Raw genomic sequence first — 53,833 nt, 5'->3', positions numbered from 1 at the left:
AGGACGGTCCGCAGCGCCTCGGCTACACCGTCTGGCAGCGCGGCAAGAAGAGCGCCTTCCTCGATTTGACCAAGGCCGAGGACCGCGAGGCGCTGCTGGCGCTGGCGCGCAACGCCGACGTGCTGGTCGAATCGTTCGCGCCCGGTGAAACCGCCAAGCTCGGCATCGACTACGCGACGCTGTCGCAGCTCAACCCGCGCCTGATCTACTGCTCGATCACCGGCTACGGCCGCGACAACGAGCTGAGCCAGCGTCCGGCGATCGACGCGCTGGTGCAGGCCCGCACCGGCCTGATGTTCGAGCAGCGCGGCTGGCCGGAAGGCGCGCTCAACCACATGAACGGCGAACCCGATCCGTTCCCGGATCTGGAAATCCCGCAGGACTGGGTGCAGGGCGCGCCGCGCGAGGGCCCGCTGTTCGTCGCCTCGCAATGGCCGAGCCTCGGTGCGTTCTTCAACGCTTCGCTCGGCATCGCCGCGGCGCTGCGCGCACGCGAGATCACCGGCCGCGGACAGTGGGTCGAAACCTCGCTGCTGCAGGGCGCGATGGCCGGCGCCGCCGGCGTCTGGCAGCGTGCCGAGAAGATCGACGCGCCGGGATTCGACACCTGGATCCTCAACAGCAAGTCGCCGAAGGGCCACTTCAAGGCCCGCGACGGCAAGTGGCTGCACAATTGGGTGCCGAATCCGCGCTTCATCCTGCAGGCCGCGCAGGGCGACACGCTCAACGCTTCGCCCGACCTCACCGTGCAGAACGATCCGGACCGCTTCGGCACCGGACCGGAAGAAATCCTGGTGATGTCGCACTACCAGCCGATCCTCGCCGAAGCCGTCGCCAAGTTTCCGGTCAAGGACTGGGTCGACGCGGCGGCGACCGCCGAGATGACGATGCAGCCGGTGCGCAGCGTCGAGGAATCGCTCGCCGATCCGGCCTTCCTCGAAGACGGCTGCGTCACCGAGACCCATGACCCGGTGCTCGGCACGATCCGCACCGTCGGCAACGCCTTCAACATGAGTGTCACGCAGGGCAAGCCGGGCGCGCCGGCCGTGCCGCCGGGCGCCAATACCGACGAGATCAAGGCCGAAGCGGCGAAGATCATCCGGGAAGCCAAGGCCGCGACGGCGGCGGCCAATGGCAAGAAGCTCAAGGCGCCGCTCGAGGGTATCGTCGTGCTCGATCTGGGTCTGGCGATCGCCGGTCCGTTCGGCACACAGCTGCTGTCCGATCTCGGCGCGACGGTCATCAAGATCAACGGCCTGTTCGATCTGTTCTGGCATCGCGTGCACATCGCCTACATGGCGAACCGCGGCAAGAAGTCGATCACGCTGAACCTCAAAGACCCGCGCGCGATGAAGATCCTGCTCGATCTGGTCGCCAAGGCCGACGTCGTGCAGCACAACATGCGCTACGACGCCGCCGAGCGTCTGAAGATCGATTACGAATCGCTGAAGAAGATCAACCCGAAGCTGATCTACTGCCACACGCGCGGCTTCGAGCGCGGCGTGCGCGCCGGTCTGCCCGGCAACGATCAGACCGGCGCCTGCCTGTCCGGCATCCAGTTCGAGGACGGCGGCATGGCGCGCGCGGAAAACGGCGTCGAGGGCCGGCCGCTGTGGAGCTTCACTAGCTTCGGCGACACCGGCAACGGCTTCCTCTCGGCGATCGCCATCTGCAACGCGATCTACCATCGCGACCGCACCGGCGAGGGCCAGTTCGTCGACACCTCGATCATCAACGCGGCGCTGCTCAACACCAGCTACGCGGTCGCCAAGCCGAACGGCGAAGGCTTCGCGCGGCCGCGCATCGGCGCGCTGCAGCTCGGCTACTCGGCGACGCATCGCCTCTATGAGGCGGCCGACGGCTGGATCTGCGTCGCCGCCACGCGCGGTCCGCAGCGCGCGGCGCTGCTCGAAACCTACGGCATCGCCGCCGACGCCGCCGCCGACGATGCGGCGCTGGCGACGACGCTCGCGGCCAAGATCAAGGCGCAGACCGCGCAGGACGCGTTCGCCGCGCTCGACCAGGCCGGCGTGCCGGTCGAGATCGTCGATGCCGAGTTCTCGCGCAAGCTGCACGACGTGCCGGCGTTCCAGAAGGCGAAGATGGTCGTCAGTTACCCGCACCCGGTGGTCGGCAAGCTCGACCAGATCGGCCTGCTGTTCTCGCTGTCCGACACGCCCGGCGTGATCCAGGGGCGTCCGCTGCTGGTCGGCGAGCACACCAAGGAAATCCTCGCCGGCATGGGCTACGGCGAAGACGAGATCAAGACCATGGAAGAGCAGTTCGCGATCGGCTTCGCCGGCATGCCGCGCATGCCGCCGCGGCCGGCGGCGGCACAGCCGCAGGCGCCGAAGCCCGGCATGGCGAGCCTGCTGGAGAAGGAAGCCAAGCAGTAGACGCGTAGCGCTGCGCGGCACCCGGGCCCCCGCCGGCTTTTTCGCCGGCGGGGGCTTTTTCGTGGGCGCCGTCGCACCGTCGGTGCTCCGTCGCGCCGACAAGCCGCGTCGGCGATTCGCCCTCACGCCGCGCCGCCGGCGCCGTCGATGATCGCTCGCGCCGCCGCTGCGGCCGCACGGCGGCGAGCGCCGGAACAGCGAGGGGGAATGCCATGCGGATTTGCGAACGGCGGCAGGGAAGCTGGCGCGCGGTCGGAGTGGCGCTGCTGGCGCTGACGCTGAGCGAGGGCGTGCGCGCGGCGCCGGGCGAGCCGCTCGGGCCGCCGTTCACGGTGGCGTCGAGCACCGACGATACCTACTACCAGAGCGCCGTCGCGCGCAGCGGCAGCGGCGATCTGGTCGTCGTCTGGCGCAGTCATGGCGGCGTGCGCGGCCGCCTGCTGTCCGCCGGCGGCACGCCGAAGGGGCCGGACTTCCTGGTTGCGAACGGCGACGTCGGCCTGCCGGATGTCGCCATCGACGGCGTCGGGCGTTTCGTCGTCGCCTGGTCGGATCTCGGCGCGGCCGCGCGCGGCATCTACCTGCGTCGCTACGCCGCCGACGCCACGCCGCTCGGCGATGCGGAGCCGGTCAGCGAGCCCTTCGACGCGCGCGTCGGCGAGACAGCGATCGAGAGCCCGGCGATCGCGATGAACGCGGCCGGCGCTTTCGTCGTCGCCTGGGCGCAGGGGCGCTACGTCGAGCGCGGCAACTGGTACGGCTGCGGTTACGGCATCGGTCTGTGCGCGCGCATCGGCGGCTACTCGGTGCGCCTGCGCCGTTACCCCGGCGGCGATTCCGGCGCCGCGCCGGCGCCGGCGCTGCAGACGGTCGATGCCACCGGCAGCGCCGAGATCAGCCTGCTGGTGCTGCCGCTGGCGGCCGGCAGCGGCGAGGATCGCGTCGCCGCGTCGATGGCGCCGGACGGCCGTTTCGTCGTCGCCTGGAACCGCATCGGCGAATCGCTGGCGGTGCTGTCCGGCGTCTACGCGCGCCGCTACGACGCCGCCGGCCGTCCCGAAGGCAAGCGTCTGGTCTCGCTGCAGCGCGATCAGGCGACGCCGGCCGTGGCGATGGACGCTGCCGGCGCGTATGTCGTCGCCTACCGGCGCAGCGCGCGCGGCTGGGGCGACTACGACGTCGGCCTCTATACCCGCCGCTACCCGGCCGACCTCGGCCTCGGCAGCTTCGAGGCGCGCGTCGATGCCGACGACGGCGGCTACCCGCGCTGGCCCGCGGTGGCCAGCGACGCCGTCGGCAACTACGTGGTGGCTTGGGAGGACGGCGCGGCGATTCGCGCGCGGCGCTACGCGACCGGCGGCGCGGCGCTCGATGGCGGCTTCACGGTCGCGGCGCGCGATCCGCTCGGACTGATCGAGTATCCGGACGTGGCGACGGATGCCGGCGGCGGCATCGCCTTCGTCTGGGACGCCAGCGACAGCGACGAATCGGGCGGCGGCGCGGCGGGCGTCACGACCTCGCGCATCGCGCTGCGGCTCTACGAAGGGCCCTGATCGCAAGGGCCCGGCGTGCGCGCCGCGCCGGCGCGCGCTGCTCTATGCTCGCGGCATGAAGCTGCCGGCCGATCTACAGGAATTCGTCATCGCGCATCCGCGCCTGTTCGTGCTGACCGGCGCCGGCGTCAGCACCGGCTCCGGCATTCCCGACTACCGCGACGCCGACGGCGCGTGGAAGCGCACGCCGCCGGTCACCTATCAGGCTTTCGTGCACGAGCCGCTGACGCGGCGGCGCTACTGGGCGCGCAGCCTGGTCGGCTGGCGCTGGCTGAGCCGGGCGCATCCGAACGACGCGCATCGCGCGCTCGCCGCGCACGGCCGGCGTGGCGGCATCGGTCTGCTGCTGACGCAGAACGTCGATGGTCTGCATCAGGCGGCCGGCAGCGAGGCGGTCGTCGACCTGCACGGCCGCATCGACCGCGTCCGCTGTCTGTCCTGCGGACACAACCTGAGGCGTGCGGATTTCCAGCACGAGCTGTTGCAGCGCAATCCGGAGTGGGCGGCGCTCGATGCCGGTCAGGCGCCGGACGGCGACGCCGATCTCGACGGCCGCGACTTCTCCGCCTTCGACGTGCCGGCTTGTGCGCAGTGCGGCGGCCTGCTGAAGCCGGATGTGGTGTTCTTCGGCGAGAACGTGCCGCGCGAGCGCGTCGACGCGGCGATGGCGGCGCTGCACGAGGCCGACGCGATGCTGGTGGTCGGCTCGTCGCTGATGGTGTGGTCCGGCTATCGCTTCGCGCAGGCCGCGGCGCGTGCCGGCAAGCCGATTGCCGCCGTCAACCTCGGCCGCACGCGCGCCGACGCTCTGCTGGCGCTGAAGGTAGCCGCGCCCTGCGCCGAGGCGCTGGCCTTCCTGCTCGGCAGCGACGCGCTCGCCGCTGCCGATTGAGCGCGTCGCGCACTCAGTCGACCTCGGCTTCTTCGACGCGCGTGCTCTGCGTGTCGATCTGCAGGCCGGCGTGCTTGCGGCGCACGGCGGCGAGCGCGTCTTCGAGCGAGTTGCCGCTCTGCGTGACTTCGAAGCCGACCAGATCCGCGGTCAGCGTTTCGCCGGCGGCGTTGGCGTGCAGCTGGCGGCGCCAGAAATCGAAATAGTCCTTCTCGCGGCCCTTGTTGATGAGGCGGATGTGATAAAGGGACTTGGCCATGGAGATTCTCCGTTGGGAATAAGCGCGGGGCGACGCATCGCCGGATCGCGGGCTTGGCGCACGGGGCGCCGCGCTCAGGATTCGGTGGCGTCCGGTGCCGGCGGGGTGCCGGCGCGCGTCGCGGCCTTGCGCTGTTCCTTCTCGTCCTTCTTCTTTTTCTTGGCCAGCTCGCGCTGACGCTTCTCGAAACCGTAGTTGGGCTTGGCCATCGCTATCGCTCCGCAGTGCGGTTGACGGGCGTCGGCAGCGGATGCGCCGACGGGATGCCGGCGAGCTGCCGGCCTGCGCGGGTCCAGGGAACGAGGCGCAGGGGCGCGTGCGATCGGAGGGCCGGCGGACGATCTCCGCTGGGGGCGTGGAACACGCCGACGGCTGGGGAAGGGCGGCGAGAATACGCTCCCGTGGCCGGCAAGTCGAGCCGCGAAGGCCCTGCAGCTCAGCGCAGAGCAGCCAGAGACCGCGAGATATTGATGCGCGCTTGTGCTTCTCGCGTGGATCGGAACGATTCGGTGCTGTAGATCGTGGGGCGAGCCATGAACTCTTCAAGTACCTTGCGTCGTCCGCGCCGATAAAGCGGGCCGATTGCCCACGCGTATTCTTTGCGTACCTGAGCCTCGTATTCGGCAAAGCGCTCGGGCGAAGCGCCGAGAATGGCCAGATCTATGTCCACCAGCACCTGCGCGTCGCGGCCGGTGGCTGCGGCATTGTGCCGAGTCGCCAGTATCAGACCATGTATGCGATCGGCGACGCTGTGGTCGATGCCGGCAGCCAGAATCGACCGGCTGGCCCAGTCCGCACTCTTCTGCTCGTTATCGTGCCGCTTCGGTTGGTACACGGCATCGTGAAACCATAGTGCGATGGCGACTTCAGCAGGGCGGTCAGCCTGATCCTCTACCGCTTCGAGGAGTGCAAGGCACTCCGTAAGGTGCTGCACCGTATGGTAGTGCCGATGCGGCTCCGAGTAGCACGCAACAAGCTGCAGGTAAAGCGATTCGTCAGTCGCCGATGCACCGAGTTGCCGCCAAGACTCTAACCAATGCTCGTGCAGGTTCATGCTGTTCCCCGAGTTGGGTGGAGCTTACGGCAATCGGCTCACCCGTTTGCGTCAGGCTGCCGCGGTTCGCGACCCGCTATCGTCAAATGCGACCATCATCCGAGATTTGCATGAGCACTCCGACCGACAACGCGCCGGCCGCCTCTGCCGCGCCCAAGCCGACCCGCATTCCGCCGATCGTCACGCTCGACGCGAAGTTCTTCTGGGACGCCGCCGACCAGGAGCAGTTCGTCGGCCAGAAGTGCGGCGACTGCGGGCTGTTCACGTTTCCGCCGCGGCCGATGTGCCCGCAGTGCTTCAGCCTCAACCGCCAGATCGTGCCGCTGTCCGGCCGCGGCACCGTGCTCGGCTGGACCATCCCGCGCCATCCGCAGCCGTTCGGCTTCAAGGAATCGCCGATCGTCGCGGTGATCCAGCTCGAGGAAGGCATCCGCATGGTGTCGAACGTGGTCGGCATCGGCTACGACGAGATCAAGGCCGACATGCCGGTCGAGGTCGCGTTCGAGCCGACGATGAACAACCACAAGGTGCCGGTGTTCCGCCCGCGCGTGTAGGCGCGCCGCCCGCCGCACGGCTTCGTTCACGACGACTGCTTCACGCGCGCCAGCGCGAAACGGAAAAAAGCATGACCAGAAAGTTCACGGATGCCGCGATCGCCGGCATCGGCCAGACCGAATTCTCCAAGGCCTCCGGGCGCAGCGAGCTGCAGCTCGCCGCCGAGTGCGCCAAGGCCGCCTGCGACGACGCCGGCATCAGCCCGCACGACATCGACGGCATGATCACGTTCACGATCGACAACAGCGACGAGGTCAATCTCGCGCGCTGCCTCGGCGTGAAGGATCTGGCGTACACCACGCGCATTCCGGGCGGCGGCGCGGCGGCGGCGGCGACGATCTATCAGGCCATGGCCATGGTCAACGCCGGCCTGTGCAACAACGTGCTGATCTGGCGCGCGATGAACGAGCGCAGCCAGTACCGCTTCGGCCAGAACCCGCAACAACAGCAGATGCAGTACCAGTCGGGCAACGGCACCGGCTCGCTGCTCTGGTGCGTGCCGTACGGCGCGATGACGCCGGCGAGCTGGGGTGCGCTGCAGGCGGCGCGCTACATGCACACCTATGGCGTCACCAACCGCGACCTCGCCTACATCAGCGTGCAGCAGCGCGCCTACGCGGCGAAGAATCCGGCGGCCTGGTTCTACGGCAAGCCGATCACGATCGAAGATCACCAGAACTCGAAGTGGATCCAGGAGCCGTGGCTGCGTCTGCTCGACTGCTGCCAGGAAAGCGACGGCGGTGTGGCGATCCTCGTCACCAGCCTCGAACGCGCGCGCGACCTCAAGCAGCCGCCGGTGAAGATCGTCGGCGCCACGCAGTCGATTCCGTACAACGTGGAAGTGATCTCCAACTACTACCACGAAGATCTCACCGAAATGCCGGAGGCCAAGGGCGTCGCCAAGCGCCTGTGGGCGATGACCGGCCTCAAGCCCTCCGACATGCAGATGGCGGCGCTGTACGACGCCTTCACGCCGCACGTGCTGCTGCAGCTCGAAGCCTTCGGCTTCTGCAAGCCGGGCGAGGCCAAGGACTTCGTCAAGGGCGGCGGCATGGCGCTCGACGGCGCGCTGCCGGTCAACACCAACGGCGGTCTGACCGGCGAGGCCTACATCCACGGCATGAACAGCATGATCGAGGGCGTGCGCCAGATCCGCGGCAGCTCGTACAACCAGATCACGAACAAGACCGTCGAGCACGTGCTGATCTCGTCCGGCATGGCCGGCGCGGTGCTCGAAAAGGCCTGAGCGCGTGAACGCGGCACGGCCGTCGGCGCCGCTCACGCTGCAGCTCGACGCCGGCATCGAGCCGGCGGGCGAGGGCGCGCTGCGCATCGCCGTCGACCTGTTCGCGCCGCCGCCCGGCGTCACGCCGCGCGCGCTGCTGTGGTGCCTGCCCGGCGGCAACATGAACCGCCGCTACTACGACTTGATCCCGCCCACCGAAGCGGGCGCGGGCGATCTGATTCCGCGGGCCGAAGCGCCGGCGCGCGATCCAGCCTCATCCGGGCGAGCAAACCCTTCGAGTTCCCTCTCCCGCATTGCGGGAGAGGGTGAAGCGCTCGCGACGCGAGCGGTGGGAGAGGGCGAGCGTCCGCTCGACACCAGCTTCAGCTTCGCGCGGACGATGGCCGCGCAGGGCTACGTCGTCGCCAGCGTCGACTACCTCGGCCTCGGCGACAGCAGCAAGCCGGACGACGGCTGGCGCTGCACGCCGGAGACGCTCACCGCGATCAACCGCCAGGTCCACGAGACGCTGATGGCGCAGCTGCGCGCCGGCCGCGCGCATCCGCAGCTCGCGGCGCTGCCGGATCTCGTCAGCGTCGGCGTCGGCCATTCGATGGGCGCGATGATGACGATCCTGCAGCAGGCCGCGCACGCGCCGCACGCCGGCGTCGTGCTGCTCGGCTTCTCCACACGCGGCCTGCCGGAATACGCGCCGCCCGCGTTCAAGGCGCTGGACGATCCGCTCGCTGCGCGTCCGCTGCTCGTCGACGTGGCGCGCAAGATGTTCGGCGACAACCCGTTTCCGGTGATTCACGCCGCGCGCGCCGGCAACGCGGAACTGTTCGGCAGCAAGAAGGCCGAGCCGCGCGGCATCGCCGCACTCAAAGCCGCGACCGACTGCATGCTGCCGGTGCCGGCGATGCTGTCGATGGTGCCCGGCAACGTCGCGCCGGAAGCGGCCGGCATCCGTGTGCCGGTCTTCCTCGGCGTCGGCGAGCGCGACATGGTCGGCCCCGTCCATCAGGTGCCGACCGCGTTCACCGGCTCCTTCGACGTCACGCTGCAAGTGCTGCCCGAAACCGGCCACAGCCACTTCCTCTTCCCGGCGCGCGCGCAGCTGTTCCGCCGCGTCGCGAACTGGCTGGAGGGGCTGATGCCGTAGGCGGCAGAGCCCCGGGCCACGTGGCGTAATCGCCATGCGGCCTCATGCAGGGCCTTGCTCGCCAACGCCGGTGTGTTGATGAATCTCCCTCAGGACATCCGGCCATACCGCGCGCGGCAGCTCGTGCCCGACGCCATCCAGTGTCATGAGCCGCGCGTTCGGAATCGCCTTGTGCAAAGCCTCGGCGTGGACATACGGCAGCACGATGTCGTCCGTACCATGGATCACGAGCGTCGCCTGCCGGATTTCCTTTAGCCGGTCGAGCCAGCCGACGGCGTCGCCAAGCGCTGCATGATTGAAGGCCGTGAGCGGATTGGGCGTCCGTGCTAGGTCCGTCGCCGCCATTTTGCGGATCAGTTCGGGGTCGAATTCATGTGCGGAACCGGAGAGCAGTCTCCATGCGCCGACCCAGTACTCGATGACGGCGTCCCGGTCGCTCCAGTCGAGGTCGGCGGCACGTGAATGATATTCCAGCAGTTCCGGAGCAATGCCCGGCATCGCGGGATCCGCGGAGGCCAATCGCTCGGAAGCGATGGTAGTGACCGTCAGGATTTGATCGGGAACTTTCAGGGCGAGCAGCTGGGAGATATAGCCGCCGAGCGACATTCCGACGACGTGAGCTTTCTGTATGCCGTATCCGTTGAGGACGCGAACCGCATCGTCGGCGAGATCCTCCACGCTGTACGGTGCCGCGCCCGGCTCGTAGCTCGTTGAGCCACCCGTATCCCGATGGTCATAGCGGATCACAAAGCGCCCGCTGCCGGCCAAAGCCGTGCAGAACTCGTCGGGCCACCATGCGCCGGAGGCCGTCGCCCCCATGATCAGGAGAACCGTCGGGTCTTGCGTGTTTCCGAAGCTCTCCGAATAGATGCGTATGCCGTCGGATTCAATGATTCTCGCTTTCACGCATATCCTCTCGCTGAATGGTAATGGCCATTTGCCGTTTGGGCTGAGGGCCCAGCTTGTCGCTTCGTGCAGCATGATCCTGCATAGGGCGAAGTACGATGGATGTATACCGATACCTTCCAAGTTCGCTCATTGCGCCGAAGTCACCGCCTTCTGAAGCTCTGCCAGCACAGCGGAACTCTGCGTCATGCCCCACAGCGCGGTGGATGAACCTTAGATCACGGTGGAAACTGGTCTGGGCGTGAGTTTGCGAAGACTCGGCCCTGAAGACAATGGATAACCGGTGACCGGCGGGATGGTGAATCTACGGGTGGTGCCGTAGAAGAGTCCGGCGCCGATCGACCCAAGACCTCACGCAATCCAGCGCACCTGCGGGCGCAACCCCGCCAGCATTTGCGGCAGGTGGGGCTGCGCAGAGATTCGGCTCCTTCTCCAAGCGCGAGCGGCGCCGCGAACTGTGAAACTGCTCGCAGCTGAAACCGCGTTGACATCATGTTTCAGCGCCGCGACGTCGGCAGGAAACCGTCGGGACCTAGTCTGGGCCGCAACGAAGGAATGTCTCCTTCGTCATCCAGAGAGGAGTCCCGCCATGATCCACAAGTCCTACGTTTCCGCTGTCGCTGCGCTGTCGGCGCTCACCGCCACCGCGCTCGCCGTTCCGGCGCACGCCGGTCCCGTGCTGCAGGGTGTGCAGCTCAATGGCATGCGCATGAATGGCCCTGTCCTTCAGGGCGTGGTGCTCAACGGCATGCGCATGAACGGTCCGGTGTTGCAGGGCGTGATGCTGAACGCGATGCCGGCTCAGGCGCGCGCCGGCGAGCCGGTCGCGGTGCGCCTGCCGAGCGGTGAGCTGATTCCGGTTCGCTGAGCCTGCCATAGGCGATTCGCCGAGCGCCGCCGGCGAATCGCCGCGGCCCCGCGCAACCGCAACCCGGAGTCTCATCATGTCCTTGTCCACGCTGATGCGCAGATTCGCACTGATCATCGCGCTGGGCTTCGCCCAGTCCAGCACCGCCGTATCCCTGAAGGCTGAAACGAAGGCGCTGACGGTCGACGGCAGCGCCTTCGTGCTGCGTCTGCCGGACGGCCGCGTGCTGCGCGGTACCGAGCTGGCCGGGGCGACGGTCTATCTCGCGCTGGACGGCGATCAGCTCGCGGCGCTGAGGCTCGCAGCGATCACGCCCGACCCGGAACACCCGGACATCCTGCGCCACGACTTCGAGGTGCCTGACGGCCGGGGCGGCTGGCAGCCAGCCTGCGAGCCGAACGCCTATGGCGAACGCTGGGGCTTCCCGGTGTCGCTGCCGGAGGATCACCCCGGCCGCGATCACGCGATCACGCTGAGCTGTGCGTCCGGCGCCGTCGTCAAGTGTGCGCGCTTCGGCTACAAGCCGTGGGCGCGCGGCCCGCATGGCGAAGATCTGGTGCCGCTGCACGCGGCATGCGTGCGCATGGTGCGCGCCGACTACTGCGGCGACGGCCATGCGCATACCAGGAACGGCACCATGATCGACGTCTACGACGACCTTGCCGTCCAGGTGCGCGGCCTTGGCGACGATCCGAGCTTTTCTTTCGAAGCCGGCTGGTCGCCGGACGGCGCGGTCTGCTTGCGGCACACGCGATGGACCGATCTGCTGAGTCGCGAACGGCTGCTGGCGCAGTGTCCACGCCTGGCGCGCATCGCCTTTTGCGACGAGCCGGTCGCGCGTGCGCTCGGCGCCCGCCTGTTCAACACCTCCCGTTTATCCCCGTCTCCGCTGCCGACGCCCTGAGCGAGGCATCGGCTCCGCTCGGTTCTTGCAGGAGTGATGAAATGAAGGCTGTTTACATGGGCGCCGGGGTCGCGCTGGGTGCCTTGAGTCTGCAGGTTGCAGCGCAGACGACGGTCCGTTACATCGGCAGCGACGGCAACTGGTTCGACGCTGCCAACTGGAGCAGCGGTCGTATACCGGGCGCGGACGACGACGTCGTCATCGCCGGCCGCAGCCGCGTGCAGATCGATCCGGCGCGCGGCGCGGTGACGGTGCGCATCCGCGATCTCATCGTGCGCGACGCCGCCCTGCTGGAAACCCTGCCCGGCACGCTCATGCAGACCCGAGACGAGATCCTCGTACAGAACGGCAGCGTGGTGCATCGCGCCAGCGCCAGCGTCGGCGAGACGCTGATCGTCGACGGCAGTGCCCAGGCGCGTCTGGCCTGCAGTCCGGCGCAGGTTGTCGAATGCGTGCTGTGGCCGTGGAACGGCTTCGGCGCCGGCGGGATGCTGCTCAATCCGACGCCGAAGTCGAGGCGCGACCTCGTGCTGAAAACGTCGGCTACCGTCGAGTTCGGCCTTGGCGGCCGGCGCCCCGCGAGCCTGTCGCGCGACGCCGCCGGCACGCTGCAGGTCGAGGCCGGCGTGGGCCACTATGCGACGTTGCACGCCGATACGGCGCAGATCGATGGCCGTCTGCGCCTCAGCCTTTTCTACGGCTTCCGCCCCGCCGCCGGCGATCGCTTCCGCATCATCGATATCGGTCGTTATGCGAGCGGGCGTTTCACTGGCCTGCCGGAAGGCAGCTATGTCGGCTGCACCGAGGATCATGTCGCGCTAACGATTAGCTATCGTGGCGGCGACGGCAACGACATCGAGCTGGCCGCGAGCGACGTGGCGCCGATGGTCTGCGTGCTGCTGCCGGCGGTGCAGACCGGCGGCAGCTGGCCGCCGCGTATCAGCGACGGCTGATTCGACATGGCGTTCGCGACGGGCTTGCTGGCGGCACCGGGGCATTCCAAAGTGGGGGTCTTCGCCGCCGCGGAACCCTTCCATGACTGATGCCCCGAACGAGCCGTCCACGCCCGATCTCGGCCGTCTGAAAGCGGCGCCGGCCGGCGCGTCATGGCCGGACGACATGGCGGCGCTCGCCGAGTCGCTACCCGGTGCGGTATTCCGGCTCGAAGGCGATCTGCGCAACCGCATCCGTTATCACTATGTAAGCCGGCGCGTGCGCGAAGTGCTCGGTGTCGAGCCTGAAGCGATCCTGCGCGATCCGTTGCTACCCGCGAGCCTGGTGATCGCCGAGGATTCGGCGACGCTGTTCGCGCGCTACGAGGAGGCGTCGCGAAGCCTGGCGCCGTTCTCGGTCGATGTGCGCGTCCGCCGCCCGGACGGTGCCTTGCGCTGGGTGCGCACCTTTGCCTCGCCGCACGCGCTTCCCGACGGTTTCATGTGGCACGGCTACTGGAACGACGTCAGCATCGAGATCGAAGCCCAGCAGCGCTTGCGCGACATGACCGATTCGGTGCCCGGCGCGCTCTACCAGATGCGGGTGACAACGGCTGGCGAAGTACAGATTGTCTATCTCAGCGAAGGCATCCGTACGCTGATCGGCGTCACCACCGAGGAGGGCCAGCAGGACCTGAACGCGCGCTTCCGCACGGTGCTCCCGGAAGACCTGCCGGCGGTCGGTGCGGCCGTGCGTCAGGCGGTGCACACGCTCGAAGTGATGTGCGTGGATTTTCGCGTCCGCCATCACCGCAGCGGCGAGATCCGCTGGGTTCGCTCGGTAGGTCGGCCACGCCGCGAAGCCGACGGCACCACGCTGATAAACGGCTTCTGGCAGGACCTCACCGATCTCAAGCAGCTGGAGCAGGAGCGTACCCAGGCCCGCGACGCGGCGCGTGCCGCCGAGCAGCGCCTGCGCGCGATCTTTGACCACACCCGGATTGGACTGGTGATGATCGATATCGAGCGGCGGTTCTCCGGCGTCAATCCGACGCTGCGCGAGCTGCTCGACATTGCGGACGAGCAGGACTTCGCGCGCGACTTCGCGGCTTTTTCGCCGGCGCTGCAGCCCGACGGCCGGCCGTCGATGGACAAGGCGATGGAGATGATCGACCTCGCCTTCGCGCGCGGCTACAACCGTTTCGACTGGATGCACCAGACGCGCGGCGGCGAGCCGCGTCCTTGCGAGATCGCGCTGACCCGCGTCGAACTCGGCGGCGCGACGCAGCTGTTCGCGACGATGAGCGACCTGCGCGAGCGCGTACGGCACGAAGCGGAACTGAAGGCGGCGTGGGCGCAGGCGCAGGCGGCGTCGAAGGCCAAGAGCGAGTTCCTCGCCAACATGAGCCACGAGATTCGCACGCCGATGAACGCCATCGTCGGTCTCACGCATCTGGCGCTGATCAGCGACGATCAACGCCAGTTGCGCGGCTATCTCGGCAAGATCGACGGTGCGGCCAAGTCGCTGCTGCAGATCATCAACGACGTGCTCGATTTCTCCAAGATAGAGGCCGGCAAGCTGGCGCTGGAAGCGGTGCCGTTCGATCTGTACGGCGTGCTCGACAACCTGGTCGACCTGCTCGACGTGCGTTCCGCCGAGAAGGACCTGGAGCTCCTGCTCGATGTCGAGCCGGGCCTCGGCACCCAGTTGGTCGGTGATCCGCTGCGGCTCGGCCAGGTGTTGCTGAACCTCGCCGGCAATGCCATCAAGTTCACCGAGTGCGGGCAGATCGTCGTGCGTGTTCGTACGCTCAAGCGTGGCCGCGATTTCGTACGCTTGCGCTTCGAGGTTCGCGACACCGGCATCGGCCTCAGCGAGGACCAGATCGCGCGTCTGTTCGAGTCGTTCTCTCAGGCGGACAGCTCGACGACGCGCCGCTATGGCGGTACCGGCCTCGGTCTGGCGATCTCGCAGCGCCTGGTTGACCTTATGGACGGCGAGATCGGCGTCGACAGCGCGCCAGGCCGCGGCAGCTGTTTTCATTTCACCGCCCGCTTCGGACGCGCGGCGGCGCCCGTGGCGTCGCCGCCGGCGTCGCTGCGCGGTCTGCGCGTGCTGCTCGTCGACGATAACCCGACCGCGCTGACGATTCTGCGCGGCCATCTCGAAGCCTTCGGCTGCGAGGTCGCCGAAGCCGGCGACGGCGCCAGTGCCATTGCACGCGTGCGCGCCGCCGGCGCGCGCGGCTATCGCTTGCTGCTGCTGGACTGGCAGATGCCGGGGCTCAGTGGTATCGAGACCGCACGCCGTATTCGCGCACTCGCCGCCGCGGAGCCGGTCGTCATCATCATGGTGACGGCATTCGGCCGCGAGGAAGTCGAGCGGCAGGCGCAGGCCGCCGGGTTCGACGGCTTTCTCATCAAGCCGGTCAATCCGTCGGTGCTGCACGACACCATCGTTGCCGCGCTCGGCCGCGAGCTCGTCGTCGGCGCGGTGCAGGAAGCGCCGCCGATGCCGACCGGTGCGCGCCTGACCGGCCGCCGCGTGCTGCTCGTCGAGGACCAGGACATCAACCAGGAAGTCGCGTACGAGCTGCTGCAGCGTGTCGGCGTGCGCGTCGACGTTGTCGCCGACGGTCGCGCGGCGATCGCGCGCGCGGCTGCCGCCGACTACGACGCGGTGCTGATGGATGTGCAGATGCCGGAGATGGATGGGCTCGAGGCGACACGCCGCATCCGCGCGCTCGGCTCCGCGCGCGCGACGGTGCCGATCATCGCGATGACGGCGAGCGCCATGGCCGGCGATCGCGAACGTTGTCTGGAAGCCGGCATGGATGACCATCTCGGCAAGCCGATCGACGTCGGGCAGCTCTACGCGTTGCTCGAGCGCTGGGTCGACGCGGCGGGCAGCGATGGTGCGGGCGCCGCGGCGACGGACAACGCCGGCGTCGACTTCGACGCGGCGATCGCGCTGATGGGGGGCGACCGTACGCTGTGGCAGCGCGCGGCGCGGCGCTATCTGGCGTCGCCGTCGGCACCGCACGCCATCGCCGCGGCACTGGCCGCCGGCGATGCGAGCACGGCGCTGCGTCAGGCGCACGCGCTCAAGGGTGCGGCGGCGACGCTAGGCATGACGGCCTTGGGTCAGGCGGCGGCGCGGGTCGAGCAGCGACTGGCCGAAGCTCGGGACGTCGGCGCCGAACTGCACGCGCTGACGGCGGCGGACGTTGCGGCCCGGTGTACGATCGGCGAGCGTCTGTAGCCTACTGCCTGGGGAGGGCATGGTGAAAACCCGCATCGCCGTGGTCGATGACGACGTGCTGGTTCGCGAGCTGCTGGTCGACTACCTGTCGGGGCAGGGCTATGAAGTGCTCGGCTACGACGGCGGCCCGGCGCTGCGCGCGGCCTGTGCTGCGGCAGCGGCCGCCGCACCGCACTGTGTGATCCTCGATCTGGTGATGCCGGACGAGGACGGTCTTTCCGTGCTGCGCTGGCTGCGCGCCGGTTCCGACGTGCCGGTCATCATGCTGACCGGCAATGACGCGACCGCCGACCGTGTCGTCGGACTCGAGCTCGGTGCCGACGACTACATCGCCAAGCCGGCCGACCTGCGCGAGCTGCTGGCGCGCGTGCGCAGCGTCCTGCGCCGGCGCGGCGGGCCGGCGGCCGGTAGCCTGCCGCCGCCGGTTCGCGAGCCGCCGGCGAGTGCTGGCGAAACCTGGTTCGGACGCTGGCGTCTCGATCGTGCGCGCCGCCGCCTGGTCGACAACGGCGGCGAGATCCTGCTGATCACCGGGTCCGAGTTCGCGTTGCTGTGTGCGTTCGCCGATCATCCCGGCGTGGTGCTGTCGCGGGAGCGTCTGCTGGAACTGTCCGACACCGATCCGACGGCGGTATTCGACCGCGCGATCGACCTGCGCATTACCCGGCTGCGTCGCAAGATCGAGCCGGTGCCAGGCGATCCGACCGTGATCCGCACCGTGCGCGGCCACGGCGGCGGATATGAATACGTGCCGAGCGCGGCTCCGAACTACGGTCGCTAGCTCCTGAGTCCGACTCACCTCCCACAAGTGGACGGGGTGGCCGGGCCGCGCCTGGCTTACAGTCCGGCCACTCACGAATGATGGAGAACCCCACGATGGCGACGGCACTCAAGCCCGGCGCGCGCTTCAAGAGCGCGGTTTGCGAAACGCAGGTGATGGTCGTGAAGGCGCCGGCCGGCGAGCACGATCTGCGCTGCGGCGGCGCCGAGATGATCGCGCCGACGGCGACCGGCGCCGGCGAGCCGGACCCGGCCTTCGTCGGCGAGACGCTGATCGGCAAGCGCTACGTCAACGCCGACGAGTCGCTGGAGCTGCTGTGCACGAAGGGCGGCAAGGGCTCGCTGAGCCTCGGCAGCACGCCGCTCGAGGTCAAGCAGGCCAAGCAGCTGCCGTCGTCGGACTAGCATCGAGGCCGCGGCGCGCGTGCCTGCCGCGTCCGCGCAGCGCGGCTCCAGAGTGAAACTGCCATGAACATTTCCACCATCCTCGACATGGCCGCCGAGGCCTTCGGCGATCGCACCGCTGTCGTGTCCGGCGAGTTCGCCTACACCTATGCGGAGCTGCGCGAGGCGGCCTGCCGCGCCGCGGCGCGGTTCCGTGCCAGCGGCGCGCAGTACGTCGGCCTGCTCGACGTCAACAGTCCGGCGGCGCCGATCTCGATCTTCGGCGCGGCCTACGCCGGCCTGCCGTATGTGCCGCTCAACTATCGCCTGACGCGGCCGGAGCTCAACGAGCTGATCGAGCGCGTCGCGCCGGTGGTGCTGGTGGTCGGCGACGAATTCGTGTCGCTGGTCGAGCCGCGCGAGGGCGTGGAATTGCTGCTGCGCTCGGAGCTGCTGGCCCTGCCGCCGCTGGCGGCGGACGCCGAGCCGCCGCAGCCGGACGAGGACCCGCGCGCGGTCGCCGTGCAGCTGTTCACCAGCGGCACCACCGGCAAGCCGAAGGCGGCGATCCTGCGCCACGAGAACCTGATGTCGTACATCGTCGGCACCGTCGAGTTCGGTGCCGCCGAGGAGAACGACGCCATCGTCGTCACCGTGCCGCCGTATCACGTCGCGGGCATTTCGGCGGTGCTGTCGTCGACCTACGCCTGCCGGCGCATGGTGCAGCTGGAGAACTTCGAGGCTCGCGCCTGGCTCGAAGCCTGCCGTGCGCATGAGGTCAGCAATGCCTTCCTGGTGCCGACCATGCTGCAGCGCGTCGTCGACCACCTGCTCGAAGAGGACGCGGACGCGGCGCTGCCGGCGCTGCGCGCGATCGCCTACGGCGGCGGCAAGATGCCGCTGTCGACGATCGAACAGGCCATGCGTCTGTTCCCCGGCGTCGATTTCACCAATGCCTACGGTCTCACCGAAACCAGCTCGACGATCGCCGTGCTCGGTCCGGACGATCACCGCGCCGCCGCCGCCAGCGACGATCCGCGCGTGCGCCGGCGTCTGGCTTCGGTCGGCAGGCCGGCCGCGGTCGAGATCCAGATTCGCGACGAGGACGGCCGCGTGCTCGGGCCGGAGGAGGCGGGCCTGGTGTTCGTGCGCGGCCCGCAGGTCTCGGGCGAGTATCTGTCGCTCGGCAGCCAGCTCGACGCCGAAGGCTGGTTCCCGACCAAGGACCGCGGCTATCTGGACGACGAGGGCTACCTGTTCCTCGAAGGGCGCGCCGACGACGTGATCGTGCGCGGCGGCGAGAACATCTCGCCGGGCGAGATCGAGGACGTGCTGCTGTCGCACCCGGCGGTCGCCGACGTCGCCTGCGTGGCGATGCCGGACGAGCAGTGGGGCGAGGCGGTGGCGGCGGCGGTCGTGCTCAAGGATGGCGCCCGCGTCGAGCCGGAAGAGCTGCAGGCGCTGGTCCGCTCGCAGCTGCGCTCCTCGCGCGTGCCGCAGGCCATCGTCTTCAAGGACGCGCTGCCGTACAACGAAACCGGCAAGGTGCTGCGTCGTCTGATCCGCCAGGAATTCGCCGAACGCGCGGCGGCCTGAGCGCGCCGCTATCCTGTCCCGCCTGACGCCGGAGTCCGCGATGCGCTTCGTCATCGAAAAGACGGTTGAGATCAACGCCCCCGCCGAGGTGGTGTGGGAGGTGCTCGCCGATCTGCCGAAGTATCCGCAGTGGAATCCGTTCTGCATCGAGGCGCGCTCGACGCTGAAGCCCGGCGATCCGATCGACATGAAGGTCAAGCTGCTGGCGCGGCCGCAGGCGCAGCGCGAGTGGATGAAGGAATACGTCGAGGGCCGGCGCTTCGCCTACAGCATGAAGCCGGTGCCGGGCGGCGCGCTGTCCTCGTTCCGCTCGCATGACGTCGAGCCGATCGACGCGACGCGCACGCGCTATCGCTCGTACTTCCATCTGCAGGGCTGGCTGCGTTTTCTGGTGTTGGCCTTGCTGCGCGACAAGCTCGAAGCCGGCTTCGCCGGCATGACGGACGGCGTCCGCCGCCGTGCCGAGGAACTGTGGATACACCGCCAGACGCAGGCCGGCGGCGGTTGAGGCGCGCATGAGCGCCGTGCTCGCTGCGCCGGCCGAGGCTGCGCCGGACGCGGCTGGAGACGCGGCCGGGAAAGCGGTCGATACGGCCGCGCGTTACCGCGACCATCTGTTGACCACGCTCGGCGCCGCGCCGGCCGCGCGCGTGGTGCCGCCCGCCGAGCATCCGGCGCGCGCCTGGGCGCGCAGCGGCCTGATGACGCTGTGCGGCGCCGCCGACGGCGCGCCGCAGCTTTCCGCTCTTCCGCTCACGGCGCTCGCCGACGGCGCGCTGGCCGCGCTGGCCAGCCTCGCGCCGCAGGCCGAGCTTGCCGATCTGCGCGGCGCCGCATTGCTCGCCGAACGCGCCGCGCTGATGGGGCTGCAGCGACGCGGTGCCATTTCCGCCGGCGGTGCCTGCCGTCTGCTGCGCGCTGGCGACGGCCTGCTCGCGCTCAGCCTGCCGCGCGACGACGACTGGTCGCTGCTGCCGGCCTGGCTCGAAGCGCCGGCCACGGACTGGGCCTCGGTCGAGGCCGCGGTGCGCGAGCGCGATGTCGACGAACTCGTGGAGCGCGGCCGCCTGCTCGGCCTGGCGCTCGCGCCGAGCCGCGTCGAGGCGACGCCGGTGCCGTGGCTGCGCGTGCATGCCGGGCGATCGTGGCCAGGCGTGCTGGCGGTGCGTCCGGCGCCGCTGGTCGTCGATCTGTCCTCGCTGTGGGCCGGGCCGCTGTGCTCGCAGCTGCTGCAGCGCTGCGGCGCCGAGGTCATCAAGGTTGAAAGCACGGCGCGCCCGGACGGCGCGCGCCGCGGCTCGGCACCGTTCTTCGATCTGCTGCACGCCGGCAAGCGCAGCGTCGCGCTCGATCTGCACAGCGCCCGCGGCCGCGCGCAGTTGCTGGCCCTGCTGCGCCGCGCCGATATCGTCATCGAGGCCTCGCGGCCGCGCGCGTTGCGGCAGATGGGCATCGACGCCGAAGCCCTGCTGCGCGAAAAGCCGGACCAGAGCTGGATCGCGATCCACGGCTACGGCCGCCAGGAGCCGCAGGCGCAGTGGATCGCCTACGGCGACGATGCCGGCGTCGCCGCCGGGCTGTCCGCCGCGCAGCAGCTCGCCGGCGCCGAGCCCTGCTTCATCGGCGACGCGATCGCCGATCCGCTGACCGGCCTGCACGCGGCGCTCGCCGCGTGGGCGAGCCATGCGAGCGGCGGCGGGCGGCTGATCGCACTGTCGCTGCACGAGGTGGCGCGTCAGGCCGCGCAGTTCGAGGCGCCGCGCGACGCCGCCGGCTGGCGTGCGCGCCGCCGCGACTGGCAGGCCGAGCTGCGCTCCGGCGACGTGCGCGCCCCGCAGGCGCGCTGCGTGCGCGCCGCGGCGGCGCCCTTCGGCGCCGATACCGATGCCGTGCTCGCGCGTCTGGGCGGCGCATGCTGATCCGCGACGCCGAGCTGCATTTCGGCGCGCGCGTCGACGTGCGCATCGCCGACGGCCGCATCGCCGAGATCGGCGCCGGTCTGCGCCCGCGCGGTGGCGAGACGGTGCTGCCGGCTGCCGGCGGTGCGCTGCTGCCGGGCCTGCGCGATCACCATCTGCATCTGCAGGCGCTGGCCGCGGCGGGTGCGTCGGTCGCCTGCGGGCCGCCGCAGGTCGACGACGAGGCGCAGCTGGCCGCGGCGCTGCGCGCGGCGGCGCGCACCGGTACCGGCTGGCTGCGCGGCGTCGGCCATCACGAATCGGTCTGCGCGACGCTCGATCGCGACTGGCTGGATCGGTGCGTGGCGGCGCGGCCGCTGCGCGTGCAGCATCGCAGCGGTCGGCTGTGGACGTTCAATTCGGCGGGGCTGGCCGCGCTCGGCGTGCGCGACGGCGACGGCGGCGGCGATCCGTTCGAGCGCATCGACGGCCGTCTGAGCGGGCGCCTCTACGACGCCGACGACTGGCTGCGCACGCGTCTGCCGCGCGAGCGGCCGTCGCTCGCGGCGATCAGCCGCGCGCTCGCGGCGCGCGGCGTGGTCGGCCTCACCGACACCACGCACACGAACGGGCCGGACGATCTCGCGCACTTCGCCGCGGCGCATGCGCGTGGCGAGCTGCTGCAGGATCTCTGCGTGATGGGCGACGCCCGGCTCGACGGCTGCGCCGGCGTGCCGGGCGTGCAGCGCGGCGCGCACAAGTTCCACCTGCACGAGCACGAGCTGCCGGAATTCGAGGCACTGTGCGCGGCGATCGCGCAGAGCCATCGCCACGCGCGGCCGGTCGCGTTTCATTGCGTGACGCGCACGGAACTGGCGTTCGCGCTCGCCGCGCTGGACGAGGCCGGGGCGCGCGACGGCGATCGCATCGAGCACGCCGCGGTCGCGCCGCCGGAGCTGGCCGCGCAGATCGCGCGGCTGCGGCTGACAGTGGTGACGCAGCCGAACTTCATCGCCGAACGCGGCGACGCCTACCTCGCCGACGTCGACGCCGACGACCGGCCCTGGCTGTACCGGCTGCAGGGCCTGCGCGGCGCCGGCGTCGCGCTGGCCGGCAGCACCGACGCGCCGTTCGGCGACGCCGATCCGTGGCGCGCGATGCAGGCCGCCTGCGAGCGGCGCAGCGTGCGCGGCGCGACGCTCGGTGCCGATGAAGCGCTGACGCCGGAGGCGGCGTTCGCGCTGTATACCGGCCCTCTGCAGGCGCCGGCGCAGGCCGCGCCGCCGCTCGCGGTCGGCGCCGTCGCCGATCTGTGCCTGCTCGACGCGCCGTGGCGCGCGGTGCGGACGCGGCTCGGCGAGGCGACGGTGCGCGCGACCTGGCGGCGTGGCGAGCTGATCGGCTCGCGCTGAGGCATTTGCGCACTTGCACCGTCGTCCGAGCAGACGAAGAATTTGAAGATTCCGTTCTTGAAACTCGGCACGAAGGAGTGATCGCCCGCATGCGCAGTACTCGACGCAAGGCAGAGCAGGACCGGGGTGCCGGTGGCGCCGGTGCCGCCGCGCGCGTCGGCCGGCCGCCGGCCGTCAGTGCACAGGCGATCGTCGCCGCGGCGATCGAGCTCGGCCTCGATACCGTCACGTTCAAGCAGATCGCCGATCGTCTCGGCGTCGCGCAGGCGACGCTCTATCGCCATGTGCCGAACCGCGACGAGCTGGTGCGCCTCGCCGCCTTCCAGCTGACGCTGGCGCGCCGCCTGCCGGACAGCCAGCACGAGCACTGGTCGGCGCTCGCCGAGCGCTATGCCGAGAGTCTGTTCGAGGCGTTCGTCGGCGAGCCGCAGCTGATCGCCGAGCTGTCGCGCGGCCGCCTCGGCCCGCACGCCGAGATCGACATCCTCGAACAGTTCCTCGACGTGCTGACGCGCGAGCACGGCTTCAGCGTCGAGGAAGGCGCGGTGCTGTTCCACTCGGTCGGCATGCTGACGGTCGGTGCGGCCTCGGCGGCGATCGGCCTGAAGGCCAGCATCCAGAACGGTGCTTCGTGGCAGCAGCTGGTGCAGCGCACGCTGGTCGAGCGCGACGAGCGCTCGCTGCAGCTGTCGCGCCGCGTGCTCGGCCGCGTCGGCGAGTCGAGCCTGCTGATCGACTGGCGCAGCGCGCTGCGCACGATGCTCGCCGGCTTCGCCGCGGCGCGCGGCGAGGCGCTGCCGCCGCCGGCTGCGCGCCGCAGGCAATAGGACGACAACGGGGGAAGCATGGACAAGTGGATCTGCGTCATCTGCGGTTACATCTACGACGAGGCACTGGGCATGCCGGATCACGGCATCGCGCCGGGCACCAAGTTCACGGAGCTGCCGGACGACTGGGTCTGCCCGGAGTGCGGTTCGCCGAAGGATTCGTTCGAGATCTACACCGGCTGACGCGCGGCCGCGGCTGCGGCTCGCCGTGCAGGCACGATCACAGGGGAGACAGGCATGAAGCACCAGGTGCAGGCGCGCTATCCGGCGGCGCCGGACGTCGTCATCAAGATGTTCACCGACAAGGGATTCCATACGCGCAAGCTCGACGCGCTCGGCATGCCGTACAAGGTGCTCGCGCACGAGTTCGACGGCCAGACCTTCCGCATCCGCGTCGAGCGCAAGGTGCCGGTGCAGATGCCGGGCGGCAAGAAGGCCGAGGCGACGGTGACGAACGAGGAAACCTGGCACGTCGCCAGCCGCACCGGCAGCGTCAAGGTCGAGGCCGGCGCGATGCCGCTCGAATGCGCGTGCACGACGGCGATCGCCGACGGCGGCAGCGAAACGCTGGTGACCTACGACTGGACGGTCAAGTCGAAGATTCCGCTGCTCGGCGGACAGATCGAGAAGATGGCGGTCGCCGACATGGACACGCGCTCGGCCGATGAAACGCGCATCGCGATCGAACTGATTGCCGACTATCGCTAGGAAGCTCTGCAGCAGTTCCTCCATCGTCATCGCGAGGCGCCGCAGGCGGTGAATCCATCCCGCGGCGCGCGAGGCCGGCGGCGGCTCTGAATCGCCACGGCTGCTGCGCGGCCTCGCGATGACGGTGTTGTTCAGCCCCTTTCTTGCGTTCCGGTGCGGCGGCGTGCCGCGCTTTTTTCAGCGTGCAATGGAACTCGCGCGCCGCGCTGCGGTCGCGTCCGCGCGCGCGAGCGTCGAATACTCGTTTCGGACGAGGCACTGCGCTTTTTCGGAACTACGATAGGTTTTCGCGGGCACGCATGGATCGCGTGTCGCCAGGTCAGCGCGACACGCGGCTGACGATGGCGCCAGACGAACAGCGCGATGCAGCGAATGCCGGCTGCGGCGATTGATGGGATCGTCAGCGGGCGTATCCCAAGGATGAGGAGAGAACAATGAAGTTCAGAATGGTTCTGGCGTCTTGCCTGACGGTCGGCGCCGCCGGCCTGCTCGCGCCGGCTGCGTATGCCAAGGTCGATGCCGCCAAGGCGGCGGAGCTGAACGGCCCGAAGCTGACCTGCATGGGCGCCGAGAAGGCCGGTTCGCCGGACGGCGTTGCCGAATACACCGGCAAGTATCTGAACAGCTGGCCCGGCATGAAGAAGCCCTACGGTTACGAGCCGGGCCCGTACGCCGACGAGAAGCCGCTGTTCACGATCACCGCGAAGAACATGGCCCAGTACGAGGCCAAGCTGACGGAAGGCCAGAAGGCGCTGCTCAAGCAGTATCCGGATTCGTACCGGATGAACGTCTATCCGAGCCACCGCGACTTCGGCGTGCCGGACTGGGTCTGCGACACCGTCAAGAAGAACGCCACGACCGCGGAGGTCGTCGACGACGGCCTCGGCATCACCGGCACCAGCGGCGCGATTCCGTTCCCGTTCCCGAAGAGCGGTCTCGAAGCGATCTGGAACGTCATCAATCCGCATCGCGCCTGGACCGAGCAGGCGGTCTGCGACATCGCCGACGTCTACGCCAACGGCAGCATCGCCTGGGGCCGCAACAAGTTCATGACGCTGAACCCGGGCAACGACCCGAAGAAGCGCGGCTCGTTCACCGACAAGATCAACGCCTATTTCTACACCGGCTATCTGCTGCCGGAGCGCGACAAGGGCTTCGTCGCCGTCGGCATCCAGCCGAACAACTTCACCAAGGACTCGACGCAGTCCTGGCAGTACCAGCCGGGCATCCGCCGCGTGCGTCAGGCGCCGGAAGTCGGCTTCGACTACCCGGTGCCGCCGGCCGGCCTGCGCACGGTCGACGACGACTACGTGTTCAACGGCTCGCCCGAGCGTTACAACTGGAAGCTGGTCGGCAAGCAGGAAATCTACGTGCCGTACCACAACTTCAAGATCAACGATCCGGCGCTCAAGTACGCGGACATCATCAAGCCGAACACGATCAATCCGGACTACGAGCGCTACGAGCTGCATCGCGTGTGGATTCTCGAAGGCTCGCTGAAGGACGGCGTGCGCCACATCTACAGCAAGCGCCGCCTGTACGTCGACGAGGACACCTGGATGGCGCTGTGGGCCGACAACTACGACGCGCGCGGCCAGCTGTGGCGCGTGGCCTTCGTCAACTACTTCTTCTCGCAGGAATCGCAAACCTTCCATCGCGGCACCTCGGTCTATCACGACCTCACCGCGAAGGCCTACGAGGCCGGTTACATGGTCAACGAGCGCGGCGACGGCTGGTGGCGTACGAACCGGCCGCTGACGCCGGCAATGTTCAGCGCCGAGGCTGCTGCGCGCGGCGGTCACTGAAGTCGGGCGCTGTACGTTACATCCAAGCGGGGCGGCTTCGGCCGCCCCGTGTCTTTGAGGCGAAGAGATCATGAAGACTGCTTTCATCACCGGCGCCAACGTCGGTCAGGCCAATCTGCTGAGCAAGGCGCTCGCCGAGCGCGGCTGGCGCGTGTTCGCCGGCGTGCTGCCCGGCGCGCCGACCGATCTGAAGACCGGCGGCAACATCACCGTCGTCGAACAGGACGTGTCGAAGACCGAGTCGGTCAAGGCCAGCGCCGAATTCGTCACGCGGGCGCTGAACGGCGGCGGGCTCGACCTGCTGATGAACGTCGCCGGCGTCGCCAACATCGGTACCGGCGTGCTTGAGGCGGCCGACCTCGGCGCCGTCGAGCGCCTGTTCAACATCAACATGTTCGGCCAGCTGCGCGTGATCCAGGCCTTCCTGCCGCTGATCCGCAAGAACGCGCCGGGCTCGCGCATCGCCAACTACAGCTCGGGCGCGATCCTCGCCAACCCGGTCGGCGCCGGCGCCTACAACATGACCAAGCATGCGATCCACGGCATGACGCTGACGCTGCGCCACGAGCTCGCGCCGTTCGGCATCCAGGTCACCTCGATCATTCCCGGCGGCGTGCTGACGGCGATGTCGGCGAACTCCCACGCCAACACACGCAAGACCTGGAACGAGCAGCCCGAGGCGATCCGCAAGGTCTACGAGCCGCATCTGGGCAAGACCATCATGCAGGTGCTGCCGGACATGCTCGAAAAGAGCGGCGCGACGCCCGAGCAGGCGCTGGCCGGCACGCTGGTGATCCTCGACAAGAAGAAGTGGAAGCCGATGGAATACCTCGGCCGCGACGTCAAGCCGATGGGCCTGATGAAGCGCCTGCTGTCCGACAGCCAGCTCGAAGCGCTGATGCGCAAGACCTTCCAGGTGCCTTCGTACACGGCCTGAAGGCCTCGGCCCGGCCGTGCGTGGTCTCGGCCGGTCGGGCCGATGGTGTCTGTCGGTGGAGATTCAGGGTGCGGTGTTCGCCGGCGCGTGGCTTCCCCCGCCGCCGTAGATTAGAATCGCGCCCCTAAGCGCCCGTAGCTCAGCTGGATAGAGTATTGGTTTCCGAAACCAAGGGTCACAGGTTCGAATCCTGTCGGGCGCGCCATTTTGGTACAAAAGTCAGAACCGCTCCCGCGGGGCTGACTTTTCCTTTCGCCGCCGCACTGACGAGCACGTCCTTGCGGCCTTGAATGATGATCTGGTTGTCCTCGACGACGATCAGATCGACGAAGGCGCGGAGGTACGCCTTGCGTAGCGGGACCTCGCCCTCGGTGAGCCGCTGCCGCAGCCCGTCGGCGAAGCGGGCGATCTTCTCGGGCGTCGGCTGCACCATCGCCGCCTGCGCCAGCAGCTTGCAGCGTTCCAGCTCCGCCGTCGCCTCCGCCTTGCGCAGCTTCAGCGCATTGAGCTGTTCCTTGAGTACGGATTCGGTCGGATCGAGCACGCCGGCCTGTAGCGCGCCATTTGGTTTGAGACGCCGCGACACATGATTTGGGGCGCGAATTTCAGGCTGGTCAAAACCCTAGCCCTACCTGCGCCGTCAGCGGCTTTGGCGCGGGCCAGCCGCCCGGCCAGTTGCCGATGATCAGCTCGGCGCGCTCGGCCTGGTTGTCGCCGCCGCCGACGGTGTAGGTGATCGGCACCGACTGCATGGGCAGGCCGGCGAAGACCTCGCGCATCGTTGGGTGGTCGTTGACGGTGATGACCAGACAGCCGTCGATCGAGCGGGCTGCGCTGGCCAATGCCTCGTATTCGGCCAGCGGAAAGTCCACGCCGTAGCCCTCGGTCTCCCAGTACGGCGGGTCGGCGAAGAAAAGCGTATGCGCCCGGTCGTACTTCTCGATGCAGGCAGCCCAGGGCAGGCATTCGATCGTCGCCTCGCAGAGCCAGCGCCAGGCGTCGAATAAGTCCTCCTCCAGCGTCAACAGGCTGAGCCGTGGCCCGCTGGTGGTCGAGGTTCCGAAGCTCTGGCCGTCGACGCGCCCGCCGAAGCAGAGCTTCTGCAGGTAGAAAAACCGGGCGGCGCGCTGAATGTCCGTCAGCGTCTCGGGGTTCGTCATCTGGTGCCATTCGAAGATTTTCCGGCTCGTGAAAGCCCATTTGAACTGCCGGATGAACTCCTCGTAGTGATGCTTGACGACGCGGTACAGATTGATCAGTTCGCCGTTGATGTCATTGAGCACAGTGGCCGCCGCTGGCGGCTTCGCGAACGCGATTGCGGCCGCTCCGCTGAACAGCTCGACGTAGCAGGTATGCTCGGGGAACAGCGGCAGGATGATCGGCGCCAAGCGGCGCTTGCCGCCGATCCAGGGAATGATGGGTTTGGTCACAGTGAGCCTCTCGGGGATTTGATAGCCTCCCGGCGCTCCGCGGAGCTGGGGAGGCCTTGGCTGGCTCACCTCTGTGCAGGTGGGTGCGGCGGCCCTGGCTGTGTTAGCGCACAGCCAAGGCCGCCTCCTTTCATGTCGTCACGCCGTCCGCCGCCAGACCCTTGCTACTCGGTACGGCGGCAGCAGGCTGAATGCCTGGCTGCCGCCGGCGGTATCGAAGTTGTCAGCGTTGGGCGCGCCAGTGCTGTAACCATCGATCTCGCCGCCATTACCGACATGCGGTTTGATCGCGGCGCCGACGGGCAGCTCGTTTATCGACAGCGTCTTGGTCTTGGCGCCGCCCTGCTTGCCAATCGCGTTGAACTCCGTCTGACTAGCGTCATAGCCCACGAGCACGCGACCCGGGACCTCGATCCACGTCTGCCACGGCCAGCGCATCGCCGGCGATACGCTGCTCTCAGTAACCAGATAGTCACCGACTCGATGCTCCAGATCAGCGAGCGCGCGGTAGAGCTGCGCAACTCCGGCTGTCGGCGTCAAGCCGGCCGCCTCGATGATCGAGACGATCTCCTCCTGCACGTCGTTCGGCCATACGTCGCCGAACTCGGTGGCTTTTTGCGCGGTGCCCGGCACCCCGAGCTGGAACTTGCCGTCTTCGGTTGCGTTCGGCGTAGCAATGCGTTTCATGGCTCAGGGTCCGTATGCAAAAAGGAATTCGACATGCGCTGGCTTGATCCGATTGAGCGCGCATTCGAGCTGTGCGTTGCCCCAGTACCGCAGCGGGGTTTCGATGTTGTCGGCGCACGTCATGTCGGTAACAGTGACTGCAGCGGCATGAATGCGGGAAACTGCGGGGGCCACATCCTCAAACGTGATCGCATACCCCATCGACGCAGCCACGCTGATGAAATACGCGCGAGAGCTGCCGCCTGTCGCATTGAGTCGGCCCACGACCGCCGTACGTCGTTGCGCAGGATAGCCGCCGCCGGCGTCATCGAGGCAGCCATCTGGAAGCCCGCAGCTCGCCTCCCACTCCGGCAGCAGCTCCGACGTCGTGCGGGGATCGCGCTCGACGCGCAGCCGCTCCACAGCCTCGTGGAAGCGCGCCAAGCCATCCGCGATTGCGAGACGCAGGCCCGTCACCACTGGCCCGCGCAGTCGCTCCCACAACGCGCCGCGCTGGCTCAGTGCGCGCAGCTGAGCTGCGTATTGATCGCTCAGAGCCACGTGACCGTCCCGAGCGTCAGGATCTTGCCGGCCGGCGCGCTCGGCGACGCTACCGGCGCCGACAGCGTGAAGTTGTCGACACCGGTGCCGGCGCCGATCGTCGTGATCAACTTGGTCAGCGCGATCGACCCCTCCGGCACAGCCTCGCGCCGGAACAGCTCCTGCAGCGCAGCCTCGATCCGCACGCGCGCGGCCGGATCGTCCGGCACATCGTCGATCGTGAAATCAACAGGCTCGGCCTCGGGCGCGAGCACCTCCAGACCGTTGATGTAGGTGCCCGGAGTCTCAGGGTCCTCGATCACGAGGCCAACCGGCTTGATCTCATCCGAGTCGATGTAGTCGAAAACCGCAGAGACGTCCGCAGCGCTTGCCAGCTCCGGCCCCGCATAGTCGTCGTTGATCACGTACACGCGCACCGAGCCCGGCCCGCGGTACGTCGGGAAACACCACGCCCGCGTGATCGTGCCGACCGAGCGCGCCCAGCGTACGTAGTCGGCCTTGCTGCCGCCGTGCGGCGGCTCCTGGATCTCGGCGAGCATGCGCTGCCGCATGTCCTCGATGTCTTCAAGGTCCGCACCGCCGGTGAGCCCGCCGGCGGTGACGATTGCCTCAGCTTGCACGCCGGCGAGCGGCGAGATGAACGTCAGCGTCTCGCCCGCTGCGGCATTGCCGTCGCTCCCGGCCGTGATCGCGGTGACGGCGACGTCGACAGTGCCCCCGCCGCCGATCACGCCGTCGCTGTCGATCGCGTACTCGACGCCGTTGCGCTGCAAGCGTGAGTCTGCAGCCACCGACGCACCGGGCGCGCCGGTCAGCGTGATCGCGCCGGCCGCCGTCGTCGGCTGCCGGCGCTGCACGCCCCAGATGCTCGCCCACTGCGGGAGCGTCCGCACGGCTGTGTACGGATTCGACTCGATCGACTCGGCTTGCAGAAAGCCGTAAAGCGAATGCAGCGCGCCGCTCAGCTCCGCGAGCAGCGCGCCGAGAATACCGCGGCGAAGTGTCGGCGCAGCGCCGTCGATGCGCGTCGCGATGTTGGTCTGCGCGCGGGACTGCAGACTCGTCAGCGATGGGCGGGAAAGTGGCATAGCTATGGCCAGTATCGATCTAGATGCTGATATAAATCACGGCAGAACGATGTCGTATCGCGTCGCGAGAATAGAGTGGATGCGATCCCAAAATGTCTTATATGCAGGCTTCGAGTAGTCGGCCGCAAAACAGAAGCCGTAGCCCATGTCACCCTCGAAGAACCCGCCCGAGCTGGTCGAGACACCAAACCCGAGATTCGTGCTGGCAGCTTGCAGCGGGAAAGTACCCGCCGAGGTAAACGGCAGCGCGACCTTGTCTTTGTAGACGACGCCGACTCCGGTTTCCGCGTTATAAGTAGCGGCGTAGATATGTGCAGCTGTGTCTGTCAGCGTAGTGGTGTCGAGTTGCGTCGCTCCATGCTGGATACGCAGAGCACCGGACGCTGTGATCGAGAAGCCGCACTTTCCGCTTTCCGACGTGCACAGTTCACGCCGCCCGGATGCAGTGACGGCGGGAATCTTGGCGACGACGATCTTCGTGTAATCGCCAGTCGGATGCAGATTCAGCCCCTCGATCGTCAGGCCGTCCGTCCGGGATACCAGCATGTTGACCGTGGGGCGGCCATTAATCGCAGTCCCCAGCACCGGGGCTGCGGCGCTGAAGTTCTTCATGCCATAGCCATTGACTCGATCCTTGAGCCCGATGGGGACCGTCGAGCGGAATTTTTCCTGCGGATCAAGCCACGCGACGAGACTCGGCATGCTGGCCAGTTCGATCTCCTCGTCGGTGACATCGATAACAGGAAGGCCGGTGGCGCTGAACGAAACGCCGCTGAGCTTTACAAATTGACGATTCATGTTTTTCTTTCCTTAGATGCTGATCAGTTTTGAGAAAGTGACGCACCAATTCTTGAGCGGGTCAGTCAGCGCTGATCCGGACATCCCCCGCGCTGCGCGATGTGCCTGCAGTTTCGCGCTCGGCGGTGTCGGATCGCTGTCGCAGAGGCAACCGCGCGGCCCCGTCAGCGGTCCAGCGTTTGATGGGCCGACATTGGTATACGCGTAGCGAAGCATGGCGCCATCCGCCAGCGGCTGACTCACTGTCACGAGCACCTGCGTAGCGTCTACTGATAACGCAACCGCGGTGATAGTTGCTCCGCCGGTGTCGGCCAGCTCAAAGCCGTAATTGCCGGGGTCCGCTACGCCCAGCGGGTTCGTTGTGGCGTCGTAGACGCTGAACCTCAAATCTCCGACTCGACCGGCAAACGAAACCGTGATCGTCGCCGTGCCGTCGAATACCACCGATGACGGACGGAGAGGATTCCAGCTGTTCGGCACCGCTTCATTTTGCTTCCAAGCCTTTGCGTAATACTCGGATAGCGTTCGGATGCCGTACGCGGATAGATGCACACCGTCATCCACGCCAGCATTCTGGTTGTCGTGGGGCAAAAAATACTTCGGCGCGACCAGCATGCCGAGCGGGTTTTGCTCGTGTACGTCGAGCTGCGCAATGACTGACTTGCTTGTCGTTTGCGTCCCGCTCAGCGACCAGCTGTGGTGCTGCGTGAGATACAGCGGCACATCTTCTGCCTGTCCGGTGATGGCTTTGATGTCCGCGTTGTAGTCAGCGATCCACTCGTTGAGATTGCTCAAGTACGCAGCGTTCTGCGAATCCCCTTCTCCGTGCTCACAGAGCATGCCGATGACTCGATATTCGAGGCCCAGCGAATTCGCGAGCGCCTTCGCCCGCGTAACAGCCGTGATCGAGTTCCGATAAGCGTAGTTCGTCGTGTCGGTCAGCCCCTTTTTCAGGATCGCGTAGTTGCCTGACCCACGGCCATGCCCGGAGAACAGCAAAAGCCGATCATCGCTGTTGATAAGCTCCCCGAAGCCGAAGGCATGCGATTCGAGGTATTGGCCTTCGAGGTTGACGAAGTGGTCAATCTCCGTTGCAAGGATCTCCGCATCCTGATCGTCGATGTCCCATGCGCCGGGGTACATGCCAGACGGGGCAGGACGGAAATTCGGCCACGGGTGCTTGAAGCTGCCGTTACCGTTGAACTGCAGACACGCGCCAGGGAGAATTTCTCCTACGGTCAGCGCGGAGGGCAGCGCGGCGTGTGCGATAACTTTGGGGATCGTATTGCTTTGACCAATAATGAGGATGTGATCGAGCCGGCCGTTGTAGCTCTTGATTGCAGCGCCGCTGCCGTAGAGCGGTTTTCGCCAGAGCTTGCGCGCGCCGTCCATGTCCGACATGAATTTGACGTACGTGTTGTTGAGCGCGACGGGACCGTAGGCGTCGTACTCGTCTGGCGTTACCGCGAATTCGCCGTCAGCGTCGGCCGCGAAAATCTGCTGGAACGTACCGTCGGTGCGCGTATAGACGACGGGCTGCGCATCAGTCGCGCTGACATTTTCACCGGCGACAATGCCCTCGATCACTGTCAGCCGGCCGGCAATGTCGTCGACGCGTCCGCTCAATTGCCCGACGACGGTGCCTGACTTCGTGACTCCGATCGCGATCCTTTTCGAGTCGTCGATGATGCCCCACAGCACTTCGTCGGTGCTGTAAATCGCGGCGCGGACCTCGCCATCTCTGACGATGCGCGTCTTGCCATCGGCCGTCAGCGCGATCGCTGGCACCCCGTAGCGATCGGTGACGCCCCAGACCATGTCGATGCCGGTATACGGCATTGCGACCGATGCGCTATTGCTCAGAGACGCATTGATCTGTGACGCCAGTGTGCTGACCGCCGCATTCGTATCGGACGTCATTTCTGCCAGCGCAGTTGGCACCCAGCCGATAACAGCCCCGGTTTCGTCAACGCCAATGGCAACTTTTCCGTCGGCGTCAAAGACCGCCCACGCCGCAGTCGTGTTGTATGGCAGCCGCGGCAGCGCCGCCTCTCTTTCCAGCGCCTCGGCTGCATCGTTTTTTTCGCGCGTTGCAACCTCGTCGGCAAGGGCTGCATTTGACGCCTTTCCGGATAGCCCAGTGTCTCCGATGCGCGTCCACGCGCCGACCGTGGTTGCATATGCGGTGTACCGGCCGGCATTCGCGACAGTCGCTGACGTCTGCGGATCGGTGTGAGTGCCTGCGTCGCTGTCGAGGACTTCGGCGCCCTCGCCGATGACGGTCGGCGTGTATGTGGCGAGCGTGGTCCACAGCGCGGCGGTCCGTGCAGACGCTTGCGCATTGTCGGCGGCTGCCGTTGCGATGGCCGCGGCAGCCGATGCGGTAGCGGCAGCCGCCTGCGCATCAGGGCCAATCGCCTCGACCTGTGCAGTCAGATCCGCAACGAGCTTCGCCGGCGACGGCACGTCGACCACGCCGTTGTTCTCGGTGTGGCTGCTATCGCCGCGCCACCAGCGCGCGAGCGCCTCGGCGATCGGCTTGATGATCTGTGCGGCGTAGGAGAGGTCAGTCTCAGCGGTCATTCGGCAAGCTCCGGCAGGGCCGTGTACCAGATGTATTGATAGTCGCCGGCGATGCCGGACATCACGAGCGCGTAGTCGCTCGCTTCATCGATCGCACTCGGGCCGAGCGACTTTTGCCACAGCTCCGCGAGGCGGTAGCGCTCGACGCCGTTGGCGCGTGCGATCTCGACGTCGAGCTGCAGCTGACCGCGTGCGTCCCAGCTGGGCGTGACGCTCACGCCGCTGGCGATGCTGTCGTCGACGAGCCAGGCCAGCGCCTGCTCGGCGTACTGCTTGGCCTCGGCGAGCTTCGCGGGAGTGCGTTTGCCCGGCAGCACGCGCCACAGCAGCGAGCCGTTGCGGTCCGCGGCGTCCGCGAGCAGCGCGTCTTGCCAGCTGCCGCGGCGATCGCCGTCGGCGGCGTCCGCGTACTCGCGGTCGGTGAGCAGCGAGGCGATGACAGCCGGACGCAGCGAGTCGTCGGCCAGCAGATCGCCGCCCCACAGCACGAGGTCGTAGGTGCCGTCGTCGAGCGCTTGGAGGGCGAGGTCGGTCATGGCTACATTTGCTCGTTCGGCGCGTGCGCCACGCCGCTGCTGACGGCCTGCGTGTGGCCGTTGTAGACCACTCGCATGCCTTGCATCGTTCCGAACGGATCGGAGATCGACGTCGCCGAGCTGATCGCGCCGTCCGCCGTGATCGCCCCGGCGACATGCAGATTGCCCAGCACGACCGCATTGCCCTCGACCTGCGCGTCGCCGTGCACCAGCGCGTCGCCGTCGACCTCGGCATCGCCGAGCGCATGCGTGAGCGGGCTGTCGACGGTCACCTTCTCGCGCGCTTTAACGACCATTTCACCGGTCTTGAGCAGCTTCACGTAATCGCCGAAGGCGTTGTAGACCACCGTCTCGCCAGGCTCCATCCCGACGACACGCTTGCTGCCGTCGTCGCAGACGATGACGACCGGATTCGAGCGGCTGCCGCCGATGCAGATCATCAAGCCGTCGCTGCCGGGCAGCGGCACCGAGCTGAAGCCGAACTGCTGCAGGCGCTGCACGCCGTCGAGCGTCTCCGGCCGCTTGCCGTCGACGGCGCGGCCGGTGAGCTGCACGGTCTGGATCTTCGTCGCGTCGTTGACGGCCGCGATGCGCACGCGCGTGGCCAGCATCGACACCTGCCGACCGATCGGCGAGACGAGCTGGCGCACCAGGCGCTCGACGAACTGGCTGACGCGGCGCGCGTCCATCACTGCAGGCCCGCCTCGGCGGGATCGACTTCGCGCAGCTTCAGCGGCTTGTAGGCGTCCCGCGGCACTACGTCCAGCTGCGTGATCTCGCCGCCCTGCGTGTCGAGCGTGTAGGTGACGGTGGCGATCAGGTAATCGCCGTCGAAGCGCGCCCACGGGTCGCGCACGCTCACCAGGGTGTTCGGCTGCCACGGCCGCGCACCGTCGAGCCAGCCGCGCACGGTGTAGCGCACGCGCTGGCCAGCCGCCGCGCGCGTGGCGCTCGTCCAGGCCGCGAGCTGCGCCGCGCCGCCGGCGTCGGTCGCATCCTGCGCGTCGATGATCAGCAGGCGGCCGGCGCGCACGTCGCGGTCGATTGCAGTGCCGAGCACCTGCTGCGCTGTCTCGCCATCGTTGTAGTCGCTCTGCCGGTCCTGCGCGATCACGCGGTAAGAGTGGAAGCGCTCGGCGCAGCTGTCCTCGGCATCCGCTGACAGGATGTTCTCGCCGAGCACCAGCGCCGTCGCGGCGCGTGCGCTCCCCGCGCGTGTGATCAGGAGGCCGCCGGCGCTGTCCGACACCAACAGGCAGCCGCGGATGCGCGCCAGGCGCGTCAGCGCGGCCTGGCAGGTCTCGCCGAGCTGCAGGTGCTGATAGAGAAAAGGCTGCGCGGCATCGCGCGCCACGGCGGCGTCGACGCTGACCCTGATCCCGAAGGGCTTGCACAGATCCGTGGCGATCGCCTTCAGCGAGCGGTTCTGCCAGCCGCCGCCGTCGGTCGTCGCGGAGCTGTCGACGAGATCGCCAGTCGCATCGCGGCCGCGCACGATCAGCTCATGTCCGCGCGCCGAATAGCGCGGCGGCGCCGCGTCGATGAAGCCGGTGATGACGACCTGGTCGTCGATCAGCACGGTGCACGTCTTGCCGCGAAGCACCGGCAGCGGCTGCGCCGGCTTGGCGATCGCCCAGCGGTCCGCGCAGGTGACCTCGAACGCGCCGGCGAGCTGCTCGATGCCGCGCGTCACGGTGACGGCCTTCCAGCCTTCGTAGCGCGTGCCGTCGACGAGGAGGGTCAGCGTGCTCATCGACGCCACCGCGCGAGCTGCTTGATGAGCCATCGCGGCAGGTCGCTCATGGCGTCAGCACCTCAAGCTCCACACCGCCGCTGACGAAGCCCGGATGCACGATGGCATTGCGGGCGATCAGCTCCTCGGCGTTGTCCTCGACGGACGTAGCGCCGTACAGCCGATGCGCGATGACGAGCGCCGGCAGCGTTTCCGAGGGCGTGTATCGCGTGATGCGCGCGAGGTCGGCGGCGCGCTCGCCCACGTCCGTCGCGACGGCCGCGCGCAGCGACTGCAGCGCGGCGAACGTCGCATCGTCGGCGGTGTAGGACACCGCGTCGATCTCGTCGCCGACGATCCTGATCGCCGCCTGCGCCTCGTCGTAGCTCGCGTACTCGCTGCTCGCCGTCAGCTCGGCCCGGCGGATCGCGATCGTCTCGCGGAACAGCCGATTGATCGTGTCCTGATTGGCGGCCGCGCCGCTGCCGCTCACGGTTACCGACGGCGAGCGGTCGAACAGGCTGGAGAGATCGGATGCACGGCCGATGTTGCTGGCAAGCCCGCCGAACATCAGCGCCAGATCCGCCGGCAGCCCCACGAGATCGCCAAGCACCGTTCGCGCGCCGCGGACCGGGTCCAGCAAGGCCGTGATGAGGCGCAGCTCGACGCTCGTCGCGCCGATTCGCACCTCGCTGATCCGCGCCGCGATGCTGCCGAGCGCATCCTGCAGCACGTCGATCGCCGACTCGCGCTCGATCGCGTCCGCAACGGAGAATGTCTCCGCGAAGTTGTCCTGCGCCGCGACGTTGGCGTCGGCGGCGAGCGCCTGCGTCAGCGCCTGCGTGTCGATCGAGCTGGCCGGCCGCGTGACGCCGTCGTCGAGCACGAACGAGACCGAGAACGTCGCCATCCCGCCTTCGCGGCTCGACTCCGTGCAGCTGTAGTCGCCGTCGAGCGACACCTGCAGACGGCCGCGGTAGGGATGCACCAGTTCGCCCGGCCCCGGCGCCTCAAGCGCCGCTTCGAGCGCGTCGCGGCCGGACATGTAATCCGGGCCGACGACGAACAGCTCCAGCGAGAAGCGCCGCGGCCCGCGGCCGAGATCCTCGTTCTCGTTGCGATCGCTCTGCGGATACTCGTGCGTGACGGACTTGCGGCCCGCGCGCTTCGAGGCCGAATCGATCTCGAAGGGTGCGCCGCGAAACGAACCACGCTGGAGGGAGTCACGCCAGGCCATGCGGCGCAGGATCGCGCGCGCGCAATGGCGGAACAGCCGGGGAAATGTTTCCCCTCGCCGCTACTGGCCGAGCGGCGCGAGCAGCGGGCCGGTGCCGGTCTGCACCTGCAGATCCCAATTGTCCGAGCTGTCGATGCCGACCACCCGCGCGCGGCCGCTCTGAGTGATCTCGATCCGCAGCCGCCCGGTCATCTCTGGTGGCGCAGCGCCCGCTGCACGATCGCGGGTCAGATAGGCCGGCAACGGCATCGCATCGGCGCTGGGAGACCAGACACTCTTCAGTGCGCCCATGCGCCGAATGCGCGCCTGTACGGACGGATCGCGCAAGCGCGCAGCGGCATCCGGCGTCAGCTCGACGCCGGCGCTATTACGCACCGTGTTGGCGTCCTCCCATCCCGGAATCCGATTCAGCCCGCGGTTGACGAGATTGGTGCCGATGAGGATCGAGCCCGCTGCGATGATCATCTGCGGAAGCACCGCCATCGCCGCGGCGGCAAGGCCGCCGCCCGCGATCACCCGTGCCGCAGCGGCACCGGCAGCGCCCGCAACTGCTGCATCACTGGCGCCGCCGCCCACGCCGCCGCCGGGCCAGTTCGTCACGAACACCGGCGTGCCCAGGCCCATCTGCTGCACGAGCTGACCCTGCGCGATGCCGCCGGCGGTGCCCACAGCATCGCCAAGCAGCCGCCCACTGGTACCGAGCCGACCGAGTAATGTCTTTCCGCCAAGTGCGAGCGCGCCCAGCGCCGCGACTTCCGCGACCGTTGCCACCGCGCCGCCGGTCTTGCCGAACCCGCCTTCCGATACCGGCTTCAGCTGCGCTTCGACGACGTTCGCGAAGACGCGGTTGATCGGTTGGGCGAAGGCGTCGCCGGCTTCGCGCATCAGCGTTTTCAGGCGGCGGCTCTGGTCCACCGCGTTGCGCAGCGCGTCCGGCAGATCGCGCGCGATCGTCCCATCGGCATCGCGGATCTGTTTGGCCATCTCGCGCCAGGTCGAAAGCGTGGCGCCGGACAGCAGCGTGCGCAGGCCGCGTTGCGTGTCGAGGTCGGTCTGGCCGAAGGCGCGAAAGATGAATCGCGCCCGGTCCTGGTCGTTGTTCAGCTTCTGATAGCGCTGTGCAATGTCGCTCAGCACGTCGACGGGATCGCGAGCGCTTTTATCCGCATTGAAGAATTTGACGCCTGTCGCCCGCGTCGCGTTCTTCTGATAGTTGAGGTTGTAAAAGAGGCGCAGCGTGCTGTCGGCCAGCGTCGAGAGCCGCTCAGGGTTGCGCTCAAACTGAGAGAGCGCCTCCACGTAACCGAGCGTGTCGGCGAACTGCAGATTCGCGCTTTTTGCGTTCACGCCAATGCGCGCGAAGATGCCGGAGAGGTTCTCCAGCTCGGCGTTGCCGAGGCGGCCTGCCTGCGTCATCTGGTCGAGCAGCTGCGTGGCGATGCCCGGCTGCGACAGGTCGAAGCCGTACGAACTGGCGGCAACCGTCAGGCCACCAGCCAGCACGTCCTCGCTCGCGCCGGTAACGGCCGAGGCCGGATTGATCGCGCGGATCGCGGCCAGTGCCTGTTTCCACTGCAGGCCGGCCTGAATCAGGTTGTTGAAGCCACCTTTCAGCGATTCGAGCGGACGGCCAGTATCGCTCGCCATGTCGAAGATGGCGCCGCGCAGCTCGCGCATCTGGTCGATCGTTCCGCCAGCGGTCTGGCGGATCTGCGTCAGATCCTTGTCGAGCTGCGCGGAGAGGCGCTGATTGGCAAGCAAGCTGATGCCGAGGCCCAGCTGCGCGAGTCGGCTCTGCAGACCGCCGAACATGCGATCGAGCCGCAGACCATCGCGCTCCATGCCGCGCGTCGTGGTACTCCACGTCTGGCCGAAGCGCCGCGTGTTGGATTCGAGGCCATGCGATTCGAGATAGAGGCGAAGCGCGACGTCGAGATAGCGATTGCTCATGTCAATCGTTCTCCGCGAGCAACTTGATGTAGCGGCGTAGCCGCGTGATCGGCATGGCCATCAGCTCCCGCTCGGACCAGTGCGTCTTGGTGGCGAGCATCAGCACCGCATGGAGGTCGGCGGAGCGGCGCTCCGCTACGCTTCCCCCAGCTTCTCGGCCTCCAGCTGCGCCGCGCGAAGCAACGCGAAATCGGTCGGCTTCATCTTGCGCAGCATGCCGAGCACGAACGGACCTTCGAAGGTTCCGATCCGCACTAGCTGCCGGCAGATCAACGCACCGGAGAAGCCGAGCGGCTGGTTGGGGGTCACCTCCGCCTCGGCGTCGAACATGTCGCCCGTCGTCGCCTCGCGCAGCTCGAACTCCTTGTGCACGACATCGCCGATCTTCAAACCGTGCTTGAGCGTGCCTTTGACGGTGACGTTGCTCATCAGCCGTGCTCCTCGGCCGGCTCGCCTTCGAGCTGGAAGCGGATCTCGCCATTGGAGAGCTGCGGAGTGCCGACAGTCCACGCCTTGGGCACGGTGTAGATCTTGCCGGTGTCGTACTCCACGGTCAGCGTCGCGTCGCGCCACGCGGCGATCTCGGCGACAGACACGTCCGCCGTCGCGACGACAGACGCTTCGAGGCGCGAGGGATTGAGCTGATCGCCCCAGTGCGCGCCGTAGGCGCTCATCTTGGTCTGCGCGATGACGCCGCCCGGGTCGAAGGTCGGGTTCGGCATCGTGTCGAAGAGCTTGCCGTTGACCCTGATGCGGGCGCGATTGGCGTGCTGTGCCATGTGTTTCTCCTGGGATCGGTACGGCTCAGCCGACCGGCTCGACCAGCACCGCCTGCACGCGGAGCTGGTTGATGAAGTCCGGCGGGAAGTAGAGGTTGGCGCGGTTCGGATTCTCGGTATCGATCTCCGACGAAACTTCGGCCTTGAACTTCTCGAACGCGGCGCCGCCCTCGTACCAGCCCTCATCGATATAGAGCTTGTAGAACGCGATGGCCTCGCTGTTCAGCGTGCTCGGCGTGATCACGTTCTTGCCGGTGCTGCCGTTCTGGCCGAGCTTCGTGCCGCCGAGCTTCACACCCAGCAGGCGAATGCCGTAGCGCGTCTGCGCCCACAGGTTGACGCGGCACACGTCGAACCAGCTGCGCAGATCCGGCGCGCCGTAATCATTGGTGCGGTAGCTCGTGACGAAGTACTCCGCGCGCACCACGCCGCTCTCGTCGGTGATCAGCGTGCCCACGCCACCGGCCAGCAGCTGCTGACGATCGGTGATGCTGCGGCGCTCGCCGTCCGGCTTCGACAGCAGCTCGGGCATCTCCTGACGGTTCTCCGGCAAGCCGGGGTCCTGCTGCGCGAGCGTGGCGGAGACGCTGCACGCGAAGGCGGCGCTCTTCCACTTCGGCGACAGCGAGTCGTTGTCGACGGGCGCGATGAACTGGCAGTTGCGGCCGCTCGCCCAGGTCAGCTCGTTCTCGATGGTGTCTTCGAGGCCGACGAACGCCACGCCCTCGATCTGCGGGATCGGGCCATTGCGGCGAAGCAGCTCGGTCTTCAGCGCCGTCATGTTCGCGGTGTCGGACCAGCCGATCGCCATGCGCGTGTACCACGCGTTCGGGATCGCGGCGATCGCGTCGGCGATATCCGGATTGCCGGTGCCGGCGGTGAGCGCGCTGATGGCGACCGTCAGCCCCGCCGGCAGGCGCTCGTCCGAGTAGCGATTGAGCGTGCAGCTGATCTCGCCGGCGTCGATGCCGCCGTGCCGCGCGGTGAGCGTGACGACGCCCAGCGCAGCGCTCGCGTCGACGTGGCGCAGATCATCCGCGTTGATCGCCGTGGCGATCGCCGCTGCAATCGTCGTCACCGTCGCCGCCGCCGCGGCATTCACCGCGTAGCGGCGACCGCCGATGTAGAGGTAGACCGTGCCGGCCGCGGTGGGCGAGCCGGTGAGCGTTACGGTGCGCGTGCTCTGCGTCGCACCGGCCGCATCGGCCAGCGGCAGCAGCCACACCGGCACGCTGTACGTCGCGGCGAGCGCGGCGATCGCCATGTGATGCAACTGCGAGCCACGGCCGCAGAGCCGGCCGGCCTGGTCGGCGCTGGTGACGAGCACCGGCACGGCTTCCGTCGCGGTACCGGCGGCGAGCTTCTGTCCGACCAGCAGCATCTTCTGCGGCACGATCGAAGTGACCGGCTGCGCGCGGCGCGTGCTGATCTCGACGTACGTGCCCGGCACGTAGAAATTGGTCGGGAACTGCGTGAATGAAATCTCGCTCATGGCGACTCCTGGGAAATGGTGACGTCCTGCTGGTTGTCGATGGCCTCGTCGGCCGGGGCGAAGTCGTAATCGACATGCAGCAGCGTGAAGTCCGCCGGCTGCGCGCCGTTGGTCTCGGCTTCGGCCAGCGCGAGCCACTGCGACCACGTGACGACGCCCAGCGTGAGCCCCGCGCCGCCGGTCGGGCTGCTGTAGCGGTTGCGGTAGACCGGCTTCTCCGGCGCGCGCGCATCGGTGCCGGTGATCAGCGCGTTGGTCTTGTAGATGGCGACGAGCAGGCCGCCGAGCACCAGGTTCATCTGGTCGCGCGACATGGCCTTGCCGTCCTTCGTGATGATGTACGCCGCGAAGTCCGCCATGCCGTGCGTGCGCGCCGCGTCGTCGTCTGTGTAGCCCAGCAGCGCCACACGCACGCACGGCGCCGGGAACGAGTTGCGCACGATCTCCGCAAGCTCGAACGGACCGTGATGCGACGCCACCTCCACGCGCTCCGGCATCAGCGGCCGCAGCGCCGCGACGATCGCCTCGCGATGGTCGTAGAGCGAGCGCGCCATTACGGAAGCCTCCGCATGCTGGTGCGCGTGAAGACGCGCGGCTCGGCCGTCACCAGAATCTCGCCGCCCTTCACCTCGCCGGCGTCGCCGGTCTGCGGCTCGTCGACGGGCGCCAGGCCGAGGCCCGCCGTGCCCTTCGCCACTTGGCGAAGAAACGCGATCGCGTCCTCGTAGCGCTGGCGCAGCTCGGTGGTCAGCGCATCCGCCGCGCGCGCGCCGCGGTAGATCGCGATGTCGCCGCAGATCTGCACGCCCCACGTCGGCGGCGTCGGCAGCGGCAGCGAGTAGCGCTGGCCGATGTAGCCGTCCATCTCGCCAGAGGCGTCGGCGATGCAGCGATCCATTGCCACCTCGTCGAGCACCTGGTCGCGATCGCGATCGAAGACGCTGTAAATCAGGTCTTCGGATTCACGGTCGAGCAGGTCTTGGCGGGTGGCGTAGGGCATGGCTCAAGGCGCCTGGCGCACATGCTTGCCGAGAGCAAGCGCCTCGGCTTCGGTGAGATCGATCGGCGCACCGTCGCGAAAGCGCTTGGCCCCACGCCACAGCTCGCCCACCACCACGTGCGAGCCCTTCGGCGCCGGCACGCTGGCCGGCGCCTCCGGGGTGCTGCGCTCGCTCACACGGTGTGCGGTGACGTCGGCCTTGGCGCTCTTCAACGGCATGGCGTTTACTTCGCAGCCTTCTTCGGCGCTTCGGCGATTTCGGCTTCGGCCTCGACGGCGACCAGCATCGGCTCGCTCTTCAGCGCCTCGATCTGCTCCTTCTTGAGATCGGCGATCGGCAGATCGACAGACGCCGAGCCGAACGTGATGCCAGCGCGGCGGAAGCCTTCGCGCTTGGCGGTGACACGGAGAACTTTCTGGGTGGCCATGCTGGTGTCCTTTCATGAGGCCCGCCCCGGCGAGAGGCTCGATCGCCGGGGCGGGGCTTCTGCATGGGCTCGGGCGCGCTAAATCGAGCTTCAACGCGCCTTCAACTGCGCCCCGTCTCTTCGGGTTGAATCCCTTACTGCAGGTAGTCGGCGACGACCACCTTCACGGCGTTGAAGTGCGTGTTGCTATCGCCGCCGTTGATGAGCTGCGTTTCGAAGATGCTCTTCGCCGTGCTCTCCAGAGACGGCGGCACGATGACGTGCGTCGGCTTGACGCCGAGCAGCTGGCCCTCGTCCGACTTGAAAGCGCGCATCGCGGCGCGCGCGGCATCGAAGGCGGTGGCGTCGAGCGTCTGCTTGGAGCCGTAGAGCATCTGCCAGAAGCCGAAGCCCACGTTGAGGCGGCCATCGACGCCGCAGAGGAAGCGGTCGGTCTTGAAGACCTCCGAGTCGTTGAGGTCGTTAATCGTGCGGAAGTCGTACTCGCGGCGCTTCTGCAGGATCAGCGGCTTCAGCGGGCGCGAGAGGTCCGCCAGGAACCACGCGGTGCCGGAGCCGCCGCCGTGGTTGCTGACGCTGGTGATCGCCGTCTGGCCGGGGATGCCGACCGGATGGTCGGTGTCGACCATGTACTGGCCGTCGTAGCACGGCGTGGTGAACGCGGCAGCGAGCAGCGCCCAGACCAGCGTGTCCGGATGCACGGCCGCGCTGCGGCCCATCTCCTCGAAGATGGTCTTGTAGACGCCCATCTTGTCGTCTTCGATCTCGTCGCGCTCGACGCCGACGGTCGACTCGAACTTGCGGTTCTTGACCGTGTAGTCGTGCGTCGCCATCTGCTTGATGACGCGATCACCGAGCCACTCGCGCAGCATCGGGAACTTGCCGAGCCAGGCGTAGTGCTCTTCGCTCGTGCTGCTGGAGACGACAGTCGCGATCAGCGGCCACTGCGCCTGCACGCCGGCGAAGCCGGACTGGAACGACGTCTGGAAGCCGCGGAACAGATCGGCGATGTTCTGACGGTTGATGATCATGGATTCTTGCTCCTGGATTCCTGGGGCGGGCCGATCAGCGGATTTCGACGTACACGCCGTCGCTGTCGACGTCGAGGATGCGGCCGGCCTTGCTGCGCGTGCCGGTGCCGTCGGTCTTCGCGACCGTCTGGTCATCGACGATGTAGCAGTCGTCGCCGATCTCGGCGCGCGTGATGGCGTCCGTGCTCGCGCTGTTCGCGAAAAGGAAGACGCCCGCCTCCGACTCGACGCGCAGATCGCCGGCCGAGCCGGCGCTGTTGTCGACCGTGTAGCGGCACACGCCGCGCGCGATCAGCGTGGTGGCGGTGGCGCCGGGCGTCGCGTTGCCGGACGCGTCGAGGCATACGAGTGCGCCCTGGTAGAACTTCTTGGCCGCGGCGGCCGGGTCATTGCGGAATTTGCCTTCACGGCGCGGCGTGGCGCGTTCGGCGGCGAGTGCGGTCATGGTCGTGCTCTCTTGGGTGGCGAACGGGCTGCGTTACTGCGCAGCGGTGAGGGTCTTGGCGTAGTCGTCCTCGGAGAGGCCGAGCTGACGGCAGATGGCGCGCTGGTTGTCGCTCAGCTTCGCCTTGCCGTCGGCACCGACCGGCGGCTTGGTGACTTCATCGCCGGAGACGATCACCGGCGTGGCGGCGATGTAAGAGCGGAACTTTTCGAGGCCGCCCTCCTGCATGCACATCGCGCGGTGGTAGTCCTTCGTCGCCGGCGTGATCTTGCCGGCCTTCAGCGCGGCATCGATCTCGGCGTCCACTTCTTTCTCGCGCTGCGCGTTCGCCTGCTCGGCGAGCTTCTGCTCGGCGTTCGTGGCGCGCGCAGTGGCGGCATCGAAGTCGGCGCGCGGGACGAACTTGGCGAGGTCCGGCGTCTGAGCCGCGTTGAGCGCAGTCTGCAGCTCGGACTTCTTGCCGTTGATGGCCGTGATGCATTCGGCCTCGGTGGCCGTCTCGGCAAGGCCAAGGGCGGCGGCGATCGCTTTCAGGGACATGAGTTCTTCCTCGCTGCTTTGGCGGTTGTTCAGCGCCAGATTGAAATTCGGGTCGTTCACGAGCCCGGCCGACGTCACCTTGCGGATCTCGCCGGTCGTCTTAAGGTGCGCGAAAACGGGGGAGATGAATCGATACTTCCTGCCCTGCAGCCGTTCGATGCCCTCGGGCGTCCAGTCGATGCGGCCCCATACAGCGCCGTTACGCGCCTGCAGCTCCTCAATCCAGCCGAACGCCGGCGACTCCTCGCCTTTCGGTGCGCGCAGCTCGGTGGAATGGTTGACGTCGACGGGCAGCCGCAGATCGAAATTCGCCGCGACGGCGGCGGCGTCACGCATGAGCCAGTTGCGGCCGTCGCGGCCGACCACGCGGCCGGAAGCATCCGGCGCCGGGATCAGCTCGACCCATTCGGGAACAGTGCCGTCGGTCGGCAGCGCGAAGCAGAAGGCGCGGATGACGTCGCCGTCGCCCGCGCTCGCGTTCAGCGAGCGCTGAAGAGCTTCTTCATGGCTGGCGTCGTCGACGGACTGGCGGGTGCGGTTCTGCATGACGCGGCCAGTGTCGGTCGCGCGCGCGCATCAAACAGCCGGGGAAATGTTTCGCCCCGCGCGAGGCGGGGCGAAGTCATAACCTAACTGCAGAAAGCCTCAACGGGTAGTGAGCACCAGCGTCTCCAACTTCTGGTTCGCCGCCTTGAGTTGCGCGCTGGCCAGACGCATCAGGCAGTGCAGCTCCTCTGCCAGCAGCATCGAGCAGGTGCTGTTGGCGCGCGCATCGTTCATCAGCGCCAGCGAGGCCACGGCATCCAGCGCGCCGGCTACCGTGGAAAGTTCATTGACCGCGTCCTGCACGTCGTGTGCCGACACCACTTCCGGCAGCGGGCTCATGACACACCGCCTTCGCCGAGCTGCCGCGCGGCCTCGTGCTCGGCGATGCTATCCAGCGCCTGGGCCAGCGTCGGCTTCGGTGGCTCAGCATCGTAAGAGGCGTTGCGCGGGTATTTGCCGTTGACCAGCAGGCTCACCGTGCCGCCGCTGATGCGTAGCAGTCGGGCGATGCTGGTCTGCGGCATGCCCTGCGCCTTCAATTCCAGCACGGCCTTCTCCACCTCAGGCGTGACCTTGGCATGGCCACGCTGGTTGACTTCCAGCAGCTCGATGTAGCGCGCCGTGACTTCCAGCTTGGCGGCCTGCTGTACGGAGATTCGAGTGAGATCGGCCATGTGGCCGGCCATCGCCTCCATGTGCTGCTCGATGCGGGCGATGCCGGCAGGCGGCTGCGCCGCTGCTGTTTGTCCGCTCCAGTGCCTCCACAGCACCTCGTCGCATTCGGCCTGATAGCGCTCCAGCTTCGGGCGGACGTGCGGCGCGACCTTGCCGGGCTTGATGCTGTACAGCCAGGCGGGGAGCTTGCGCAGCGGCATGGTGAGGGATGCCTGCATGCCGCCAGCTGTAGGTATGGTGATTTCCACCACACCCCAGCGCGGCCGCATCGCGTCGAGTCGCTGGCGCTGACTGCTCCAGTCGAGCCCGAGCGCGGTCGCAATCGGCTTGCAGGCCACGAACGGCTGGTCCTGATGGTTTATGAGATCGAGAGTGTCGCCATCGAAAGCGACGGGTAGAAGGGCTTGGCCCATATGCTGTGCTCCTACGGATGAGATATAAGCCAGCCCGTCACCTTTCGACGGGTGACGTGATGGCGGTCGGGAGGTTCGAAACCGTCCGTAGGCGGCGGGCGTATTCCCCCTCTCGGGGTGTTTTATTAGCCGCCCTCCCGACCAAAACCGTCGGGCACAACAAGGCCACCTTTCGGGGTGGCCTTCCGCTACGGACGAGGTTTCGACGCCTCGGAGCGGATGTTGCGCCCTTGCGAATTCGTGTGTCAACGTGGCGCCGCCACGCATGGAGAAATGAGGTATGAGCACTGAAGCGATCATCGGCATCGTCAGCATGGCGATCGTCGCCGGCATCGTGCTCTTCGTACGCTTCTACCGGGACCGCTGGGCCAGTTGGCCGACGCTCGATGAGTACTGGCGCGAGCATCCGGAATGCAAATCCGCGGGCGGAGTGAAGTGCTATCGCTGCAGTTCCGCTGACCTTGCGCAGCGAGGCTGGGCGCGCAACAGCGATGCGCGGCGGATTCACATCTGCAACCAGTGCAGTACGCCCCTGTACCGCACAGCCATTGGCGACTGGAGCTAGCTGCACTTTCACGCCGCCCCGAACAAATCCGGCTGCCGGTCCTGCCACTCGCGCGCGTCGTGGCCGCGGCGGATGTTCTGGACCTGCCGGCTCGTGAGGCGGTACATCACGGCCAGCTCCATGAGGCTGTGCTCGGTATCGGCGCGGATCTGCGCGTCGCGCGTCTGCTGGACGATCTTGTCCGCCTTGGGCAGCGTCACTTCGGGCACGCCGCCGAACTCGCGGTAGAACGCCTCGGCGGCTTCCTTGCCGATGATGTCGGCGAGCACATGGCGATCGCGCCGGCCGCGCTCGCCGCCGAGATAAAAGCGCGTGCCGCCGCGCGCTTCGAGCAGCTGCAGGGTCGCCGGCAGGCCGAGCGCGCGAACCAGCCGCCGCAGCATCGGCGGCAGCGGGGCGAGGTCGACGGTGGCCGGCGTGTGCTTCATGCGTCGCCGGGCTGCGCGTCTGCGCGGCGCTTTGCATCGCGCCAGAGTGCCGCTATCAGGGCGCGCCGCTGCGCGGCGTCGGCGAATTCGATGCGCTCCACGCGGCCGGAGGTCATGTGCCGCAGGATGCCTTCGGCGTATTCCCACGGCCGGCCGGCATCGGCCAGCAGCGCTTCGATCTTGCGCAGATCCCTGCGGTCCGCGGCTTCGAGGTTGTGCGGCCGCCGGCCGCGATCGCGTGCGCCGACGTGGGCCTGCAGATGCGCGATGACCTTGCGCCGCCCATGCTCATCGAGCTGGGCCGAGGACTCGACGCGGCCGTTGGCCCACAGCATCGCGCGATACTGCTCGTCGCTGAGGCCGAGCTTGGCCTTGAGGATATGGATCTTGCCAAGCTCGACGTTGCGGGCCGGCTTTCTCGCTTTCGCGCCGCTCATGGCTTCGGCTCCGGGCGCGAGGTCAGATGCCAGCCCGCGCAGTGCGTGCAGTAGTACGGCAGCTGCCGGCGCTTGCGGAACTTAAGCACGCGTGCGGCGCCGCGCCTGGCGCGCTCCTCGGTCTCGTAGCGCCGCTTGCTCGGGCAGCCGCGGACCCACAGCTGCAGGCGCAGCGCTTCGCCCTGGCGCTGGTCAGCGAGGATCTTCAGTGCGTCCATCAGGTCTTCAGCCTCAGTTGGCCGGCGAGATCCGGCAGGCTGACGCGCTGCATCGCGGCCGCCTGCGTCAGAGAGGTCATCGCGCGGTCGTGCAAAAACTGGACGGTGCGCAGCAGCTCGGCTTCGTCGGCGGCGATGTAGTAGCCGACCGACGGGTGCCCGCAGATGTGCTCGCCCTCGCGGCGCATCTCTTCGATCAGATGGCGCAGCTGGCGCTCCAGGCCGGCCGAGGTCTCGCCGCAGATCTCGGCGACCAGGTCACACGCGCGCACGCCGTTCTGCTCGCCGGTATGCATGGCGAGCGCGAAGAGCACGGAATCGCGGGTGAGCGGGCGCGTCATGGGCGGTTCTCCGGCGCGGTCCGCGCGCGGCAGGCCGGCTGCCGGCCGGCAATGCCGCTGAGGCCGTTAAATTGGCCTTTAAAAATCGCTCTGGGCGCGCGGACCGCCGCTTGCCGCACCGGCGCGGCAAAACGCGCCTGAGGGCCGTTTTTGGGGCTCATGCCGAATCGGGCGGATGCGCGGGTCATTTGCGGAGCCGCTGCCAGTTGGCGATTGCGCGCTCGACCACCGCGGGGCTGAAGGCGCGGAGCAGCTGCCGCGCATCGTCGTCATCCAGCTCGCGGCCCTTCATCCGGTCCGACGTGGCCGCCGCGACCAGCGCGGCCGTCGCGGTGCGCACATGAGCGGCCTGCAGCTGCTGGCGCTCCTCGTCCAGCTCCTCGCCGATGCCGGCGACGAGCGATGCACCGTCACGCCTGCCGCCGAGCCGCTGCGCGTTGGCCTGCCGCTGCTGCTCGCGCGCGTCCTCGGCCTGGCGCTCCGCCTTGTCGGCTTCGCCGGCGATGATCTCCAGCAGGTAGCCGTGGCCTTTCAGTGGCAGCTGCAGGTTCTGGTTGCCGAGCATGCTGTCGATCGCGGAGACCCATGCCGCCGCCGGCGCCGGCCAGTCGCGGCCGTTGCGGCGGACGGTGCCGGCGGCGATCAGCGGCTCCAGTTCTTCGAGAATCCGCCGCCCCTTGCGGAACGTCAGCACATGCTTGGCCGGCGCGTGCAGACGCAGGTAGCGCTGCACCGCATCGCTCACCTCCGGCGGCAGCTTGCCGAGCAGCCGGCCGACGACGCGCGCATCCATGTCGTTCGCAAACGCTTCGAACATGCCGTAGCAGCCGCAGCTCGGGCACACGAAGCGCATGGGGGCGGATGGAGTGGTCATACCGAGCTACTGCCGCACCGGTCCCGTGACAGCCGGCTTCGGCTCGACCTGCTCCGGCAGCTGCAGGAACTTGCTGCTGGTAAGCTTGCGCGTGACGCTCATCGCGTCGACCTCGACCTTAGCGCTGTTGATGATCGTCTGCGCCACGTCGGCGATCACGCGAGCGCGGTCCAGCGCCATCGGCTCCTCCTTGTCGGCGAGCGCTTCGAGCGTTGCGAACAGGTGATTGCGCAAATCATCGATCTTGTTCTGCATGAGAGTCTCCGGATGAAAGCCTGTTGATTCGGCGAACGAGCGCGCCGCGTAGCTGGATCGCCAGTCCGATCTCTTTCGGATAGCGGTTGTGGTAGCTGTTGCGCCGCATAAGCTCGGCGCGCGTGATCAGTTCGAGGCCGTCAACCGTGATCTCGGCTTCGACGAGAGAATCGCGGCCCTGCTTGAACACCACGGCATGGCCGGGCGGCACAGCGCCATTCGCTTCTTCCCAGACCAGCCGCGCGACAGCTCTCCAGCGCAGCGCCGGCTTCAGCGATTGGTCATCGCTGATCTTCCTTTCAAGATAGGGGTGCTTGCCGCGGTTGATGCGCAACGCGCCAATGGGCTGGTAGTTCCGCGCTTCGGTCGCTGTCCGGCCCTTCTTGAACTGCGTTTCGCGCATACGGCCTCGGGTCCAGCCGGGGCGGCGCAGACCCTTGTTCGGAGGCGTGGTGCCCGGCTTGATGCGAGTCGCGATCATCCGCGGATCGGTCAACGCACACCGCCGCGATACTTCCGCTGCCAGTGCCTTGCCGATCTCGCTCTTATGCAGCCCTAGACTGTTGGCCTTTGCGAACACGGCTTCGGTGCTGCAGCGGAAGTGCCGCGCAAGGTCGGCGGAAAGCTCATCCGGATAGCGCCGGCGAAGCTCCACCAGTTCCGCCTCCGTCCAGTGCTTGGCGCCGGCCTTCTTGCGGTGTAGGCCGATTTTCGTGACACGCTGACTGACTGCGTTCTCGCTGCGGCCAAGCAGCTCTGCAATGCGCACTGTCGACTCGCCCGCGAGATACAACTCGCGCAGCTTGGCGTCTGCATCGGATAGCCAGCGCCGCTTGGTCACGCCACCTCCTCCAGTTCCGTCTCGAACGGCACCACCACGAACTCCTCGCGCTGCGAGATCGTGATGCCCTTGACGCCCTTGACCGCTTCCGGTTCGGCGAGGATGGCCTACTTGTCGATCTCCACCTTCTCGCGCAGGAAGCGCGCGAGGCCGAGGCCGCGCAGCGCTTCGATGACTTTCTCGGCCGCCTTGATCGAGCAGCTCGGCGGCGTGACGCGCCAGCGGATCTCGCCGCTCGCGAGGTTCGCGGTCTTGGACTTGCCGCCGTCGGTGAGCGCGCTGCGGTTGGCCTCGCACCAGATCTGCACGCCTTCGCGCAGCTCGGTGATGCGCTCGGCGTGCGGCTGCGCCTCTTCCTCGTAGCGCTGCTTGATGGCGGCGATCTCGTCGTTCATCGCGGCCTGGATGCGCGCACGCTCCCGCTGCAGGCGGCCGATCTCGGCGATGTCTTCGACCGTCTGGTCGCGGGTCTGCGGGACGTACTTCTGCGCGGTGGCCTTCACGCGCGCTGCGTTGGTCTTTGCCATGTGGATGCCTCGGTCAGGGAGTGAGCGCGGTCGGCAGCGCGTCGACGTGCTTGACGGCGGCGCGGGCGACGCGGTAGTTGTGGATCGCCAGCCGGCGCTCGATCACGCAGGCGGCGTTGGTGTTGCTCCAGTAGCGCTGCACGTCGTAACGCAGCCACGACGGGACCAGCGCCCAGTGCTCGGGGCACATCGCCTGGTCGTTGTTCAGCTCGGCGCCGCAGCCGGCGCAGGGGCATTGGTGATTCATGCGAGGGCTCCCGCCGGCGCCGCCGGCATGTGGGCGATGAAAGAGCGCAGCGTCTGCACGTCGATCGCGCCGAGGCGGATCTCGATCTCGCCCTTGGCGATCACGAGTTCGCCGGTGTTCCAGATCGCGTAGCGCGCGCCGTGGGGTTGTGTCATCTGCTGCTTGCGGTGCAGCGCAGCGCCGAGCTGGCCCTCGGCGATGGGTGCCGCGCCGGCCTGCGCAAGCTCGCTGCGGATCATGCGGACGTGATACTTGACCGTCGGCCTCGCGAGGCCCAGCCGCGATGCGATCTCGGCGATCGTCAGATCCGGCTCGCTGCCGAGGAGATCGGCAATCGCTGTGCGCTGCGCACCGGTCGCGCCGCGCGCCGGCCGCGGCTCGTCCTGCGCCTGCGCATGGCGCCAGTAGTCGCTCGCGTGCGAGCGCTTGTGCTCGATGACTCCCTCGACCTTGAGCTTGTCGAGCATCGCGACCACACGCACGCGCGGCTCGCCACTGCCGAGCCCGCACTGCAGGGTCGTGGTGGTCGCCCAGCTGCGCTCCTGCGCAACAACGCGCAGCAGTTGCGCGCGCAGCTGCTCTTCGGTGAGCGGAGTGGGGGCGCTCATGCGGCCCTCCGCAGCGGACGCGTGATGCGCGACCATGCGCGGCGGCAGGCGCGTGCGAAGCGGCGGCTGTCGCGGTAGAGGTCGGCCAGGATCATCGCCAGCAGCAGCCCGATGATGGGCACCCACATCGGCGAGAGCGCGACAGCCCAGGTCCAATCGGTGACGCCGACGGCAGTGAGCACGACGGACGACCACGCGATCAGCGAGTACGCGGTGATGAGCCACCACGCGACGCGGCGCAGGTTCATAGCGAGGCTCCTTCCGGCAGTGCGACGTCGACGGCGCCGAACTTGCCGATGCGCAGCACCTCGCCGCACTCGACGCGCACGGCGATCTGCGTCGTGTGCAGCGGCAGCGCCCCGTGGCCGGGCTCAATATGCAGCAGCGGACGCTTGCCGCTGCCGATGCGCAGGTCCTGCTTGGCGACACGCCAGCGGCGCTCGTGCAGCTGGCGCGCGGCAGCATTGGCGATGGCGAGAGCGTCGCGGAGCTGCGAGGTCAGCACGCGCGGCGGCTGGTCGCTGGCGAGAGTGGATGCAACGGCGTTCACGGTGTCTCCTTTCCGGCGGCGACGCCGGGCTTGATGAGCGAATGCGGGCAGCCATCGCGGCAGGCGCGGAAGAGCCGCACACGGATCGAGTTGGTGTTGGCGAAGCGGGCGCGCTGGTGTTCGAGGCAGGCGTGCACGCGGATCTGGCCGAGCACGGGGCAGCCCACCTCGCTGTCCATGAACGCGCCTTTCACGGCCGCTTCGACGGCGTCATAGCGGCCGGGATACTTGCGGTTGATGACCTGGCTGATCGTGCCCGCCGAGTAGCGCAGCTTGTCCGCAGCGCGGCGTTGCGAGGTGGCGTCGCACTGCTCGGCAAGCAACAGCACCCAGCGCGGCAGCTCGTCGCCCCATGCGGCCTGTGCGGCCGCTGCGTGCTGGCCGCTCATGCCGCGCTCCGCGGCCAGACCACGCGGCCGAGGTTGGGGTCGTAGACCTGCTTGATGTTCTGGATCTGCGGCGCGCGGGGCCCGCTGTAGAGCGCGGGCACGATGTGATAACGCAGGTGCCGGCCGCGCGCGGTCTTGACCGTCTCGCGGCGCAGGTAGCCGGCGCGTGTCAGGAAGAGGCAATACGTCTTCACCTCTTCGAGGCCGGCCGGTGTGCGGGTGCTCGCAGCGCGCTGCAGCTCAAGGGCGGTGAAGCTCTTGAGGATGCGCATCTGCATCCAGATGCGCTGCCGCCCGTCGCCCTGCGTCACCGGCTCGCCCTTGCGCGTGACGCGCGGAGCCTCGACGCCCACGTCCTTGAGCAGCGTGTACGTGCAGGCGCGGAACGTCATGCCGCCGTGCCCGGCCTTCTCCTGGCGCTGCGCGGTGCGCGTGAGGTAGCCGGCTTTGGTGAGGCCCTGCAGATAGCTCTCGATCGTGTGCTCGTTGATACGCGTGCAGCTCTCCAGCTGCGCGCGCGTGAAGAAGCGCAGCCTGCGGATCGCGGCCCAGATCGCATCGCGCCCCTGCGGATGCTTCTCGTCGACGACGAGGTCGACGGGCTTGCGGCCGCGCGAGTGCTTGAGGCGCACGCGCTCTTCGAGCGTCGCGACCTTCCTCACAGCTGCACTCCGCGGTTGGCTTCGCCGTTGTAGAGCGGACGGCCGGCCCACCACGCGCGCGTGGCCGGCTTGCCGTCCAGCTCCAGCAGCGCTTGCTCGGAGACCGTGAACAGGTTCTGCCCGATGCGGCCGGTGACGCCGCGCGCGTTCTCGCGGATGTGTTCGAGCAGATCGTCATCCATCTGCACGCCGTTGCCGACGAGCCGGAGCAGCGCGCGGCAGTCTGCGAGGCTCGCCGGCTGCGCGGGCACCCAGGCGAGCACGCGGCGGTGGCAGCGCTCGTACTGGCGCAGCTTGCGCTCCAGCTGCTCTTCGCCGACGAGGAGCATCGGCGCTTTGCCGGAGCCCTCGTAGATGTCACGGATCAGCTCGATGTAGCCGTGATCGACGGCCTTGTCGCCTTCGTCGATGATGAGCGGCCGCGGCCCCATACCCTGTGCGAGCGCGAGTTGCTCGGCGGCCTGCTCCGCCATGTCGGAGATGGTCTTGGCGGGCTTGACCGTCATCTCCTTGAGCAGCGCCTGCAGGAACGCTTTCTTGCCCCAGCTGTCGCGCAGCTCCAGGTAGTACGCGCGGTAGCGGCCCTGCACGTACGCGGCGGCCTGGCTCTTGCCGTAGCCGCTCGGCCCGTAGAACCCGACGATGC

Annotated in this window: 65 protein-coding genes and 1 tRNA gene (2 of these 66 only partly in view); 23 read left to right on the top strand and 43 right to left on the bottom strand. The window is 68.0% G+C overall.

What is annotated here, in order from left to right:
• The 3 genes from K343_RS0114650 to K343_RS0114640 all read left to right on the top strand — a co-directional run.
• Nucleotides 1–2,396, top strand: the 3' portion of a protein-coding gene (locus tag K343_RS0114650) for a CaiB/BaiF CoA transferase family protein (RefSeq protein ID WP_051278495.1). It extends 151 nt beyond the left edge of the window; 2,396 of the gene's 2,547 nt are visible here — the last part of the coding sequence; its start codon lies beyond the left edge, outside the window; the stop codon is at nt 2,394–2,396.
• Nucleotides 2,397–2,608: 212 nt separating this feature from the next.
• The gene (locus K343_RS0114645; RefSeq protein WP_154662591.1) at nt 2,609–3,949 is read left to right on the top strand and encodes a hypothetical protein; all 1,341 of its coding nucleotides are present in this window, start codon (nt 2,609–2,611) and stop codon (nt 3,947–3,949) included.
• A gap of 55 nt (nt 3,950–4,004) precedes the next feature.
• On the top strand, nt 4,005–4,841 hold the full coding sequence (locus K343_RS0114640; RefSeq protein ID WP_028008711.1) for an NAD-dependent protein deacetylase: 837 nt from the start codon (nt 4,005–4,007) through the stop codon (nt 4,839–4,841).
• Between the two features lie 13 nt (nt 4,842–4,854).
• Here the strand turns inward: K343_RS0114640 and K343_RS0114635 are convergent, their stop codons facing one another.
• From K343_RS0114635 to K343_RS0114625, 3 genes are all read right to left on the bottom strand, one after another.
• On the bottom strand, nt 4,855–5,100 hold the full coding sequence (locus K343_RS0114635) for a hypothetical protein (RefSeq protein ID WP_028008710.1): 246 nt from the start codon (nt 5,098–5,100) through the stop codon (nt 4,855–4,857).
• Between the two features lie 74 nt (nt 5,101–5,174).
• Entirely contained in the window at nt 5,175–5,309 is a 135-nt protein-coding gene (locus tag K343_RS25210; protein ID WP_020649894.1) for a hypothetical protein, read from the bottom strand.
• 227 nt (nt 5,310–5,536) lie between these two features.
• Nucleotides 5,537–6,154, bottom strand: coding sequence for an HD domain-containing protein (locus K343_RS0114625; protein WP_028008709.1), 618 nt, complete (start codon nt 6,152–6,154; stop codon nt 5,537–5,539).
• Nucleotides 6,155–6,264: 110 nt separating this feature from the next.
• Between K343_RS0114625 and K343_RS0114620 the strand changes: the two genes are divergently transcribed.
• The 3 genes from K343_RS0114620 (at nt 6,265) to K343_RS0114610 (ending at nt 9,096) form a co-directional block, all read left to right on the top strand.
• The gene (locus tag K343_RS0114620) at nt 6,265–6,708 is read left to right on the top strand and encodes a Zn-ribbon domain-containing OB-fold protein (protein ID WP_051278477.1); all 444 of its coding nucleotides are present in this window, start codon (nt 6,265–6,267) and stop codon (nt 6,706–6,708) included.
• A 71-nt stretch (nt 6,709–6,779) separates the two neighbouring features.
• Nucleotides 6,780–7,955: a thiolase C-terminal domain-containing protein gene (locus K343_RS0114615; protein WP_028008707.1), complete on the top strand. Its 1,176-nt coding sequence runs from the start codon at nt 6,780–6,782 to the stop codon at nt 7,953–7,955.
• A 4-nt stretch (nt 7,956–7,959) separates the two neighbouring features.
• Nucleotides 7,960–9,096, top strand: a complete 1,137-nt coding sequence (locus tag K343_RS0114610) for an alpha/beta hydrolase (protein WP_028008706.1) — start codon at nt 7,960–7,962, stop codon at nt 9,094–9,096.
• Nucleotides 9,097–9,138: 42 nt separating this feature from the next.
• On the opposite strand, the gene K343_RS0114605 is transcribed toward K343_RS0114610, so the two are convergent.
• Nucleotides 9,139–10,002, bottom strand: coding sequence for a putative esterase (locus K343_RS0114605; protein ID WP_028008705.1), 864 nt, complete (start codon nt 10,000–10,002; stop codon nt 9,139–9,141).
• A 589-nt stretch (nt 10,003–10,591) separates the two neighbouring features.
• Between K343_RS0114605 and K343_RS0114600 the strand changes: the two genes are divergently transcribed.
• From K343_RS0114600 to K343_RS0114520, 16 genes are all read left to right on the top strand, one after another.
• Entirely contained in the window at nt 10,592–10,870 is a 279-nt protein-coding gene (locus tag K343_RS0114600; RefSeq protein ID WP_028008704.1) for a hypothetical protein, read from the top strand.
• 76 nt (nt 10,871–10,946) lie between these two features.
• Entirely contained in the window at nt 10,947–11,774 is an 828-nt protein-coding gene (locus tag K343_RS23570) for an ADYC domain-containing protein (RefSeq protein WP_154662590.1), read from the top strand.
• A gap of 41 nt (nt 11,775–11,815) precedes the next feature.
• On the top strand, nt 11,816–12,727 hold the full coding sequence (locus K343_RS0114590) for a hypothetical protein (protein ID WP_028008703.1): 912 nt from the start codon (nt 11,816–11,818) through the stop codon (nt 12,725–12,727).
• Between the two features lie 82 nt (nt 12,728–12,809).
• Nucleotides 12,810–15,968 (top strand): response regulator, encoded by a 3,159-nt coding sequence (locus K343_RS23565; RefSeq protein WP_051278472.1) that lies wholly within the window; start codon nt 12,810–12,812, stop codon nt 15,966–15,968.
• 19 nt (nt 15,969–15,987) lie between these two features.
• Nucleotides 15,988–16,749, top strand: coding sequence for a response regulator (locus tag K343_RS0114580; RefSeq protein ID WP_028008702.1), 762 nt, complete (start codon nt 15,988–15,990; stop codon nt 16,747–16,749).
• Nucleotides 16,750–16,844: 95 nt separating this feature from the next.
• Entirely contained in the window at nt 16,845–17,153 is a 309-nt protein-coding gene (locus K343_RS0114575; protein WP_028008701.1) for a hypothetical protein, read from the top strand.
• A 63-nt stretch (nt 17,154–17,216) separates the two neighbouring features.
• Complete coding sequence (locus K343_RS0114570; protein WP_028008700.1) at nt 17,217–18,728, top strand: class I adenylate-forming enzyme family protein; 1,512 nt, start codon at nt 17,217–17,219, stop codon at nt 18,726–18,728.
• A 40-nt stretch (nt 18,729–18,768) separates the two neighbouring features.
• Nucleotides 18,769–19,236: an SRPBCC domain-containing protein gene (locus tag K343_RS0114565; RefSeq protein ID WP_028008699.1), complete on the top strand. Its 468-nt coding sequence runs from the start codon at nt 18,769–18,771 to the stop codon at nt 19,234–19,236.
• Between the two features lie 7 nt (nt 19,237–19,243).
• On the top strand, nt 19,244–20,647 hold the full coding sequence (locus tag K343_RS0114560; RefSeq protein ID WP_051278470.1) for a CoA transferase: 1,404 nt from the start codon (nt 19,244–19,246) through the stop codon (nt 20,645–20,647).
• On the top strand, nt 20,641–22,038 hold the full coding sequence (locus tag K343_RS0114555) for an amidohydrolase family protein (protein WP_028008697.1): 1,398 nt from the start codon (nt 20,641–20,643) through the stop codon (nt 22,036–22,038). Before K343_RS0114560 ends, K343_RS0114555 begins: the two co-directional genes overlap by 7 nt.
• 89 nt (nt 22,039–22,127) lie before the next feature.
• Nucleotides 22,128–22,865: a TetR/AcrR family transcriptional regulator gene (locus K343_RS23560; protein WP_154662589.1), complete on the top strand. Its 738-nt coding sequence runs from the start codon at nt 22,128–22,130 to the stop codon at nt 22,863–22,865.
• An 18-nt stretch (nt 22,866–22,883) separates the two neighbouring features.
• Nucleotides 22,884–23,048, top strand: a complete 165-nt coding sequence (locus K343_RS0114545) for a rubredoxin (protein ID WP_028008695.1) — start codon at nt 22,884–22,886, stop codon at nt 23,046–23,048.
• A gap of 54 nt (nt 23,049–23,102) precedes the next feature.
• Nucleotides 23,103–23,573, top strand: a complete 471-nt coding sequence (locus K343_RS0114540) for a DUF2505 domain-containing protein (protein ID WP_028008694.1) — start codon at nt 23,103–23,105, stop codon at nt 23,571–23,573.
• Nucleotides 23,574–24,007: 434 nt separating this feature from the next.
• On the top strand, nt 24,008–25,378 hold the full coding sequence (locus tag K343_RS0114530) for a DUF1329 domain-containing protein (RefSeq protein WP_028008693.1): 1,371 nt from the start codon (nt 24,008–24,010) through the stop codon (nt 25,376–25,378).
• Nucleotides 25,379–25,448: 70 nt separating this feature from the next.
• Entirely contained in the window at nt 25,449–26,315 is an 867-nt protein-coding gene (locus K343_RS0114525) for an SDR family NAD(P)-dependent oxidoreductase (RefSeq protein ID WP_028008692.1), read from the top strand.
• A gap of 128 nt (nt 26,316–26,443) precedes the next feature.
• A tRNA-Arg gene (locus K343_RS0114520) sits at nt 26,444–26,520 on the top strand.
• On the opposite strand, the gene K343_RS24135 is transcribed toward K343_RS0114520, so the two are convergent.
• The 24 genes from K343_RS24135 to K343_RS24130 all read right to left on the bottom strand — a co-directional run bounded on the left by K343_RS24135 (nt 26,491) and on the right by K343_RS24130 (nt 46,245).
• The gene (locus K343_RS24135) at nt 26,491–26,859 is read right to left on the bottom strand and encodes a hypothetical protein (RefSeq protein ID WP_028008691.1); all 369 of its coding nucleotides are present in this window, start codon (nt 26,857–26,859) and stop codon (nt 26,491–26,493) included. The two genes, K343_RS0114520 and K343_RS24135, sit on opposite strands and share 30 nt — an antisense overlap.
• Nucleotides 26,860–26,929: 70 nt before the next feature.
• Entirely contained in the window at nt 26,930–27,745 is an 816-nt protein-coding gene (locus K343_RS22320; protein WP_051278468.1) for a DNA adenine methylase, read from the bottom strand.
• 138 nt (nt 27,746–27,883) lie between these two features.
• Nucleotides 27,884–28,432, bottom strand: a complete 549-nt coding sequence (locus K343_RS0114505) for a phage baseplate protein (protein ID WP_028008690.1) — start codon at nt 28,430–28,432, stop codon at nt 27,884–27,886.
• A gap of 3 nt (nt 28,433–28,435) precedes the next feature.
• Complete coding sequence (locus K343_RS22315) at nt 28,436–28,972, bottom strand: YmfQ family protein (protein WP_084615908.1); 537 nt, start codon at nt 28,970–28,972, stop codon at nt 28,436–28,438.
• Nucleotides 28,963–29,829, bottom strand: coding sequence for a baseplate J/gp47 family protein (locus K343_RS0114495; protein WP_161628901.1), 867 nt, complete (start codon nt 29,827–29,829; stop codon nt 28,963–28,965). Before K343_RS0114495 ends, K343_RS22315 begins: the two co-directional genes overlap by 10 nt.
• A 267-nt stretch (nt 29,830–30,096) precedes the next feature.
• Nucleotides 30,097–30,858 (bottom strand): hypothetical protein, encoded by a 762-nt coding sequence (locus K343_RS0114490; protein ID WP_028008688.1) that lies wholly within the window; start codon nt 30,856–30,858, stop codon nt 30,097–30,099.
• 12 nt (nt 30,859–30,870) lie between these two features.
• The gene (locus K343_RS0114485) at nt 30,871–33,441 is read right to left on the bottom strand and encodes a hypothetical protein (RefSeq protein WP_028008687.1); all 2,571 of its coding nucleotides are present in this window, start codon (nt 33,439–33,441) and stop codon (nt 30,871–30,873) included.
• A complete protein-coding gene (locus K343_RS23555) occupies nt 33,438–33,977 on the bottom strand; it encodes a phage GP46 family protein (RefSeq protein WP_051278465.1) in 540 nt (179 codons plus the stop codon). Before K343_RS23555 ends, K343_RS0114485 begins: the two co-directional genes overlap by 4 nt.
• A gap of 2 nt (nt 33,978–33,979) precedes the next feature.
• Nucleotides 33,980–34,666, bottom strand: coding sequence for a phage baseplate assembly protein V (locus tag K343_RS23550; protein WP_051278462.1), 687 nt, complete (start codon nt 34,664–34,666; stop codon nt 33,980–33,982).
• Nucleotides 34,666–35,730 carry a phage baseplate assembly protein gene (locus K343_RS0114470; RefSeq protein ID WP_043112818.1) on the bottom strand — a complete coding sequence of 355 codons (1,065 nt, stop codon included), beginning with the start codon at nt 35,728–35,730 and terminating at the stop codon, nt 34,666–34,668. The genes K343_RS23550 and K343_RS0114470 overlap by 1 nt, the downstream gene beginning before the upstream one ends.
• A 46-nt stretch (nt 35,731–35,776) precedes the next feature.
• Nucleotides 35,777–36,946, bottom strand: coding sequence for a DNA circularization protein (locus K343_RS0114465; protein WP_028008685.1), 1,170 nt, complete (start codon nt 36,944–36,946; stop codon nt 35,777–35,779).
• Nucleotides 36,947–37,006: 60 nt separating this feature from the next.
• Nucleotides 37,007–38,896: a phage tail tape measure protein gene (locus K343_RS0114460; RefSeq protein ID WP_028008684.1), complete on the bottom strand. Its 1,890-nt coding sequence runs from the start codon at nt 38,894–38,896 to the stop codon at nt 37,007–37,009.
• 135 nt (nt 38,897–39,031) lie between these two features.
• On the bottom strand, nt 39,032–39,325 hold the full coding sequence (locus K343_RS0114450) for a phage tail assembly protein (RefSeq protein WP_028008683.1): 294 nt from the start codon (nt 39,323–39,325) through the stop codon (nt 39,032–39,034).
• Nucleotides 39,325–39,675 carry a phage tail tube protein gene (locus K343_RS22300; protein WP_051278460.1) on the bottom strand — a complete coding sequence of 117 codons (351 nt, stop codon included), beginning with the start codon at nt 39,673–39,675 and terminating at the stop codon, nt 39,325–39,327. Before K343_RS22300 ends, K343_RS0114450 begins: the two co-directional genes overlap by 1 nt.
• Nucleotides 39,676–39,700: 25 nt before the next feature.
• Nucleotides 39,701–41,167 (bottom strand): hypothetical protein, encoded by a 1,467-nt coding sequence (locus K343_RS22295; RefSeq protein ID WP_051278458.1) that lies wholly within the window; start codon nt 41,165–41,167, stop codon nt 39,701–39,703.
• Nucleotides 41,164–41,721 (bottom strand): hypothetical protein, encoded by a 558-nt coding sequence (locus K343_RS0114435; protein WP_028008682.1) that lies wholly within the window; start codon nt 41,719–41,721, stop codon nt 41,164–41,166. The genes K343_RS22295 and K343_RS0114435 overlap by 4 nt, the downstream gene beginning before the upstream one ends.
• Nucleotides 41,721–42,167 (bottom strand): gp436 family protein, encoded by a 447-nt coding sequence (locus tag K343_RS0114430; RefSeq protein WP_028008681.1) that lies wholly within the window; start codon nt 42,165–42,167, stop codon nt 41,721–41,723. Before K343_RS0114430 ends, K343_RS0114435 begins: the two co-directional genes overlap by 1 nt.
• A 3-nt stretch (nt 42,168–42,170) precedes the next feature.
• On the bottom strand, nt 42,171–42,386 hold the full coding sequence (locus K343_RS0114425) for a hypothetical protein (protein ID WP_028008680.1): 216 nt from the start codon (nt 42,384–42,386) through the stop codon (nt 42,171–42,173).
• Nucleotides 42,387–42,391: 5 nt separating this feature from the next.
• Nucleotides 42,392–42,595 (bottom strand): HI1506-related protein, encoded by a 204-nt coding sequence (locus tag K343_RS22290; protein WP_043112816.1) that lies wholly within the window; start codon nt 42,593–42,595, stop codon nt 42,392–42,394.
• Between the two features lie 134 nt (nt 42,596–42,729).
• Entirely contained in the window at nt 42,730–43,626 is an 897-nt protein-coding gene (locus tag K343_RS0114415) for a Mu-like prophage major head subunit gpT family protein (RefSeq protein ID WP_028008679.1), read from the bottom strand.
• Between the two features lie 34 nt (nt 43,627–43,660).
• Nucleotides 43,661–44,071 (bottom strand): hypothetical protein, encoded by a 411-nt coding sequence (locus K343_RS0114410; RefSeq protein WP_028008678.1) that lies wholly within the window; start codon nt 44,069–44,071, stop codon nt 43,661–43,663.
• 33 nt (nt 44,072–44,104) lie between these two features.
• On the bottom strand, nt 44,105–45,157 hold the full coding sequence (locus K343_RS0114405; RefSeq protein WP_051278456.1) for a phage protease: 1,053 nt from the start codon (nt 45,155–45,157) through the stop codon (nt 44,105–44,107).
• A gap of 99 nt (nt 45,158–45,256) precedes the next feature.
• Nucleotides 45,257–45,496, bottom strand: a complete 240-nt coding sequence (locus K343_RS0114400; RefSeq protein ID WP_028008676.1) for a hypothetical protein — start codon at nt 45,494–45,496, stop codon at nt 45,257–45,259.
• Nucleotides 45,493–46,245, bottom strand: a complete 753-nt coding sequence (locus K343_RS24130; protein WP_161628900.1) for a phage antirepressor N-terminal domain-containing protein — start codon at nt 46,243–46,245, stop codon at nt 45,493–45,495. The genes K343_RS0114400 and K343_RS24130 overlap by 4 nt, the downstream gene beginning before the upstream one ends.
• A gap of 280 nt (nt 46,246–46,525) precedes the next feature.
• Between K343_RS24130 and K343_RS22280 the strand changes: the two genes are divergently transcribed.
• Nucleotides 46,526–46,810, top strand: a complete 285-nt coding sequence (locus tag K343_RS22280) for a hypothetical protein (protein WP_051278452.1) — start codon at nt 46,526–46,528, stop codon at nt 46,808–46,810.
• An 8-nt stretch (nt 46,811–46,818) separates the two neighbouring features.
• On the opposite strand, the gene K343_RS23540 is transcribed toward K343_RS22280, so the two are convergent.
• The 15 genes from K343_RS23540 to K343_RS0114315 form a co-directional block, all read right to left on the bottom strand.
• Nucleotides 46,819–47,238, bottom strand: a complete 420-nt coding sequence (locus K343_RS23540) for a Mor transcription activator family protein (RefSeq protein ID WP_051278450.1) — start codon at nt 47,236–47,238, stop codon at nt 46,819–46,821.
• Nucleotides 47,235–47,675, bottom strand: a complete 441-nt coding sequence (locus K343_RS0114380) for a phage protein GemA/Gp16 family protein (RefSeq protein ID WP_028008675.1) — start codon at nt 47,673–47,675, stop codon at nt 47,235–47,237. Before K343_RS0114380 ends, K343_RS23540 begins: the two co-directional genes overlap by 4 nt.
• Nucleotides 47,672–47,893 carry a hypothetical protein gene (locus K343_RS0114375; RefSeq protein WP_028008674.1) on the bottom strand — a complete coding sequence of 74 codons (222 nt, stop codon included), beginning with the start codon at nt 47,891–47,893 and terminating at the stop codon, nt 47,672–47,674. The genes K343_RS0114380 and K343_RS0114375 overlap by 4 nt, the downstream gene beginning before the upstream one ends.
• The gene (locus K343_RS0114370) at nt 47,893–48,234 is read right to left on the bottom strand and encodes a hypothetical protein (protein WP_028008673.1); all 342 of its coding nucleotides are present in this window, start codon (nt 48,232–48,234) and stop codon (nt 47,893–47,895) included. Before K343_RS0114370 ends, K343_RS0114375 begins: the two co-directional genes overlap by 1 nt.
• A gap of 184 nt (nt 48,235–48,418) precedes the next feature.
• On the bottom strand, nt 48,419–49,108 hold the full coding sequence (locus tag K343_RS23535; protein WP_154662588.1) for an HI_1489 N-terminal domain-containing protein: 690 nt from the start codon (nt 49,106–49,108) through the stop codon (nt 48,419–48,421).
• Nucleotides 49,109–49,114: 6 nt separating this feature from the next.
• A complete protein-coding gene (locus K343_RS0114360; protein WP_028008672.1) occupies nt 49,115–49,363 on the bottom strand; it encodes a hypothetical protein in 249 nt (82 codons plus the stop codon).
• Entirely contained in the window at nt 49,344–50,204 is an 861-nt protein-coding gene (locus K343_RS22265) for a hypothetical protein (RefSeq protein WP_211226280.1), read from the bottom strand. Before K343_RS22265 ends, K343_RS0114360 begins: the two co-directional genes overlap by 20 nt.
• Before the next feature lie 107 nt (nt 50,205–50,311).
• On the bottom strand, nt 50,312–50,731 hold the full coding sequence (locus K343_RS22260; RefSeq protein WP_211226278.1) for a host-nuclease inhibitor Gam family protein: 420 nt from the start codon (nt 50,729–50,731) through the stop codon (nt 50,312–50,314).
• A 13-nt stretch (nt 50,732–50,744) separates the two neighbouring features.
• Nucleotides 50,745–50,978 carry a hypothetical protein gene (locus tag K343_RS0114345; protein ID WP_028008671.1) on the bottom strand — a complete coding sequence of 78 codons (234 nt, stop codon included), beginning with the start codon at nt 50,976–50,978 and terminating at the stop codon, nt 50,745–50,747.
• Complete coding sequence (locus K343_RS24800) at nt 50,975–51,586, bottom strand: winged helix-turn-helix domain-containing protein (RefSeq protein WP_043112814.1); 612 nt, start codon at nt 51,584–51,586, stop codon at nt 50,975–50,977. Before K343_RS24800 ends, K343_RS0114345 begins: the two co-directional genes overlap by 4 nt.
• Nucleotides 51,583–51,834, bottom strand: coding sequence for a hypothetical protein (locus K343_RS24795; RefSeq protein ID WP_028008669.1), 252 nt, complete (start codon nt 51,832–51,834; stop codon nt 51,583–51,585). The genes K343_RS24800 and K343_RS24795 overlap by 4 nt, the downstream gene beginning before the upstream one ends.
• The gene (locus tag K343_RS24790) at nt 51,831–52,136 is read right to left on the bottom strand and encodes a hypothetical protein (RefSeq protein WP_028008668.1); all 306 of its coding nucleotides are present in this window, start codon (nt 52,134–52,136) and stop codon (nt 51,831–51,833) included. Before K343_RS24790 ends, K343_RS24795 begins: the two co-directional genes overlap by 4 nt.
• Entirely contained in the window at nt 52,133–52,525 is a 393-nt protein-coding gene (locus tag K343_RS0114325; RefSeq protein ID WP_028008667.1) for a hypothetical protein, read from the bottom strand. The genes K343_RS24790 and K343_RS0114325 overlap by 4 nt, the downstream gene beginning before the upstream one ends.
• Complete coding sequence (locus K343_RS0114320; RefSeq protein ID WP_028008666.1) at nt 52,522–53,187, bottom strand: hypothetical protein; 666 nt, start codon at nt 53,185–53,187, stop codon at nt 52,522–52,524. The genes K343_RS0114325 and K343_RS0114320 overlap by 4 nt, the downstream gene beginning before the upstream one ends.
• A protein-coding gene (locus K343_RS0114315) for an AAA family ATPase (protein WP_028008665.1) crosses the window boundary here: on the bottom strand, nt 53,184–53,833 show its 3' portion. 118 nt of this gene lie beyond the right edge of the window; 650 of the gene's 768 nt are visible here — the last part of the coding sequence; the start codon falls outside the window, past its right edge — the gene reads right to left on this strand; its stop codon occupies nt 53,184–53,186. Before K343_RS0114315 ends, K343_RS0114320 begins: the two co-directional genes overlap by 4 nt.

The sequence above is a fragment of the Solimonas flava DSM 18980 genome, from assembly GCF_000426685.1.
GTDB lineage: Bacteria > Pseudomonadota > Gammaproteobacteria > Nevskiales > Nevskiaceae > Solimonas > Solimonas flava.
Note: the sequence above shows the minus strand (reverse complement) of the source record. Positions and strands in the feature narration are given on the sequence as shown.

Excerpts from the sequence above, each read along its gene's own strand:
- K343_RS23550 (WP_051278462.1), bottom strand. The coding sequence starts at position 34,666 with ATGGACGCGCGCCGCGTCAGCCAGTTCGTCGAGCGCCTGGTGCGCCAG.
- K343_RS0114410 (WP_028008678.1), bottom strand. The coding sequence starts at position 44,071 with ATGACCGCACTCGCCGCCGAACGCGCCACGCCGCGCCGTGAAGGCAAA.
- K343_RS0114600 (WP_028008704.1), top strand. The coding sequence starts at position 10,592 with ATGATCCACAAGTCCTACGTTTCCGCTGTCGCTGCGCTGTCGGCGCTC.
- K343_RS23565 (WP_051278472.1), top strand. The coding sequence starts at position 12,810 with ATGACTGATGCCCCGAACGAGCCGTCCACGCCCGATCTCGGCCGTCTG.
- K343_RS0114530 (WP_028008693.1), top strand. The coding sequence starts at position 24,008 with ATGAAGTTCAGAATGGTTCTGGCGTCTTGCCTGACGGTCGGCGCCGCC.
- K343_RS0114545 (WP_028008695.1), top strand. The coding sequence starts at position 22,884 with ATGGACAAGTGGATCTGCGTCATCTGCGGTTACATCTACGACGAGGCA.
- K343_RS0114380 (WP_028008675.1), bottom strand. The coding sequence starts at position 47,675 with ATGAGCGGCGCGAAAGCGAGAAAGCCGGCCCGCAACGTCGAGCTTGGC.
- K343_RS0114565 (WP_028008699.1), top strand. The coding sequence starts at position 18,769 with ATGCGCTTCGTCATCGAAAAGACGGTTGAGATCAACGCCCCCGCCGAG.
- K343_RS0114640 (WP_028008711.1), top strand. The coding sequence starts at position 4,005 with ATGAAGCTGCCGGCCGATCTACAGGAATTCGTCATCGCGCATCCGCGC.
- K343_RS0114575 (WP_028008701.1), top strand. The coding sequence starts at position 16,845 with ATGGCGACGGCACTCAAGCCCGGCGCGCGCTTCAAGAGCGCGGTTTGC.
- K343_RS0114370 (WP_028008673.1), bottom strand. The coding sequence starts at position 48,234 with ATGACGCGCCCGCTCACCCGCGATTCCGTGCTCTTCGCGCTCGCCATG.
- K343_RS0114590 (WP_028008703.1), top strand. The coding sequence starts at position 11,816 with ATGAAGGCTGTTTACATGGGCGCCGGGGTCGCGCTGGGTGCCTTGAGT.
- K343_RS22300 (WP_051278460.1), bottom strand. The coding sequence starts at position 39,675 with ATGGCACAGCACGCCAATCGCGCCCGCATCAGGGTCAACGGCAAGCTC.
- K343_RS24800 (WP_043112814.1), bottom strand. The coding sequence starts at position 51,586 with ATGAGCGCCCCCACTCCGCTCACCGAAGAGCAGCTGCGCGCGCAACTG.
- K343_RS0114360 (WP_028008672.1), bottom strand. The coding sequence starts at position 49,363 with ATGCAGAACAAGATCGATGATTTGCGCAATCACCTGTTCGCAACGCTC.
- K343_RS0114400 (WP_028008676.1), bottom strand. The coding sequence starts at position 45,496 with ATGAGCCCGCTGCCGGAAGTGGTGTCGGCACACGACGTGCAGGACGCG.
- K343_RS22280 (WP_051278452.1), top strand. The coding sequence starts at position 46,526 with ATGAGCACTGAAGCGATCATCGGCATCGTCAGCATGGCGATCGTCGCC.
- K343_RS0114560 (WP_051278470.1), top strand. The coding sequence starts at position 19,244 with ATGAGCGCCGTGCTCGCTGCGCCGGCCGAGGCTGCGCCGGACGCGGCT.
- K343_RS0114450 (WP_028008683.1), bottom strand. The coding sequence starts at position 39,325 with ATGAGCAACGTCACCGTCAAAGGCACGCTCAAGCACGGTTTGAAGATC.
- K343_RS0114570 (WP_028008700.1), top strand. The coding sequence starts at position 17,217 with ATGAACATTTCCACCATCCTCGACATGGCCGCCGAGGCCTTCGGCGAT.
- K343_RS0114625 (WP_028008709.1), bottom strand. The coding sequence starts at position 6,154 with ATGAACCTGCACGAGCATTGGTTAGAGTCTTGGCGGCAACTCGGTGCA.
- K343_RS0114615 (WP_028008707.1), top strand. The coding sequence starts at position 6,780 with ATGACCAGAAAGTTCACGGATGCCGCGATCGCCGGCATCGGCCAGACC.
- K343_RS0114580 (WP_028008702.1), top strand. The coding sequence starts at position 15,988 with ATGGTGAAAACCCGCATCGCCGTGGTCGATGACGACGTGCTGGTTCGC.
- K343_RS23555 (WP_051278465.1), bottom strand. The coding sequence starts at position 33,977 with ATGACCGACCTCGCCCTCCAAGCGCTCGACGACGGCACCTACGACCTC.
- K343_RS23540 (WP_051278450.1), bottom strand. The coding sequence starts at position 47,238 with ATGAAGCACACGCCGGCCACCGTCGACCTCGCCCCGCTGCCGCCGATG.
- K343_RS0114540 (WP_028008694.1), top strand. The coding sequence starts at position 23,103 with ATGAAGCACCAGGTGCAGGCGCGCTATCCGGCGGCGCCGGACGTCGTC.
- K343_RS0114620 (WP_051278477.1), top strand. The coding sequence starts at position 6,265 with ATGAGCACTCCGACCGACAACGCGCCGGCCGCCTCTGCCGCGCCCAAG.
- K343_RS0114470 (WP_043112818.1), bottom strand. The coding sequence starts at position 35,730 with ATGAGCACGCTGACCCTCCTCGTCGACGGCACGCGCTACGAAGGCTGG.
- K343_RS0114345 (WP_028008671.1), bottom strand. The coding sequence starts at position 50,978 with ATGAATCACCAATGCCCCTGCGCCGGCTGCGGCGCCGAGCTGAACAAC.
- K343_RS0114485 (WP_028008687.1), bottom strand. The coding sequence starts at position 33,441 with ATGACCGCTGAGACTGACCTCTCCTACGCCGCACAGATCATCAAGCCG.
- K343_RS23570 (WP_154662590.1), top strand. The coding sequence starts at position 10,947 with ATGTCCTTGTCCACGCTGATGCGCAGATTCGCACTGATCATCGCGCTG.
- K343_RS23535 (WP_154662588.1), bottom strand. The coding sequence starts at position 49,108 with ATGACCACTCCATCCGCCCCCATGCGCTTCGTGTGCCCGAGCTGCGGC.
- K343_RS0114430 (WP_028008681.1), bottom strand. The coding sequence starts at position 42,167 with ATGCCCTACGCCACCCGCCAAGACCTGCTCGACCGTGAATCCGAAGAC.
- K343_RS0114525 (WP_028008692.1), top strand. The coding sequence starts at position 25,449 with ATGAAGACTGCTTTCATCACCGGCGCCAACGTCGGTCAGGCCAATCTG.
- K343_RS0114375 (WP_028008674.1), bottom strand. The coding sequence starts at position 47,893 with ATGGACGCACTGAAGATCCTCGCTGACCAGCGCCAGGGCGAAGCGCTG.
- K343_RS0114435 (WP_028008682.1), bottom strand. The coding sequence starts at position 41,721 with ATGGCGCGCTCGCTCTACGACCATCGCGAGGCGATCGTCGCGGCGCTG.
- K343_RS23560 (WP_154662589.1), top strand. The coding sequence starts at position 22,128 with ATGCGCAGTACTCGACGCAAGGCAGAGCAGGACCGGGGTGCCGGTGGC.
- K343_RS0114490 (WP_028008688.1), bottom strand. The coding sequence starts at position 30,858 with ATGAATCGTCAATTTGTAAAGCTCAGCGGCGTTTCGTTCAGCGCCACC.
- K343_RS25210 (WP_020649894.1), bottom strand. The coding sequence starts at position 5,309 with ATGGCCAAGCCCAACTACGGTTTCGAGAAGCGTCAGCGCGAGCTGGCC.
- K343_RS0114645 (WP_154662591.1), top strand. The coding sequence starts at position 2,609 with ATGCGGATTTGCGAACGGCGGCAGGGAAGCTGGCGCGCGGTCGGAGTG.
- K343_RS0114465 (WP_028008685.1), bottom strand. The coding sequence starts at position 36,946 with ATGGCCTGGCGTGACTCCCTCCAGCGTGGTTCGTTTCGCGGCGCACCC.
- K343_RS22295 (WP_051278458.1), bottom strand. The coding sequence starts at position 41,167 with ATGAGCGAGATTTCATTCACGCAGTTCCCGACCAATTTCTACGTGCCG.
- K343_RS24130 (WP_161628900.1), bottom strand. The coding sequence starts at position 46,245 with ATGGGCCAAGCCCTTCTACCCGTCGCTTTCGATGGCGACACTCTCGAT.
- K343_RS0114415 (WP_028008679.1), bottom strand. The coding sequence starts at position 43,626 with ATGATCATCAACCGTCAGAACATCGCCGATCTGTTCCGCGGCTTCCAG.
- K343_RS0114505 (WP_028008690.1), bottom strand. The coding sequence starts at position 28,432 with ATGAAACGCATTGCTACGCCGAACGCAACCGAAGACGGCAAGTTCCAG.
- K343_RS0114635 (WP_028008710.1), bottom strand. The coding sequence starts at position 5,100 with ATGGCCAAGTCCCTTTATCACATCCGCCTCATCAACAAGGGCCGCGAG.
- K343_RS0114425 (WP_028008680.1), bottom strand. The coding sequence starts at position 42,386 with ATGCCGTTGAAGAGCGCCAAGGCCGACGTCACCGCACACCGTGTGAGC.
- K343_RS0114555 (WP_028008697.1), top strand. The coding sequence starts at position 20,641 with ATGCTGATCCGCGACGCCGAGCTGCATTTCGGCGCGCGCGTCGACGTG.
- K343_RS22260 (WP_211226278.1), bottom strand. The coding sequence starts at position 50,731 with ATGGCAAAGACCAACGCAGCGCGCGTGAAGGCCACCGCGCAGAAGTAC.
- K343_RS0114405 (WP_051278456.1), bottom strand. The coding sequence starts at position 45,157 with ATGCAGAACCGCACCCGCCAGTCCGTCGACGACGCCAGCCATGAAGAA.
- K343_RS0114325 (WP_028008667.1), bottom strand. The coding sequence starts at position 52,525 with ATGAGCGGCCAGCACGCAGCGGCCGCACAGGCCGCATGGGGCGACGAG.
- K343_RS0114460 (WP_028008684.1), bottom strand. The coding sequence starts at position 38,896 with ATGAGCAATCGCTATCTCGACGTCGCGCTTCGCCTCTATCTCGAATCG.
- K343_RS24795 (WP_028008669.1), bottom strand. The coding sequence starts at position 51,834 with ATGAACCTGCGCCGCGTCGCGTGGTGGCTCATCACCGCGTACTCGCTG.
- K343_RS22290 (WP_043112816.1), bottom strand. The coding sequence starts at position 42,595 with ATGGCCACCCAGAAAGTTCTCCGTGTCACCGCCAAGCGCGAAGGCTTC.